This window comes from Fontimonas sp. FW305-C-3, from assembly GCF_058783185.1.
Genome location: NZ_JBYSYK010000005.1, coordinates 1 through 56,935, shown reverse-complemented (window position 1 = coordinate 56,935; position 56,935 = coordinate 1). Strand labels below are relative to the sequence as shown.

Sequence of the window (56,935 nt, the reverse complement as noted above, 5' to 3'; positions counted from 1 at the left end):
TCGGTCTGGTCGAAGCCGCGAAGCAGATCAGGAAGGACCGCTCGGTGCGGGTCGTGATCCTGCGCGGCGAGGGTCGCGGCTTCTGCGCCGGCCTCGACTTCAAGTCCTGGGGCAAGAGTCGTGGCCGGATGATGCGCAGCTTCATCAAGTGGGGCTTCGCCAAGACCAATCTCTATCAGCGTGCCGGCTGGTGCTGGCGCGAGTTGCCGGTGCCGGTCATCGCGGTCGTGCAGGGTGTCTGCTACGGCGGTGGTTTGCAGATCGCGCTGGCGGCCGACATGCGCATCGCGGCGCCGGACGCGGACCTGTCGATCATGGAAGCCAAATGGGGACTGATCCCCGACATGAGCGGCAGCGTCAGCCTTCGCGAGCTGCTGCCGATGGATCAGGCGATGCGGCTGACGATGACCGGCGAACGATTCAGTGGAACGCGCGCCGCCGAGCTGGGGCTGGTGACCGAAGTCAGCGACGATCCGCTGGCGACGGCGCAGGCGCTCGCGCGCGAGATCGCAGGCCGTTCGCCGGATGCGGTGGTGCTGACCAAGAAGCTGTTCCACACCAGCTGGATGGCCTCGGAGCGCAAGGCATTCCGCATCGAAAGCGCGCTGCAGTTCAAGTTGCTGTTCGGCAGCAATCATCGTGAAGCGATCAAGGCCAACGGCGAGAAACGCGCGCCGGTGTTTACGCCGCGCTCGGTCTAGACGTAACGGCGCGTTCTGCGCGCAGCGCCGCGGCCAGGGCCTCCTGCGACTCGTGCCAGCGCTGCATGTAGTCGGGCAGGGCGGGAGAGACGCCGTCGTGGCCGGTCATCTGCAGGACTTTCTGCGGCGGCACGCTGCCGCGCTTGCTGAGGAAAACGTAACGCACCAGCACCGTCGCGTAGACCTGCTCCTTGCGGATGAAGCGGTGTTCGCAGAAAAACCATTTCTCGTTCCAGCCGAGCAGACGCGTATCGAGCGCGTAGCGACGGAACGGCTGCAGTGAACGCGCAAAGCGGGCGCTCGATCCGCCGGCTACCGAGCGCCAGCCGTGGCTCAGCGCCTTGCGCCACAGGTTGCTGCGCATGCCCCAGTCGAGGCGGCCGATGTCCGCCGCCGAGAAATAGCGGCCGTTGTTCATGTGCAGGTTGAAGTCGATCTCGCCTGGCAGCACGCGCAGATGGATGCGCGTGGTCTCGAACAGGCCGGTCTTGCCGCGCCGACGCCAGGTGGCGAGCACATAGAGAACGCGAAAGAATTCGAGCATGCCGATCGCTGCAGGGAGACGGATGCGCGAGGCTACGGCACTCCCAGGGCGCGGCCATTGGCCCCGGCGACAATGTCGGCAGGATGGCGGCGCCGATGCAGCGTCTAGGGCCTGTTGACGCTATGGCGATCGCTGCGACGGAGACCGTTTTGGCGCAGCGCAAGGAATGAGGAGCGCGGTGTACTTGACGTACATGAGCGACGAATGACGCGGCGATGCGCCAAAACGGTCCCGCCCCTTCGGGGTGCCACGGGATTTGCGGCCATGCGGCGTTCCGGCCTCCTCATTTGGAATGACCAAACTTCGTCGGCCGGGCCTTGCCTGGCCGCAAATCTCGTGGCATCGCAGCGAGCGCCATAGCGTCAACAGGCCCTAGGGCGAGCGCAGGCGCTTCAGCGCCTGATCGAGCGGGGTCGCGTGACCGAACAGATAGCCCTGCGCATAGGTCAGGCCGACACCCTTGCACAGTTCGGCCTGCTCCTCGGTCTCGATGCCCTCAGCGACGACGTACATGCCGAGATCCTCGGCAAGCCGCGCAACCGCCTTGACGATCGACAGGCCGCGCGCGCTGGTTGCCGAGTCGGCGATGAAGGAACGATCGAGCTTGAAGGCATCGACCGGCAAGCGATGCAGATAGGACAGCGAGCTGTAGCCGGTGCCGAAATCGTCGACGATCAGCTTGCAGCCCAGATCGCGGCAGCGATTGAGCAGCGCGAGCGCGGCCTCGAGATTGTTGAGCACCGCAGTTTCGGTGATTTCCAGATGCAGCTTCGAGGGTTGCAGATCGTGTTCCGACAGTGCGGTGCCGATCGTCGAGATCAGCTCCGGGTCGCTGAACTGGCGAACCGAGAGATTGACCGAAACGAACGGCAGTTCGAGGTCTGTGCCGAGCTGCCGCACTGTGTCCTGCATCTGCCGCAAGGCCGCCGTCGCCTGGCGGATCGTCCAGCGGCCGAACTCGACGATGAGATTCGAATCCTCGATGACCCAGATGAACTCGCCGGGAGGCACCAGCGCGCCTTCGCGGCGCCAGCGCACCAGCGCCTCGAAGCCGACCGGCTGCGACGGATCTCGGAGGCTGACGATCGGCTGATAGAACAGCTCCAGCTCGTTGTTCTGCATCGCCTCCCGCACGGCTTGGCGGATGCGCAGCCGGTTGACGGTGATCTGATGATCCGAGGTTTCGCTGGCACTGGAGTCCAGGGCGCCCAGTGCGCTGCCGAGTACCGTGCCGACCTCCGCACTGCTGAGACTGGCGAGAACGTTCCGGCTGCGGCGGAGGATGACTCGCAGCAGGTGACGCACCATTGGCGGCGTTTCGTCGAGCTGTTCCTGCAGCGATTCCTGGGTGACGACGCGCAATACCGTCGGCTCGACCGCGCGGACGCTGGCGCTGCGCGGGCCGAGGCTGATCAATGCCATTTCGCCAACCAGATCGTTGGCGCCGAGGTGCCCGATGACATGCGTGGCGTTCGGCCGGTCTACGTAGACTTCGACGACGCCGGATTCGATCAGGTAAGCCTGATCACCGGCGTCGCCCTCGCAGAACAGCATTTCGCCCGGTGCCAGCCGCTGCACCTCCAGTTGGGTCGTCACTCCACGTCTCCGCAAACCTCATGTGCTGTGACCTCCCCCCAAGCCCCATCGGTGCGCCCTGCGACCGCGGGCGGCGGTACCACTGGCTCTAGCCCGCCGCGAACAGAAGCGGTTCAGCCACCGTTGGTCCTGTAGTGCTCTCGAAGATCTCAGGATTGGCGTGATTGTCGCGCATTGTGGTCAGCGCCGGTATCAGCATGCCCAACATCAGCTGGCGCAGGGTCTCCACGGGGGTTTCCGGATGAGACAGCCACCAACGCGCGATCGACTCACCGGCGCCGTACAGCGCGTAGGTCAGCGGCTCGACCTGGCGGCAGCCGGCCTCGCTCGAATCGCCCACGATCTGCGCGAAGGTCTGGTTCGACCCGCTGATCATGCGGTTGCGCAGCCGCATCACATGCTCCGCGACCGGCGTCGACGCCATCAGCCCCTCGTTGAACAGCACGCGCCAGGAGTCCCGATGGCGATCGATGAAAGCGAGGATCGCATTGACGCTGCGCTCGACACGTTGCATCGGCTCCCCTTCGGTGGAAACGTGGCTCATGCCGGCCAGCAGATGCTCGCCCGCGCGTTCGATCAGCGCGATGTAGAGACCATCCTTGGAGCCGAAGTAGCGGTACAGCAGCGGCTTGCTGATGTCCGCCTGGGCGGCGATGTCGTCCATCGACGTGCCGTGGTATCCGCGCGCGGCAAACATGCGCGATGCAACCTGCAGCATCTCCTCCATGCGCGTCTCGCGCGGGACACTGCGAGTCCCGAACTTGCGCCCCGAGCGGGTCATGCGCGGGGTGGCTCTTTTGCGGCTGAGGGCGGTTTTTTCCTGGATTACCTTTTCCTGAACGTCCATGTTTTCCCTTCCTTTTGTGCTGCTGTGGTTTTTCTGTACTAACCTTTTGTACAGAAACTTACCTTCAATTCACATCAAAAGGGTGAAATTCTGGGAATATTTCTGTCAGGAAGGGGTCAGTAACTTTAATCTATTGACTCGAAATACATGCCCGATTAATGCGTAAAACAAGGTCATCAGCGCAGAGTAAGTCCATTCCAGCGCGTTCATCGCCGCTTTCGCGTTGTCCGAGAAATGTTGCAGAGGCAGGCTTAGAAGTCCGAGTATCAGCAACAGGCCACAAAAGAGAAACATGCTGTATCGCAGAGCCCGGTGCTTGCCCAGCAAGGGATTCAACAGCGCCAGCGTGAGCATCTGCGCGAGTACCGAAAAGCCGAAGAAAACCGTAATGCCGTAACGCCGCATCCACTGGTAGAACTCGCCATCGATACCGAGAAAGACCGTATAGAGAACGAGAAAAAGCGCCGCGGTAACGCCCAGCAGGCGCACGCTGCGGGTGCGTTTGCCGGCATCCGGTCGCAGCTCGCGCAACCAGCCGGAGAGTTGATGCCAGAACACGGCCAGCAGCGCCGCATAGGGCAGCATCAGCGTTTTGAAAAGGAGGTTGGCGTCGCCATAACGCGCAGCGCGGCTGATCGAAGTGCAGCCGTCGATGTACGGAATGCACCAGGGGACATCGCTGTTGCTGGCGGAAATCGCATAGCTCAGATGCACTGCCGCGATGGGCAGCGCCACCAGCAACCAGGGCAGGCGGGAAAGGGCGAAGAAATGCATGCGGGCCTCGGTCTCGAGCCCATCCTGTCAAAGATTGTCGACGCGCGCAGGTCTGCGCGCCGTTCAGCGTGTGCGTGGCCGCGGCCGGCTGAGCACGGCGCTGAGCGGGTTCTCGGCGGGCGGCCTGCCATCGTGCCGCAGCTGGAGCGTCTGCTGACGCACCCGCTCCAGGATATCCACGCACGCGCTGACTTCCGATTTGTTCAGCACGCTGAGGATTTCGCGGCGGGTCTGAGCCAGCACGTCCTCGATCTCGGCGCAGGTGCTGTGCGCCTTGTCGGTCAGCACGATGTGATAGGCACGGCGATCATCAGGGCAGTGCTTGCGTTCCACCCAGCCATCCTTGCTCAGGCGATCGAGCAGGCGCACCAGAGTCGGCGCTTCGATATTCAGGGCGGCGGCGAGGACGGTCTGCGTCATCGGCTCGTTCGCGCGGTAGAGCAGCACCAGCGGCTGCCAACGCGCCGCCGACAGGCCGAGCGGCTCAAGGCGACGATCGATCACTTCGCGCCACAGGTTCGAGACGTCGCGGACCAGGTGGCCAAAGCTTTGTTCGGGGCAGACAGCTGTCATGAACACGAATATATCTTGCACGCTAATAGTTAGCAAGCTAACATTGTGGCCCCCCTGCTTGCAACGCCCGCTTCTGGAGCGCCTTCGCATGTCCCGCTTCTCTGCACATACAGTCAAAATCTCCGCTCCTTTAATGCTGGCAGCGGCAACACTGCTCAGCGCCTGCGGCAAGGCAGAGCCGCCGCCGCCGGCCCCGACCGCGGTGACGACCCAGAAAATCCTCCCGCGCGAGGCAACGGTGACGGCTGAATACGTCGCCCAGGTCGATGCCTCCAACATCGTCGAGATCCGTGCGCGGGTCGGCGGTCTGCTGGAGAAGCAGGTTGCGGTCGAGGGTCAGGACGTCAAGCGCGGCCAGGTGCTCTTCGTCATCGATCGCCAGCCTTATGTCGTGGCGCTGGAGCAGGCGCGCGCCGCGCTCGCCCAGGCCGAATCGGCGCAGCAGCAGGCCGAGCGCGATCTGGCGCGCGTGCAGCCGCTGTCCGAACTCAACGCGGTGAGTCAGCAGGAGCTGGACGCGGTCAGTGCGCGCGTCAGCGCCAGCCGGGCGGCGGTCGAGGCGGCGGCGGCGACGGTGAAGTCGGCGCAGCTCAATCTCGACTACACGACGGTGACGGCGCCGATCGACGGCCGCGTCGGGCGTGCGCAGTTCCGCGTCGGTGCGCTGGTGACGGCTTATCAATCCCTGCTGACGACGATCTACGACACGGCGCAGATGTATGTGAACTTCAGCATCAGCGAGCGCCGCATGCTGGAAATCCAGGATCGATTCGGCGTGCAGCCGGCGGGTCACTACGAGAACAACGACACGTTCAAGATCCTGCTTGCCGACGGTTCGACCTACAAGCAGCCGGCGCGCCTGAACTTCATTGATGCCGCGGTCGACAAGCTGACCGGCACGCTGCCGCTGCGCCTGGAAGTCGAGAACCCCGAAGGTGAGCTGCGCTCCGGCCAGTTCGCACGCGTGGTTGTCGCCGTCGACAAGCTCGATCAGGCGCTGCTGGTGCCGCAGCGCGCCGTGCAGGAACTGCAGGGCAAGACTTCGGTATGGATCGTCGACGCCGAGCAGCATGCGCAGAGCCGCGACCTGCGCATGGGCGCGCGCATCGGTTCGGACTGGCTGGTTGAAGAGGGCCTGCAGCCCGGCGCCGACGTGATCGTCGATGGCTTCCAGCGCCTCAAGCCCGGCATGCCGGTGCAGGTGCAGGGCAAGGCCGAGCCCCAACCGACGAACACGCCGGCCGCGGCCGGAGCGCACGCGCCGTGAGCAATTTCTTCATTGCCCGGCCGATCTTCGCGTCGGTCCTCGCGATCCTGATCACGCTGGCCGGCGCGATCGCGATGACTCAGTTGCCGATTGCGCGTTATCCGCAGATCACACCGCCGTCGATCGTCGTCTCCGCGCGCTTCCCGGGCGCCGACGCGACGACTGTCGAGCAGTCCGTCGCCGCGCCGATCGAGCAGCAGGTCAACGGTGCGCCGAACATGCTCTACATGAGCAGCAAGAGCGGCAACGACGGCTCGTACACGCTGACGGTCACCTTCGAGGTCGGCACCAATCAGGATCTCGCCGCCGTCGAAGTGCAGAACCGCGTCGCGATCGCGCAGCGCAGCCTGCCGGAAGAGGTTGCCCGCCAGGGCGTGACGGTCATCAAGCGCCAGCCGTCGCCGCTGCTGTTCGTGTCGCTGCGTGCGACCGATCCCAAGTACGACTACCTGTTCCTGTCGAACTATTCGAGCCTCAACATCTACGACGCGCTGGCGCGTATTCCGGGTGTCGGTCAGGTCACCGTATTCGGTGCCCGAGACTACGGCATGCGCATCTGGCTCGATCCGGAGAAGATGGCGCGCCTCGGGGTCACGACGCAGGATATCTCGCGCGTGCTTCAGGAGCAGAACGTCGTTGCGCCGGCCGGCACCATCGGTGCGGAGCCAGCCCCGCCTGGACAGCAGAAGCAATATGCAGTCAGCGTGCGCGGCCGCCTCACCAGTCCCGAGGAATATGAGGCCGTCGTCGTGCGCGTCGGCCCCGACGGCGCGCTGGTCCGGCTGGCCGACATCGCTCGCGTGGAACTGGCCGCAACCGACTACACGCGCACCAGCCGCCTGAACGGCGAGCCGGTCGCCAACATCGGCATCTTCCAGTCGGCCGACGCCAATGCGCTCGAAGTGGCGGCCGGCGTGCGCAAGACGATGGAGGAGCTGTCGAAGAGCTTTCCCGAGGGCATCACCTATTCGGTGCCGTTCGACACGACCTTCTTCGTGTCCGAGTCGCTGAACGAGGTGATCAAGACCCTGTTCGAGGCGGCGGTGCTGGTGCTGCTGGTCGTGTTCCTGTTCCTGGAGAGCTGGCGCGCCACGGTGATTCCGATGCTGACAGTGCCGATCGCACTGGTCGGTGCGTTCAGCGCCTTCATCGCGTTCGGCTTCTCGATCAACACGCTGACCTTGTTCGCGCTCGTGCTGGCGATCGGTCTGGTCGTCGACGACGCGATCGTCGTCGTCGAGGCGGTGACCGAGAAGATGGACAGCCATGGCCTGTCGCCGCGCGAAGCGACGATCGCGGCAATGAAGGACGTTTCCGGTCCGGTCATCGCGATCGCGCTGGTGCTGACCTCGGTCTTCGTGCCGGTGGCGTTTCTGCCTGGCCTGACCGGCGAGCTGTACCGCCAGTTCGCGATCACCTTGTCGGTGTCGGTGCTGATCTCGGCGTTCATCGCGCTGACCTTCACGCCGGCGCTGTGCGCGATCCTGCTGCGGCCGACGGCCGAGTCGCACTGGGGTGGTCCGCTCGGCAAGTTCTTCGGCGCCTTCAACCGGTTGTTCAAGCGATTCACCGAGCGCTACACGGCCTCGGTGCGGCATGGCATCCATCGCACGATGATCGGTGTGACGGTGTTCATTGCCGTGGCACTGGCGACAACCTGGCTGGTGTCGCAGCGTCCGGGCGGCTTCGTGCCCGACGAGGATCAGGGCTACCTGCTCGCTTCGGTTGCGCTGCCGTCGGGCGCGTCGTTGCAGCGCACCGATGCGCTGCTCGATCAGTTCCGCAAGATCACCGCGCAGATGCCGGAGATCGAGAGCACGATCGGTATCAGCGGCATGTCGCTGCTCAGCGGCGTCGCCTCGCCGTCGACCGCGACGGTGTTCATCGTTCTCAAGCCCTGGAACGAGCGTGAGCACAGTGCGCAGGACATCATCAAGACGCTCACGGCCGAGGCGGCGAAGCTGCAGCAGGCGCAGTTCGTGATGATCAATCCGGCGTCGATTCCCGGCATCGGTTCGGCGGGCGGTTTCGAGTTCGTTCTCGAGGCGCGCGGCGGCGCCGACCAGCAGGCCCTGGTCGAAACGATGCGTGACGTCGTTGCGCGCGCGCAGAAGCAACCCGAACTGACGCGCGTGTTCAGCCAGATCAATCCGGACACGCCGCAGATCGAATACGTCATCGATCGCGAACGCGCGAAGACGCTGGGGATTCCGCTGTCGGATATCTTCGGTGCGCTGCAGACCTTTTTCGGCGGTAGCTACATCAACGACTTCAATCTGTTCGGTCGCACCTTCCGGGTGACTGCGCAGGCCGAAGGCACGGCGCGCGCAACGCCGGATGCGGTCAACCAGCTCTACGTGCGCTCCGCGGGCGGCGAGATGGTGCCGCTGTCGACACTGGTGGCAATCCACACCAAGGCCACCTCGGATTACATCGAGCGCTTCAACGTGTTCCGCGCGATCACCATATTGGGTTCGCCGGCGCCCGGATTCAGCAGCGGCGAAGCGGCGGCGGCGATGGAGCGCATCGGCGCCGACCTGCCGCCGGGCATGGCCTACGAATGGTCCGGCCAGACCTATCAGGAGAAGAAGTCGTCCGGCCAGGCGCCGTACATCTTCGCGGCGGCGATGCTGTTCGTATTCCTGCTGCTTGCCGCCATGTATGAAAGCTGGGCGGTGCCGTTCGCGGTGATCCTGGCGATTCCGTTCGCGATCTTCGGCGCCTTCGTTGCATTGACCGCGCGTCACATGAACAACGACGTCTACGCGCAGATCGGTCTGGTCATGCTGATCGGCCTCGCCGCGAAGAACGCGATCCTGATTGTCGAGTTCGCCAAGATCGAACACGAGCGCGGCCGCTCGCTGATCGACGCAGCGGTCGAGGGCGCGCGCCTGCGTCTGCGGCCGATTCTGATGACATCTTTTGCCTTCATCCTCGGCGCGGTGCCGATGATGATCGCTACCGGTGCCGGCGCGGCGGCGCGTCAGGTGCTGGGCACGGTCGTCGTCTGGGGCATGTTCGCGGCGACGGTGATCGGCATCTTCCTTGTGCCGGCTTTCTACGTGATGATCGCCGGCGCGGCGGAGCGCTGGAACAACAGACGAAACGGGCGCCCGGCACAGGCGACGGAGCTTGCACGATGAGCGCGCTACAGAGTCGGATCGCGGTCGGCCTTGCGGCGCTGTCCTTGTCGGCCTGCGCACTCGGCCCGGACTACGCACGGCCGGCGCAGGATGTGCCAGAGCTGTATCGCGGACAGGTGACGGCGGAGGCCGCCGCACTGGGTGATGCGGACTGGCGTGCGGTCTACGCCGAGCCTGCATTGCAGCGCCTGATCGAAGCAGCGCTGGCCGCCAATCTCGATCTGCAGATCGCCGCGAGTCGCGTCGATCAGGCCGGTGCGGCGCTCGGCAGTCAACGCCTGGCGCAGCTGCCGCAGATCAACGGCGAAGGCGCGGTGACTCGCGCGCAGTCGTCCGAGTACGCGATCACGCCGGGACAGGACCGCCTCGGCGAGCGCGGCAGCCTGGACGTCGGATTGTCCTGGGAGCTGGATTTCTGGGGGCGTCTGCGGCGGCTCAGCGAAGCGGCGCGTGCCGAGTATCTCGGCAGCGTCCAGGGTCAGCGCGCGGTGCGCGTCAGCCTGATCGCGAACGTTGCCGGCGCTTACTACAGCCTCTGTGCGCTCGATGAGCGCAGCCGCGCGGCGACGCGCAGCGTCGAGACCCGCGAGGCTTTCCTGAAGCTGACCCAGGCGCAGTCGCAGCGCGGCGTGATCAGCGGACTGGATGTCGCCAGCGCCGAGGCGCAGCTCGCCGCCGCGCAGGTCAGCGTTCACGATCTCCTGCGTCAGCGGCAGCAGACCGAGAACGCGCTGAGCGTGCTGCTCGCGCAACCGGTGCAGGCGATCGAGCAGGGACAGTGCGCGGCGCCGGTGACGGCGGGCGCCGGCATGCCGTCGAAGCTGCTCGAACGGCGCCCCGATATCCTGCAGGCCGAGCAGGCGCTGATTGCCGCCAATGCGCGGATCGGCGCGGCGAAGGCGGCGCTGTTCCCGAGCCTGTCGCTGACCGGTGCTTTCGGTTCGCTGAGCACCGATGTTTCCGAATTGCTGACCGCGCCGGCCGAGACCTGGTCGGTCGGTGTCGGCCTGCTGCAGCCGCTGCTCAATGCCGAGCGCAATCTGTATCAGGTCGATCTGAGCCAGGCGCGCAAGCGCGAGGCCCTGCTGCAGTATGAGAAGACCGTACGCAACGCGTTCCGCGAAGTCGCCGACGCCTTGATCGCCGGCTCGGCGAATGCGGAAGTGCTGAAGGCCCAGCAGGCGCAGGTCGGGGCGCTGCGGCGTGCGGAAGGCATTGCCCAGGCGCGCTACAAGGCGGGCTATTCCTCGTACTTCGATGTCATCAATGCCGACCGCGATCTGTTCGCCGCCGAGCAGGCACAGGCGCAAGCCCTGCTTGCGATGAAGCTGGCGACGGTCGATCTGTACCGCGCGCTCGGCGGCGGTTGGGACAACGCCGAACCGGCGACGCCGGAGTAAACCTCAAGGCGTCGCGCGGAATACCGACAGCACATTGCCGATCGGCGAAACGTTGTCGCCGAGGATGCCCTTCTCGGTGACAACGATGTCGGTATTGGCGAACAGCGGCGGCCGGCCGGTGCGCAGCATCGACGGGAAGCTGAAGCCCAGCGGCGCAGTGCTTTGCAGCTGCTCACCATTGCCGTCGTAGAGCATGACCGCGCCGGTCAGGAAGTTGGCGACCAGCAGGTGATCGTCGACCAGACTGAAATCGTCCGGCAAACCGATGAAGCTCAGCAGCTGCGCCGAAGCGCCCGGCGTGCCGTCGGCAGCAATCTCGATCGTGCGGATTTCAGCCAGGCCGCCAAGGCCGGTATTGCTGACATACAGCGTGCGGCCACGGAGCTGCAGGCCGTTGGGGCCGAGCAATCCCGTTGTGAACCAAGTCGTCTGGTTCGTTACCTTGAACGGGTCACTGGGATCGAGATCGATGCGGACGATCTTCGGATCGGGCAGGGCGTTGGTCGCGAGCGGGCCGTTGGTGGCGTACAGCTCGCCGTCCGGTCCGGCGGTCAGGCCGTTCGGCGCCGCCATGCCGTAGTCGTGGATGGCCTGCAGCTGCGGATGCGCCGTCAATCGGGCCGCGTAGAGCTGGCCGTCGAAGGCATTCGCGTAGAGCACATCGCCGATGATCGCCAGCCCGGTGAAGTTGGTCGTGCCCTCGAAGATATCCGTCGCGATGTATGTGCCGGCGTCATCCTTGCCGATCTCGTAGGCATCGGTGCCGCCGGTGACGAACAGACGGCCGCTGTCGGTGAAGATCAGGTTTTCGGCATCCGGAATCGTCAGCAGCACGGTCTTGCTGCCGCAGCTGTCGCTGACGCACAGCGTGGCCGGATCCGGCATGGAGGCGCTATTGCCGTCACCATCGCTGCCGCAGGCGGCGAGCGCGAGGCTCAGTGCGGTCATCGCACTCCACGCCAGAGCGCGCATCAGAGCATCTCGACCGCGAGCGCAACCGCTTCGCCGCCGCCGATGCACAGCGTCGCGACGCCCTTGCGTCCGCCGGTCTTCTTCAGTGCGCCGATCAGCGTTGCCAGGATGCGCGCGCCGGAAGCGCCGATCGGATGGCCGAGCGCGCAGGCGCCGCCGTGGATGTTGACCTTGTCGTGCGGCAGATTGTGTTCCTTCATCGCCGCCATCGTGACGACGGCGAAGGCTTCGTTGATTTCCCACAGGTCGACGTCGCCGACGTTCCAGCCGGCCTTGGCCATCAGCTTGCTGATCGCCTGCACCGGCGCGGTCGTGAACTCCGCCGGCAGCTGCGAGTGCGTCGAATGCGCGACGATCTTCGCCAGCGGTTTGATGCCGCGCTTGTCGGCTTCGGAACCCTTCATCACGACCATCGCGGCGGCGCCGTCGGAGATCGAGCTGGCGTTGGCCGCGGTAATCGTGCCGTCCTTCTTGAACGCCGGCTTGAGGCCCGGGATCTTGTCCGGCCGCGCCTTGCCCGGCTGCTCGTCGCGGGCGATCGATTCGGTGCCGGCCTTGCCGGCCACTTCCACCGGAACGATCTCGAAGTCGAAGCTGCCGTCTTCGCCAGCCTGCTTGGCGCGCCGCAGCGATTCGATCGCGAAGGCGTCCTGCGCCTCGCGGGTGAAGCTGTATTTGTCGACGCAGCGTTCCGCGAACGTACCCATCGGCGTGCGCTTCTCGTAGGCGTCCTCGAGGCCATCGAGTGCCATGTGGTCGAGCAGCTCGCCGTGGCCGAAGCGATAACCGCCGCGCGCCTTGGTCAGCATATGTGGTGCATTGGTCATGCTCTCCATGCCGCCGGCGACGACCACGTCCGCGCTGCCGGCCTTGATCAGGTCGTGCGCGAGCATCACCGCCTTCAGGCCCGAGCCGCAGACCTTATTGATCGTCGTCGCGCCGGCCGCGTCCGGCAGACCGGCGCCGCGCACCGCCTGGCGCGCCGGCGCCTGGCCGAGGCCGGCCGGCAGCACGCAGCCCATGATCACTTCCTGCACGTCGGCCGGCGCGAGCTTGCTGCGCTCGACCGCGGCCTTGATCGCGATCGCGCCGAGCTGCGGTGCGCCGAACGCGGACAGCACGCCTTGCATGCCACCCATCGGGGTGCGGGCGATGGAAGTGATGACGATCGAATCGGAGCTGGACATTGACGCGGCCTGGTCGGTTGTTGAGTTTGGGTCACCATTCTAGCGATCCGGCGCCCGGCGGTCTTTGTCCGCGGCTGCTGGACGTTTGCCCCGGGGTCGACTATTAAGGTCGACTCATTCGCCAGACGGACCTGCACAGATGACGCTGTTCAGCCACCCGGAGTTCGACGGCCACGAAACCGTCGCCCATTGCCATGACGCCGCAACGGGTCTGCGCGCGATCATCGCCGTGCATAACACCCGACTCGGTAAGGCGCTCGGCGGTTGCCGCATGTGGCCGTATGCCAGCGAGGCCGAGGCGCTGACCGACGTGCTGCGCCTGTCGCGCGGGATGACCTACAAGGCGGCGCTGGCGGGGCTGCCGCAGGGCGGCGGCAAGAGCGTGATCATCGGCGACCCGCGCAAGGACAAGACGCCCGATCTGATGCGTGCCGTCGGCCGCGCCGTGGAGCGCCTCAATGGCGCCTATGTCATCGCCGAGGACTCCGGCACCAGCGTTGCCGACATGCGCTACGTTGCCGAGTTCACGCGCCACGTCGGCGGCCTGGCCGACGAAGCGTCGGTGGCCGCCGGGCGCACCGGCGACCCTTCCCCGGCAACCGCCTTTGGCGTGTTCATCGGCATCAAGGCCGCCGTGCGCCATCGCCTGCAGCGCGACGACCTGCGCGGCGTACGCGTCGCGGTGCAGGGCGTCGGCAACGTCGGCTTCCGCCTGTGCCAGCTGCTGCGCGAAGCCGGCGCGCGGCTGTGGGTCACCGACATTCACGCGCCCGCGGTCGAGCGCTGTGTGCGCGAGCTGGGTGCCACCGCCGTCGCCATGCATGAGATCGCCGCGCTCGATGTCGATGTCTTCGCGCCCTGCGCGCTGGGCGCCATCCTCAACGACAGCAGCATCGATCAGATCAAGGCGGTCATCGTCGCCGGCGCGGCGAACAACCAGCTCGCACGGCCCGAGCACGGACGCGCGCTGATGCAGCGGGATATCCTCTATGCGCCGGACTACTGCATCAACGCCGGCGGCATCATCGACATCCACTACGAAGGCCTGGATTACGACTGGGCGGTCGTCGAGGCGCATCTGCAAAGAATCGGCACGACGCTGACGCGCATCTTCGAGCGCGCGGGCGAAGAGAAGCGGCCCACCGGCGAAATTGCCGATCGCATGGCAGAGGAGATTTTCAAGCCGTGATCAACCAGCGCGTTACTGAGATCGCCGACGCCTTGCTGGCGCGGCGCGAATGGCTGGCCGTCGCCGAGTCCTGCACCGGCGGCTACATCGCCAAGAGCCTGACCGATCTGGCCGGTTCCTCGGGCTGGTTCGAATCCGGCTACATCACCTATTCCAATCGCGCCAAATCGGCCGCGCTCGGCGTGCCGACGGCGCTGCTGGAGCAGCATGGCGCGGTCAGCGAAGCGACGGCGGTTGCGATGGCGACCGGCGTGTTCGGCGCGGCGCCGGTCGAATGGTCGATCGCCGTGACCGGCGTCGCCGGCCCCGGCGGCGGCACCAAGGACAAGCCGGTCGGCACCGTGTGGATTGCCAGCGCGCGGCGCGACGGCGCCGCCAGTGCGCGGCTGTTCCGCTTCGACGGCGATCGCGAGTCGGTTCGCGCGCAGACCGTGCGCGCCGCGCTGGATATCCTGCTCGACCGACTGCGGCATGGCGCTTGAGCTGAACCGGCTGTTCGTCGCGCTATGGCCCGGCACCGCCGTGCGCGATGCCTGCAACGATGCCGCGCGCGGCCTGCGCATGCGGATGCAGCCGACAGGGCGGGCGATTCCGCCCGACCAGTTTCATCTGACGCTGAGTTTTCTCGGCGATGCCGTCAATGCCGAGGCCGAGACACGCCTGCGCGCGCTGCTCGGCCAGGTCCGCGTCACCCCGTTCCGTCTGACGCTGGACTACGCCAGCTGCTTCCGTGAAAGCCGCGTGCATTGGTGGCTCGGTTGCCGCAACAGCCCCGCCGAGCTGACGGCGCTGCACATCCAGCTGCGCGATGCCGTCCACCGCGCCGGCATCACGCCGGACCGTGCGCGCTTCGTGCCGCACCTGACCCTGCAACGCGACGCCGGCACGCCGCTGCCGCAAACGCCGGTGACGCCGATCAGCTGGGATGTCGAGAGCTTCACCCTGGCGCGCAGTCGTATCGATCTGCCGACACTGCAATACGACCAGCTGGAGCATTGGACGCTGCGCGCGCCGGAACTGGCGGAGCCGGCCGGCGGCCAGATGCCGCTGAATTTCTGAACCCCGTAGCCCGGGTGAAACCCGGGACTCGCTGTCATTTTGCGCATCTCCCCCGGGTTCCACCCGGGCTACGGGACCTAGCGCGGTGACCCGCTGCGCAGCAGTCCGCCCATCACACCCGCAATCCGAAACCCCGGACCTTCCTGATCTTCATCGGCCTGCGCCAGATCGATGACGATCGGTTCATAGCGGCTGTTCTCGGCCTTGAGGCTGACTTCGTTGCCTTTGCGGAAGTAGCGCTTGAGCGTGATCGACTCGTAACCGGTGCGACGGTCGAGCAGGCAGGCGGCGATGATCTGGCCGTTGCTGGCTTCGCTCTGCCGATGGATGCCGACCAGATCGCCCGGCTGGATGCCGGCGTCGATCATCGAATCGCCGTCGACGCGGTGCAGGAAGTCGGCGCTGGGCTGGAACAGGCCCGGGTCGATGTTGAGCCAGTGCTCGGCGTTCTCCGGCGCGGTGATCGGCGAGCCGGCGGCGATGCGGCCGAGCAGGGGCAGGCCTTCGTTCGCGGCTTCGACCGTCTTCAACAGGCGGATGGTCCGCGCACCATTGGGGGCGATCTCGATCTCGTTCTTCTTGACCAGCGCCATCAGGTGATCGCGCGCGGCGTTCTGCGAGAAGCCGAATTGATCCGCGATATCGCGCTGGGACGGCGGATAGCCGTCGTCGCGGATGCGCAGCTGGATGAACTCGAGGATTTCACGCTGGCGGGCGGTCAGATCGGCCATGGGGCTTGCATCCGGAAAAAGAGAGGAGTACTGTTCAAATGACAAGTACCTATCATTCAACCAGTCGTCAGGTGAACAGTATATGAGCCAGACCCTCGCCGCAAGCCGCCGTCCCGCCCGCCGCCGTTCCGGTCCGGTGATGGCCATCGACCTCTACGCCCCCCGCGAAGTGGAGACCAGCGACTGGTCGACGCGCTTCGTGCAGACCGCGGTCTACGCGGTGACGCTGGGCATCACGCTCTATCACCACGAAGCCCTGCTGACGGCGATGCGCGCCGTCTGGGCTTAAGACATCACACGAACACGGAGGGGAGCCATGACGGAATCAGTGGAAACAGGGACAATCGCGCCGCGCCGCAGTGGCCGCAACAGCGCCGTCAATGGCTCAGGTATTGAGCCAGTGCTGCTGGATACTGCCGATGTAGGCAAACCCATCGGCACTGACATAAGGAAAACCCCCATCGTGGATGAGAATCGCAAGAAGGCGCTCGAAGCAGCGCTGTCGCAGATCGAAAAGCAGTTCGGCAAGGGCGCCATCATGAAGATGGCTCCGGGCGAGCAGCTGCGGGATGTTGAAACCATTTCCACCGGCTCGCTGACCCTGGATGCCGCCCTCGGCATCGGCGGCCTGCCGCGCGGCCGTGTGGTCGAAATCTACGGCCCGGAATCCTCGGGTAAGACGACACTGACCCTGCACGCGATCGCCGAATGCCAGAAGGCCGGCGGCGTCGCTGCCTTCATCGACGCCGAGCATGCGCTCGACGTGCAGTACGCGCAGAAGCTCGGCGTCAAGGTTGAGGATCTGGTGATCTCGCAGCCGGACACCGGTGAACAGGCGCTGGAAATCTGCGACATGCTGGTGCGCTCCAACAGCGTTGACATCGTCGTCATCGACTCCGTCGCGGCGCTGGTGCCGAAGGCCGAAATCGAAGGCGAGATGGGCGACTCCAGCGTCGGCGTGCAAGCACGCCTGATGTCGCAGGCGCTGCGCAAGCTGACCGGCAACATCTCGCGCTCGAAATGCATGGTGGTCTTCATCAACCAGATCCGCATGAAGATCGGCGTCATGTACGGCTCGCCGGAAACGACGACGGGCGGCAACGCGCTGAAGTTCTACGCCTCGGTGCGCCTCGACATCCGCCGCACCGGCGCGATCAAGAAGGGCGACGAGGTCGTCGGCAACGAAACCCGCGTCAAGATCGTCAAGAACAAGATGGCGCCGCCGTTCAAGGAAGCGCATTTCGAGATTCTCTACAACGAAGGCATTTCCAAGCTCGGTGAGCTGATCGATCTCGGTGTCGAGCACAAGCTGGTCGAGAAATCGGGCGCCTGGTATGCCTACAAGGGCGACAAGATCGGCCAGGGCAAGGACAACGCGCGCATCTATCTCAAGGAGCGTCCGGAACTGGCCGCTGAGATCGAACTGGCGTTGCGTGCGGCCATGCTGCCGGATCGCAAGTCGACCGCGCTTGGCACCACCGAAGAAAAGTAAGCCACTCGATGCGCAGGGCGGCCGCGAGGCCGCCCTGCGCCTGCTGTCGCGCCGCGAGCATGCGGCTGCCGAGTTGCAGTACAAGTTGAGCCGGCGCGGCCTCGATGCCGAAGCCGCCGGTAAAGTCGTCGATGCAATGGCGGACGCCGGCTGGCAGTCGGATGAGCGCTACGCCGAGATGCTGGTGCGCAACCGCATCGAGCAGGGCTACGGGCCGCTGCGTATCGAGCACGAACTGGAGTCCGTCGGCGTGGATCGCGCCGGGATTGCTGCCGCGTTGGCGCAAGCCGGATGCGACTGGGCCGAGCGCTGTGCGCGGTTACAGCAGCGCCGTTTCAAGGAGCCGCCGCAATCCGCCGAGGACTGGCAGAAGCAATATCGCTTCCTGGCCAGCCGCGGGTTCAGCGCGGCGCAGGTGCGATCTGCGCTGAAGGGACCGTTGGAACCGCTGGACTAGCCGCTGCCGCCGCGGCCCTGGCCTGGGTCAATGCCAGCAGGCGCTCGCGGATGGCCGGAACCATCGCCACGGCGGCGCGCTCGCCTTGCAGGATCGCCAGCTGCTTGCTGTCGAAATCGCTGGACGCGATCTTCGACAGGTCCGGCCGGATCACGACATCGGCCTGCGGCAGCTCGGCTTCACGGATCGCCTGACCCATGATGTCGAACGTGCGCATGACGACGTCGAGCTTGGTTTCGGTGACCGTGGTGCTGGGCGGCGTCGAGACGTCGACCGCGATGATGAAATCGGCGCCCAGCTGTTTCGCGTAGCGGATCGGCACCGGGCTGACGAGGCCGCCGTCGACATACTCGGCGCCATTGATCAGGGCCGGCTGGAACACACCAGGCACCGCCGACGAAGCGCGCACGGCCTGGCCGATATTGCCGCGCTGGAACAGCACGCCCTGGCCGGTGTCGAGGCGCGCGGCGACGGCGGCGAAGGGAATCTTCAGCTGGTCGATGTTGCGGTTGCCGAGCTGGCGGTTGACGAAGTTCTGCAGGGCGTCGCCGCGCAGCAGGCCCTTGCTGAACAGCGACCAGTCGGTGACGGTCGCGCGGTCGAGCTCGTAGGCCAGCATCTGCAGGTCGAAGCCGTTGTAGCCGGCGGCATAAAAGGCGCCGGCGACGCTGCCGGCGCTGGTGCCGACGATCAGGTCCGGCTTGATGCCGAGCACGTCGAGCATCTTCAGCACGCCGATATGGGCGAAACCGCGGGCACCGCCGCCGCCCAGCACCAGGCCGACTTTCGGCGGCGGCGGGGCCACGGCGGCGACCGGTGGGGGCTCGACCACGGTGACGGCCGGCGGCGCGCTGGCGCATCCCGCAAGGATCAGGGCGAGGGGAAGCAGGACGGGCAGGCGGCGCAGCGGCGCCGCGAAGGCGGAACGGTTCATGCCGGTGATTCTACGCAGCCCGTATGAGAACGGCAGCGCGGATTTGTGACGGAATGGCGGCAAGGCTTGTGCTTGGCTAACATAGCGCCCCTTTTGTACCGCCCCGGCCGGGGCCTCCAAGCCGCGTCCAAACGCATGAATAGCAACGAGGTTCGTTCCAAGTTTCTGGAGTACTTCCGGAGCCAGGGTCATACCGTGGTGGCGTCCAGCCCGCTGGTGCCCGGCAATGATCCGACGCTGCTGTTCACCAACGCCGGCATGGTCCAGTTCAAGGACGTGTTCACCGGCCAGGACAAGCGGCCGTACAAGCGCGCGGTGTCGAGCCAGAAGTGCGTGCGCGCGGGCGGCAAGCACAACGATCTCGAGAACGTCGGCTACACGGCGCGGCATCACACCTTCTTCGAGATGCTGGGCAACTTCTCGTTCGGCGATTACTTCAAGCAGGACGCGATCCGCTTTGCCTGGGAGTTCATCACCTCCAAGCAGTGGCTGGGGATCGACCCGGCGCGCCTGCTGGTGACGGTCTATCAGGAAGACGATGAAGCGGCTGCGATCTGGCATGAGCAGATCGGCGTGCCGCTTGATCGCATCGTCCGCATCGGCGACAACAAGGGTGCGCGTTACGCGTCGGACAATTTCTGGTCGATGGGCGACACCGGCCCCTGCGGCCCCTGCACCGAAATTTTCTACGACCACGATCCGGATGGCAGCAAAGGCATCTATGGCGGCCCGCCGGGATCGCCGGAAGAGGACGGCGACCGCTGGATCGAAATCTGGAACGTCGTGTTCATGCAGTTCGACCGCAGTGCCGATGGCACGATGACGCCGTTGCCGGCGCCGTCGGTCGACACCGGCATGGGTCTGGAGCGCATCAGCGCGCTGCTGCAGGGTTCCAACGACAACTACCAGACCGACACCTTCAGGCATCTGGTGACGGCGGTTGCGAAGCTGGCGGCGCAGAAGCCTTACGAGAGCGCGTCGCAGAAGGTCATTGCCGATCACATCCGCGCGAGTTCGTTCCTGATCGCCGACGGCGTGTTGCCGTCCAACGAAGGCCGCGGTTATGTCCTGCGCCGCATCATGCGTCGTGCGATCCGCCACGGTTACAAGCTCGGCATCGTTGATGCGTTCTTCTACAAGCTGGTTGCGCCGCTGATCGAGGTGATGGGCGAGGCGTATCCGCAGCTGGTCGACAAGCGCACGCAGATCGAGAAAGCGATCCGCGGCGAAGAAGAGAGCTTTGCGATCACGCTCGACAAGGGCATGAAGCTGCTCGATGAAGCGATCGCGAAGATCAGCGACAAGCAGATCCCGGGCGAGGTCGTGTTCAAGCTGTACGACACCTACGGGTTCCCGTTCGATCTGACGGCCGACATCGCACGCGAGCGCAACCTGACACTCGACGAGGCCGGCTACGAGCGCGAGATGAACGCGCAGCGTGAGCGTGCCCGGGCGGCAAGCTCGTTCAAGAGCGGCGCCGGCGTCAGCTACGACGGCGCGGAGACCTGCTTCATCGGTTACGAGGGCCTGCAGGGCAAGGCCAAGGTGCTCGCGCTGTATCGCGACGGCGCTGCGGTCGATCAGCTCAATGCGGGCGACAAGGGCATCGTCGTGCTCGACAGCACGCCGTTCTATGCCGAGTCCGGCGGCCAGGTTGGCGATCGCGGCACGATTGGCAACTTCGAAGTCGCCGATACGCAGAAGATCAAGGGCAGCGTGTTCGGCCATCACGGCAAGCTCAAATCCGGTGTCCTGAAGGTCGGCGATGGCGTCGACGCCAAGGTCAGCGAGAGCGTGCGCCGCGCGACGATGCGCAATCACTCGGCGACCCATCTGATGCACAAGGCGCTGCGCGACGTGCTCGGCGACCATGTGGCGCAGAAGGGCTCGCTGGTCAACGAGCAACGCACCCGTTTCGACTTCTCGCACACGCAGGCGGTGACGCCGGCCGAGATCGCCGAGATCGAGCGCCGCGTCAACATCGCGATCCTCGACAACGTCAGCGTCGATTTCGCGCTGATGTCCTACGACGACGCGATCGCTTCCGGCGCGATGGCGCTGTTCGGCGAGAAGTACGGCGACGAAGTCCGCGTGCTGAAGATGGGCGAGCATTCCACCGAGCTGTGCGGCGGCACGCACGTCAACCGCACCGGCGATATCGGTCTGTTCAAGATCGTTTCCGAAGGCGGTGTGGCCGCCGGCGTGCGCCGTGTCGAGGCGATCACCGGCGAGAACGCGCTGCAGTACCTGCGCGATACCGAGGCGACGCTCAAGCGCGCCGCCGATCTGCTGCGCGCCGGCCCGGAAGAGCTGCCGAACAAGATCGAGCAGCTGCAGGACCGCAGCAAGCAGCTCGAACGCGAGCTGGCAGCGCTGAAATCGAAGATGGCGGCGAGCGCGGGCGGCGATCTGGCGAGCCAGGCGCGCGAGGTCAAGGGCGTCAAGGTGTTGTCGGCCGCACTCGATGGCGTCGACGGTGGCGCACTGCGCGACCTGCTCGACCAGCTGAAGAACAAGCTGGGTTCGGCGGTCATCGTGCTGGGCACCAGCGCTGGCGACAAGGTGAGCCTGATTGCCGGTGTCACCGCCGATCTGACCAAGACCTACAAGGCCGGCGATATCGTCAACTTTGTCGCCCAGCAGGTCGGCGGCAAGGGCGGCGGGCGACCGGACATGGCGCAGGCGGGCGGCACGCAGCCGCAAAACCTGGCCGCGGCGCTCGACAGCGTCTACGGCTGGATTGAAAGCAAATAGGCAGCAAGACAGCAGCGATGTAGCCCGGCGCAACCCGGGATTTCAGCTCGTAGTGGGCGCCAGCCTCGGGTTTCACCGGGGCTACGCCGGGTACAGACACAGGCAGACGAAATAGAGATGGCACTGATTGTTCAGAAGTACGGCGGCACGTCGATGGGCTCGGTCGAGCGCATCGAGCATGTCGCACGCAAGGTGGCGTCCTGGCAGCAGCAGGGGCATCAGGTGGTCGTGGTCGTCTCGGCGATGTCCGGCGAGACCGATCGCCTGCTCAAGCTGGCGAAGTCGATCGATCCGCGCGGCAGCGAACGCGAGTTCGACCAGATTGCAGCGACCGGCGAGCAGGTGACGATCGGCCTGCTGGCGCTCGCGCTCGGCAAGGCCGGCGTCAAGAGCCGCTCGTACACGGGCTGGCAGGTGCCGGTGAAGACCGACAGCGCGCACATGAAGGCGCGCATCCAGCACATCGATTCCGAGCGCCTGCTCGCCGACTGCAATGCCGGCATCGTGCCGGTGGTTGCGGGCTTCCAGGGCATCGATCCGACCGGCAGCGTGACGACGCTGGGCCGCGGCGGCTCGGATACGACGGGCGTTGCGCTCGCCGCCGCGCTGAAGGCCGACGAATGCCAGATCTATACCGACGTCGACGGCGTCTACACGACCGACCCGCGCGTCGAGCCCAAGGCGCGCCGCCTGGACAAGATCACGTTCGAGGAAATGCTGGAGCTGGCCAGTCTCGGCTCCAAGGTGCTGCAGATTCGCTCGGTCGAATTTGCCGGCAAGTACAAGGTACCGCTGCGCGTGCTGTCGACCTTCGTCGACGGCCCCGGCACGCTGATCACGCTTGAGGACAACCCGATGGAAGACCCGCTCATCTCCGGCATCGCGTTCAACCGCGATGAGGCCCAGATCACCATGACCGGCGTGCCGGACCGCCCGGGCATTGCCGCGGCGATTCTCGGCCCGGTGGGCGATGCGAATGTCGAAGTCGACATGATCGTGCAGAACGTCGGCGGCGATGGCGCCACCGATTTCACGTTCACCGTGCATCGCAACGACTACGAGCGCGCGCTCGACATCATGAAGCGGATCGCCGGCGAACTCGGCGCGCGCGGCGTGGCGGGCGCGACCGACATCGTCAAGGTCTCGCTGGTCGGCGTCGGCATGCGCAGCCACGCGGGCGTGGCCTCGAAGATGTTCAAGGCGCTGGCCGCTGCGGGCATCAACATCCGCATGATCTCGACGTCGGAGATCAAGATCTCGGTCGTCGTCGAAGAGATGTATCTCGAGCTCGCCGTGCGCACGCTGCACAAGGCCTTTGGCCTCGAGGAAGCGGCAAAAGTCTGATTTGCGCACCAGAACCGGGCAAAACCCGACGGGATAAAGACTTATCCACAGCCGACCCGCCCTGTACGGGGGATACCGCCGCCGGAAAAAGTCCCGGAAACTGCCAGCCAGGATGACCAGTGGGTCATGAGCTACGGTTTACGGGACGGGGGCAACGGAATGCTGATTCTGACGAGGCGGGTCGGTGAAACGCTGATGATCGGCGAGGGCGTGGAAGTCACGGTGCTCGGGGTCAAAGGCGGGCAGGTGCGGATCGGCGTGCAGGCGCCCCGCGAAGTGGCCGTCCACCGCGAGGAACTGGTCCGGCGCCTGCGCAATGAAGGGCAGGACGCGGCGCTGCCTCTGCAGGCTGCAGGTTGAAAAAATAGCCCCGGAAACGGGGCTTTTTTGTGGGCCGGCGGGATAGGGTGGGGCTGCGGCGTCAGGCCCCGTGGGTGGCGGTGGCCCTTCGAAGTTTTGAATCCCGAGTTCGACAGGCAAAACGCGAAAGGCCTCCCGAAGGAGGCCTTTCGCGTTTTTGAAATGGCGGAGAGAGAGGGATTCGAACCCTCGATAGGGGATAAACCCTATACGCCCTTAGCAGGGGCGCGCCTTCGTCCACTCGGCCATCTCTCCGGGACGATCGGCAAGGAAACTCACCCTGCCTCTGTCGATCCGGTGACCCGGTTCGACAGCACAATTGAATTAAATGGTGCGCCCGGAGCGATTCGAACGCCCGACCCCTTAGTTCGTAGCCAAGTGCTCTATCCAGCTGAGCTACGGGCGCACATCTCGCAACAGAACTAGGCTGCGAGGGCCGCGATTCTAGCGGCCTTGGCGGACAAGGTAAAGCAAAATCTATGAAGCCGCCTCAATCCGTGGACAGTAGGTGCCTTTACGTCTTTTGAGTCCGACGCGGCGCTCGGCGAGGTGATGCCCCTGCCTTGGCGGAGAAGCGCGGTTCGCCATGCGGAGCCGGGCGTGATCGGGCACCTGAGCGAGGGGCCCATCGCGATCGATGGACGAGCGGAAATGACGATCGGGCATGTCTTGATCATCACGGTTCCGCAAAGAACTTCGTGCGACTCATACCACCATTCTGGCGGCCGAATTCATTGCATGCGTCGATTTGCATCGCGGAAAGAATATTCCGCGCCGAACGGCGCGCAACAAATGAAATGCATCGATCACTTGAAACGCGCGTCTCGAATATTGCAGCGCAGCATCGGTGTGGTTCGCGATGCAATGCAATCTGCGCGCAGAAACGAATTCGCAATCGATGCGTCGATGAATGCGTCAATCGATTGCCGATGGATGTACCGATGATGTCGATGCTGCGCTGCAATAACAGAACGGCCATCGACGATCCATCGCGGCATTGCGGCTTGCGATAGGAAAAACTACCCATCCGTGTAGTGTGCGACTTGATCGCGACCCGTAAGTTGCGCTGGTGCGTAAAGAGGCCTTCCGCAAACGCAAGCAATAGCGGAAAGGAAGAGCCGGTAAAAGATAAGCAGGAGGAGAAGCGTATGGCTCACATCAGCCCTGTGCGTGAGGGAGACAAAATCCCCATGGCATATGAGCGAGGCAACGTCGTCGAGCGTTGCGTTCGTTCGCTGCACGCTGCAGTGCAGCATCCGTGATTCGCTTCGATTCCCTGCGTCCAACAATCAGCATGCTGCGTATGCCAATGCAGCGTGTGTGTCGCCTCTGTAACTCAAAGCCCGACCAGGCCTGAGCTGACCACCACGGAGCTGTCATGGAAGGAATGCGTCATAAAATCGCACGAATCACGATTCAAAACCGCAAGGTTTCGTGGTTCGTGTTCATCGCAATCACTGCGTTTTTTGCAGTGGGTCTGCGCAATGTAGAAATCAAGACCATCTTCTCGGACCTGCTGCCGAAGGACGATCCGTTCGTCCAGGTTTTCAAGGACCATCCGAACTTCGGTAACCCGCTGACCGTCACGATGATGGTCAAGCGCAAGAACGGCGACATCTACAATCCCGAGACGTTGGGCAAGGTCTGGCAGCTGACGCGCGACATCGACCTTGCGCCGGGCATCGACCACGACCAGATCCTGTCGATCGCGTCGGAAAAGGCGCGTTACGCCGAAGCCACGCCGTTCGGCATCGACATGCGTCCGCTGATGGAGGATGCGATTCCGACGACGCCGGAAGAGATCGAGATCTTCCGCGGCCGCGTGCAGAACTCGCCGAACGCGCGCACCTTCATGATCTCCAACGACGGTACTGCGACGTTGGTGAGCGGTACGTTCATCGAGTCGCGCCTCGACTACGGCGAAGCGTTCAAGTACGTGCAGGATCTCGCCAAGAACGCGACGGATGCCGATCATGAAGTCTACGTCGCCGGTCAGCCGACGCTGACGGGCTGGGTCTATCACTACCAGCAGCAGGTGCTGTGGATCGCGATCATGACGATCGCGGCGCTGATCATCGCGCTGGTGCTTTATATGCGAAACATCGTCGGCGTCGTCACGCCGATCGTCACCAGCGCGGTCGCCGCAATCTGGGGCTTCGGCCTCGTCGGCTGGCTGAAGTCGCCGATCGAGCCGCTGCTGATGGTGGTGCCGCTGCTGCTGGTCGCGCGCTCGTTCTCGCACTGCGTGCAGTTCACCGAACGCTATTACGAAGTGCTCGAGCATGTGCCGGATCGCGTCAAGGCCGCCGAGATCACCATGCGCGTGATGATGGCGCCGTCGGTGCTCGGCATCTTCACTGACATCGTCGGTGTGTTCCTGATCGCCATTGCACCGATTCCGGCGATGGAACGCTTCGCACTGTTCTGCGGCATGTGGTGCGTGTGGCTCATCCCGACCGGCGTTGTGCTGATCTCGCTGCTGCTCGCTTCGCTGCCGGTGCCCAAGAACGTCGCGCAGCTGATCGGACACGGCGACTCCGGCGGCATCCACAAGATGTTCCAGAATCTGCTCGGCGGCATTGCCAAGCTCACGCACGGCAACCGCGCGCGGGGTACGACGATCGCGTTGATCATCGTTTCTGCCGTTGCAGCCTATGGCTCGTTCAAGATTCAGACCGGCAATCCAGTCGAGGGCAGCAATCTGTTGTGGCCAGCTTCGGAATACAACACCGCAGTCTCGCGGATCAACAGCAATTTCCCCGGTGTGAACACGCTGGAGCTGGTGCTTGAGGCAAAGGATCCGAAGAACCCGAGCCGGGTTGCGCGTCAAGCGGAGACGGTCATGGCGATGCAGCAGCTGCAGAGCCTGATCGAGAAGGGTGAATCACCGCCGCGTGCGTCGCTGTCCTTCGCGGATTATCTGATGGAAGGCAACCGCCTCTATGCCGGCGGCAACCCCAAGTGGCTGCCGATCGACCCGGACAATGCGGCGACCAACGCTGCAGCGTCGGCGGTGCTGATGGGCAGCAGCCCGAAGGCCTACTCGCATATCGTCGACTTCGAGCAGCAGCACTCCACGGTTTCTCTGTGGTACGCCGACAACAAGCAGGAGACGGTCGATGGCGCACTGGCGACTGCGCTCAAGGCAGTCGAACAGGTCAAGGTCGATCATGAGGCCTTCACGGTCCGCTTGGGCACCGGAACGATTGCACTGCAGCAGGCGATGAATCGCGTTGTCGATCGATACCACTGGCTGATCTTCGGCTGCCTCAACCTTGTGATCTTCCTCGGCACGAGCCTGGCTTATCGTTCGCCGATGGCCGGTCTGATCCTGCTGTTCCCGGTCAATCTGTCGAACTTCGTGATGACGGCGTCGATGTGGGCCATGGGCATCGGCATGGACATCAACACCGTGCTCGTCGCCTGCGTCGGCGTCGGCGTCGGTATCGATTACGGCATCTATCTGCTGTCGCGCATCTGCGAGGAATACCAAGCCAAGCCGGGAGATTGGGGCGCGGCGAATACCGCTGCGCTGACGACGACCGGCAAGGCGATCATGTTCACCGCGTCGATCATGGTCGTCGGCATCGCGCCCTGGTACTTCCTGTCCGGCCTCAAGTTCATGGCCGACATGGGCGCGCTGCTGGTACTGATCATGCTGATCAACATGGTGCTCGCGCTCGTCGTGCTGCCGCTGCTGATCTGGCTGATCAAGCCGTCGTTTGTTTCGAACAAGGATTTGATGGTCATTGGCGAGAGTGCGGAGATCGCACTGCTCGCCGCAGAGGCCAAGAAACGGAAGGAAGCTGCACAATCTCCGTCGCGCGGTATGCACGGCGGTTCCACCGATGCCCCCGCTGCTGCTGGCGGCTGATACACCCCGAGGAGAGACGAAAATGCACATTCGCAAGTACGATTTCGACTATAGCCGCCGCATGTTCATGGACAAGACGGCGCGCGGTATCGCGGGCGCCGGTGTTCTCGCGCCGCTGTGGCCGATGATGGCGCATAGCGCCGAGGACGTTGCCAAGGCCTATCCCGATGAGTTGCTGTCCATCTCGGTGCACACCAAGGGCAAGGTCAAGCCGGGCGACGTCATCACCAAGGACAACCTGCAGTACGTCGAGCATCTGCTCGACCCTATCGCTGCGATGCAGGTCAAGACGATGGGCCGTCGTATCAACATCGTCGAATCGACGAAGGACACGACCAAGCTCTATCCGTACGACTATCTTGAGGCGACGCTGAAGAACAAGGGCAAGGCCAAGATGGGTACGGACGGCAACGTCTACACCCAGAGCGGCGATCCCTGGATCGGCGGCATGCCGTTCCCGGAGCCGAAGGACGGCGTCGAAGCGACTGCCAACCTGACGCTGAGCTGGGGCCGCCACGATTACTCGCAGTACGCGGTGCGCGACTGGGATATCGATCCGTCCGGCAATCTGTCCTACCAGTACGACTTCGTCTGGGCCGAGCTGAACACGACGGCGCGTCTCGACGGCAAGGTCTGGGGCGACAAGAAGGACCTGCTGCGCTATCAGTCGGTGTGGTTCACCTCGCCGCAGGACACTGCGGGCAGCTCCTTCCTCAACACCTGGTACTACGACCAGCGCAAGTTCCCGGACCTGCAGGGCTACCTGCCGGCGTTCCGTCGCGTGCGCCAGTTCCCGACCAACCAGCGTTTTGAACCGCTGGTGCCGGGCGTGACGATCTTCCTGTCCGACGCCTGGGCAGCGGGCGATCCGATGGGCACCTGGGGCAACTACAAGATCGTCGAGCGCAAGCCGATGCTCGGCGTCATCGGCGGCCGCAACTTCATGGGCGGCTACCACCCGAACTACGAGCGTCCGGTGCACGGCGGTCCGAAGGGCCAGACCTTCCATGACGTGTGGATGGAACTGGTGCCGGAGTGCATCGTCGTCGATGCCGAGCCGACGGGCTACCCGCGCGCGCCGGTCGGCAAGAAGCGCACCTGGATCGACGTCCGCAACGGCATGTACGTCGCGTACAACACCTACGACCGTCGTGGTGAAATCTGGAAGTCGTTCGAGCCGCACTACGCGCAGTACGCCAACGACAAGATGACGGTCAAGGACAAGGACGGCAATCCGAACTGGTCGTGGGTCGGCGTGCTCAGCCATGACCTGCAGGCCAACCGCATGAGCCGTTTCGTGCAGGCCAAGCAGGTCACCGGCGGCTACACCAGCGGTTGGGATGCCGGCAGTGTCGACGTCTACAACAAGTACCTCACGGTGCAGGCGATCCAGCGCCTGGGTCAGGCCTGATCATGCGGACTCTGCTGAGACTGGCGTCACTGTCTCTGCTCGCTGCTGCGGCGCCGATGGTCGGCGCCGCAGCACCCGAGACGGTGCACAGCGGCACGGCGCACGACGCCCTGTTTGCGGTCGACTTCGCCGGCAAGCTGGGCGTTGCGGTCGGCGCCGGCGGTGCGATCGTCGAAACCGTCGATGGCGGTGCGAGCTGGAAGGGCGTTGATGGTGCCGGCAACCAGCTGTCGCTGCTCGGCGTCGAAATCAACGCCGATGGTCACGCGCTGGCCGTCGGCCAGACCGGCGTGGCGATGGCGCGCGACGCGTCCGGCAAGTGGACCAAGCTGGATACGGGCAGCAAGGAACGTCTGTTCGCAGTCGATGGCAATGCAGCAGGCCAGATCGTCGTCGGCGGCGCCTTCGGCACCGTGCTGCTGTCGACCGATGCGGGCAAGAGCTTCACGCGCCTGACGATCGACTGGTCGGCGATGGGCACCGACGGTGCGGAACCGCATCTGTATGCCGCGCACATCGATGATCAGAATCAGATCACCGTCGCGGGCGAGTTCGGCCTGATCCTCCGCTCCGCGGATGCCGGGCAGACCTGGCGCAAGCTCAACCAGAGCGACGCGTCGATCTTCGCGCTCGACATCAACCCGCAGGGGCAGGCGAGCTATGCCGCCGGCCAGATCGGCACCTTGCTGAGCAGCAGCGACGGTGGCGAAACCTGGGTCGCGCAGACCTCCGGCAGCACGGCGAATCTGCTCGCGGTCGAGAGCAGCGGCCAGTCGGTCATGGTCACCGGCTTCCGCGAGAGTGTGACCAGCACCGATGGTGGCAGTACCTGGAAGGTGCTTTCCGCGCCGCCGTTCGGCGGTGTGTGGTACGCCGGTCTCGCGGCAGGCGGCGACGCGGTTTATGCGGTGGGGCAGTCGGGCATGGTGGTGAAGTTGCAGCAGTAAAGGCGGGCCAAGCCAGTAGCAAACTGTGCAGCTCGTGGGGACTGAATAAATAGAAGTGCGCTTGGAGATCTCAATGAAGGCAAAACAGGCAAGGCTGCTGGGCGTCGCCGCCGCTTGCGCAATCAGCGCGGGCATGGTCGGTGTCGCTCAGGCGCAGGATGAAGGCGAAAGCAGTGGCGGGGGCAGCTGGTGGGATAACGTCGACATCTCGTTCGGCGGCTTCATCCGCCCGGAGGCATCGTTCTCGACGAGCAGCTACGACAACCCGAACAACCAGCTCGGCAATACTTTCAACGGGCGTTCCATCCCGCGTGCGGCGTATGTGCCACCCACTTTCGTCGGCGCCGCATTGCCGCTGCCGATTGTCGGCCCGCTGCTGGAAGGCATCCAGGGCGGCGTGACGAGCTGGAGCACTGTGCCGCTCAGCTTGCTCGATCCGCTGGGCCTGCTCGTTGGCGATGCGAATTCGCCGGGCCTGCGCGGCCGGTCCAGTGCCGATGGCACCGGACAGCCGTTCGAGACGGTCGACAACGATTTCAACTACCAGATCATCCGTGCCGAGCTTGAAATGGGCGTGCAGCTCAGCGCCGACTTCAAGTTCATCGCACGCGTCCGCGGCATCTACGATCCGGGCGAGTACGACGAGTTCGATGCCCGCGACTACGCGAACGTCAACGGCGGCATCCAGAGCCGTCCGGATTCGCTGTATCAGGGCACGCCGAACTACTTCGGCTACGAAGTGGAAGGCGGCGGCAATGCCAATCCGCTCGAGTGGGCGGGCCAGAATTACCAGGTCTACTTCCCGGCTCTGTTCCTCGAGTACAACGCCGGTCCGCTCAACATGCGCTTGGGCAACCAGCAGATTGCCTGGGGCCAGGCGATCTTCTTCCGCGTGTTCGACGTCGTCAACGGTCTCGACTTGCGTCGTCACTCGCTGCTCGACTACGCGCAGGAAGAGTTCTCCGACAAGCGCGTGCCGTCGCTGGCCTTGCGCACCGGCTACCAGATCAGCGATTCGATGCTGGTGGACAGCTTCGTGCAGAAGTTCCAGCCGACGATCTACGGCAACCCGAACACGCAGTACAACGTCATTCCGACGCAGTTCACCGTGCATGACATGTACAGCGCCGGCGGTTACGACGACAAGCTGAGCTACGGTATCCGCTTCAAGGGCGATTTCGGCCAGTGGGGCGTCCAGGCGATGGCCGTACAGCGCTACAACCCGGACGGCGTGTTCCGCTGGACCGAGTCCGGCGTCAACAAGGATCTGCCGAATACGCCGGGAACGCTGGGTGCGCTCGTCAACACGACGCTGGCGCTGAGCGGCCGTACCTCGGGCGAGATTCTCTCGCGGACGCCGTTCGAAGCCTCGCCGGGCGGTGTGTACTCGGCGAACGAGTGGTTCAACTACGCGGCCCAGGTGCGTCTGCTCGGCGTGTCCGGTCTCAACGCGTCGATCGACGAGTTTCCGGGTTCGCAGGAAATCTTCGCATCGCACGTCGACAACTACGAGCAGGCGGTCAACGAGCTGAACACCTTCTTCATCGCGGCCGGTGGCGCACTGCGCGGTCATATCGCCCGCGAGTACTTCCAGGAAGAGGTCTACGGCCTGGGTGCCAGCTACGTCGTCGAAGGCGAGCCGGGCAGCCTGCTCGATCAGCTGATCATCAACGTCGAGACCAGCTTCACGCCGGACCGCACGTTCACCGGCACCAGCCTGCAGCAGTCGTTCATGAAGGACGATGCCTTCGTCGGCGCGCTGGTGATGGAAAAGTACCATCGCTTCACGAATGCCTTCCCGGCGACGTACCTGGTGTTCCAGTACATGTACCGTGATACGGATGACATGTTCGGCCGGCACCTGAGCGGCTACGGCGGCAGCGAGCAGGGCGAGGGCAAGGGCGTCGATGGCGCGCATTACATCGCCTTCGCTTTCCAGCAGCCGTTTCCGCAAGACATTTACCGCATCGGCTTTGCCACCTTGTACGACCCGCGCGGCAGCATCCTCGTGCAGCCGGGCATCAAGTGGAAGCCATCGGGTGAATGGACGCTGGAAGCTTTCTACACCTACATCAACGGCTCTCTGGGCAATGCCAATCCGAACGAAACGCTGCTGTCGACGGTGGATTTCGCCGACGAGCTGACCGTCCGCATCGGCTACCAGTTCTGAGCATCCTGATGCCGAGAAGTTGATGCTCACAGTTTCACAAGCGCACTAAGTCCCCCATTCCGGCGGTCAGCATGCTGACCGCCGGTTTTGTTTCCGCCGGACACTTTGGAGAATTTGATGCGATTGCTGCGCTACGACCGCCAGTTCAGCCGGCGCCATTTCCTGACGGCAATGGCCAAGGGTGCCGCCGCCGGCGTGCTGATGCCGGTCTGGCAGGCGGTTGCGCAGAACGGCGACAGCGCCAAGGCCTATCCCGATGAGCTGCTGTCGATCGAGGCCTACACCAAAGGCAAGTTCAAGACCGGCGATGAAATCCACGCCGGCAATGTCGACTTGATCAAGGAGCTGATCGAGCCGATCAAGTACATCCAGATCAAGACACTCGGCCGCCGCCTGCGCATCGTCAAGACGACGACCGACATCACCAAGCTGAGCCCCATTCCGTATCTCGAGGCGACCTTGCGCAATCGCGGCAAGGGTCGTTTCGATGCCACCGGCAATGTCGTCACCGAAGACGGCAAGCCCTGGATCGGCGGCCTGCCGTTTCCGGATTCGACCGGCGCGCTGGAGATGTTCGCCGGCCTGACGCTGAGCTGGGGCCGTCACGACGCGTCGCTGTATGCGATCAAGGCCTACGCGCTCGATCCGAACGGCGAAGTGCTCTACAACTACGAGACCGGTTGGGCCGAGCTGTCGACGATCGGCCGCACGGTCATGGATCCCAAGCCCTATCTGCCGGGCCATGAAGACCGTCTGCGTCTGCAGTCGGTGTTCTTCCTGACCCCGCTGAGCGCCAAGGGCACGTCCTTTCTCAACGTCTGGCCCTACGACCAGAACGCTTTTCCCGATCTCTACGGTTACGTGCCTGAGTTCCGTCGCGTGCGCCAGTTCCCGACCGACCAGCGCTTCGAGCCGCTGATCACCGGCTCGACGATCTATCTGTCCGACGCCTGGGCCGCGGGCGATCCGCTCAACACCTGGGGCAATTATCGCGTCGTCGGTCGCGGCCCGATCCTCGCCGCGGTGTCGCGCGGCTGGAATTCTGCGCATCCGAACTGGGAGCACAAGACGCACGGCGGCCCCCAGGGCAAGACCTTCTGGGACACCGACGTCGAGCTGATTCCGGAGGCGATCGAGACCGCCGCCGAGCCGGTCAAGTTTCCGCGCGCGCCGGTCGGTCGCAAGCACGTCTGGTTCGACGCGCGCACGCAATTGCCGGTCGCGATGGTCTCGTACGACCGCCGCGGCGAGCCGTTCCATTCCTTCGACGGTGCATTCTCGCTCTACGAGGACGGCGGCAAGTCCTTCATGGACGGCAAGCACCCGTACTGGTCGTGGGCGCATGTGCATGCCTTCGATGTGCAGACCGGTCGCATGACGCGCCTCGAACAGGTGAAGTCGATCTCCGGCGGGCACAGCACCTTCGTCAACGATCCGAAGATCTACGACAAATACCTGACCAAGACGGCGCTGGTGGCGCTCGGCGCGGCCTGATTTTCCAGAACTCTTCCTGCGGAGTGGCGCACATGACGGCAATGTTCAAGGCAACTCTCGGCATAACGCTCGCAACGCTGGTCTGCGGCGCGCAGGCGGCCCCGGTGACCGACGCTTATTGCGCGGACATGGTCGACTTCGCAATCCGCACCGCGGAGCGACGCTCGCAGGGCAAGGACCAGAAAGAGCTGAGCGACTCGGTTCATCAGAGCCAGACCGTCTTCAAGCAGCAGTACCCGGACCTCGAAGAGCCGGACATGCAGTTGCTGGTCAAGCAGGTCTACGAAGGGCAGTGGACGCGCTTCATCGCCGCCAGGAACACGATCCGCTCGTGCGCGCTGCAGCTGGATGCAGCGCCGCCGGCCGCGGTCGCACCGGAACCGGAAATCATGATGGACGGAGTGCGCTCATGAATCTCGACATTGCCAAGCCGCTGGCGGCTCTCGCGTTGGCCTGCGCGCTTTGTGTTCCGATGACCTCGCACGCCGCGCCCAAGTCCGACGACTGGTGCGCCGATGCCGTGGACTTCGCGATGGGCGTCGCGCAGAACCGTGAGGCGGGGTACACGCTGGAACTGATCACCGGCTCGGTCGAGCGCAATCCGGAAGATTACCGGCGCATGTTCCGCGATCTCAGCGGCGACGAGATGAAGAAGATCGCAACGCAGGTCTATGCCCAGTCCTGGACGCGCTTCCGCGCGGCGCAGGGGGTTGCCGAGGGTTGCGACGTCGCCGCGGTGTCGAAGTAGAGGCACTGCGCATTTGCGCTGCGCTGCACCATGAAAACTGCTGCGGAACGCTGCTGAAAAACTACCCTCCTGGGTAGCGAAAGCACCGCGTCGAGTCGATACCGTGAACAGCTAGAAGACGAGGACTCTGTCCATCGTCTCAAGAAAATTCAGCTCATCTAAAACCGGAGGAGAACCGGCATGGCTTACGCGACCCCTGCAAGCTGCTGCGGCGTTGCTGCCGTCGTTCCATCGGTGTGCTGCGGAGTGTCGCGATGACCGCCGCCGCGACGAAGGTCGCCGCTGCGGCGAATGCGACCGCCGAGAGTGGGCTGCTCATCAACATCGACAACGGCGGCACGCTGACTGACATCTGCGTCATCGATGGCGACCGCGTGCACCGCACCAAGACGATCACGACCCCCTACGATCTTTCCAAATGCCTGTTCGAGGGCATCAAGAAAGCATCGCGCCTGATGTACGGCGAGGACGACCCACAGCGCCTGCTGCTGGCGACCGAGCTGATCCGCTACTCGACGACGCAGGGCACCAACGCGCTGGTCGAACGCAAGGGCCCGCGCCTCGGACTCGTCACCGATGCCGCGCTGTCGATGGACGCGCTGCGCAGCGACGAACAGTCCGCATCGCTGTTCGATGCGCTGGTCGGTTCGCGTGTCGAGAAGATCGACACCCAGTTGACCGGCGAAGCGCTGGACGCCGCCGCGACGCGGGCGATCACCATGCTGTCGTCGGCCGGCGCGAACCGCATCGTCATCGCCTTCGGCGGTGCCAACCGCAATGAAGCCGAGAACATCCTCAAGCGCGTGCTGCTGCGGCGTTTCCCGCCGCATCTGCTCGGCGCGTTGCCGATTCTCTACGCGCATGAGCTGTCCGGCGACGCCGATGACGGCCGCCGCGCCTGGACCGCGCTGTTCAACGCCTTCCTGCATCCGGCGATGGAGCGCTTCCTGTACTCCGCCGAGCACCGCCTGCGCGAGTACAAGACGCGCAACCCGCTGCTGATCTTCCGCAACGATGGCAACGCGGCGCGCGTCGCGCGCACGGTGGCGATCAAGACCTACAGCTCCGGCCCGCGCGGCGGCGCCGAGGGTGCGAAGGCGCTTGCGGCGCACTACGGATTCAAGAGCCTGCTGACGATGGACATCGGCGGCACGACGACCGATATCTCGCTGGTCGAGAACGGCGCGGTCCGCACCGAAGAGCGCGGCAAGGTCGAAGGCGTCGCAACCTCGTTCCCGCTGTGCGACGTCACCAGCGTCGGCGTCGGCGGCAGCTCCATCATCAACGTTCCGGATGGCAAGAAGATCAAAGTTGGTCCGGAAAGCGTCGGTGGCGCACCGGGACCAGCCTGCTTCGGCCTCGGCGGCAAGGAAGCGACGATCACCGACGCCTTCCTGCTCGCCGGCCTGCTCGATCCCGCGTCGTACTTCGGTGGCGAACTGAAGATCGACGCCGAACGTGCGCAGGCCGCGGTCAAGGCCGCCGTCGCCGATCCGCTCAAGCTCGATGTGCAGGCTGCGGTTGGCCAGATGGAAGCCGCTTGGGTAGCCAAGGTCGCCACCAGCCTCAAGCGCGATACGCGCATCAGTGAAGAGACAACGCTGGCCGCCTTCGGCGGCGCTGGCCCGTTTGTCGTCTGCAAGGTGGCCGAGGCAGCCGGCATCAAGCGCGTCATCATCCCCGGACTCGCCGCGGTGTTTTCAGCCTTCGGCATCGGCTTCTCCGATGTCGGCCACAGCTTCGAGATGACGCTGCCGGAAGCGAGCAATGCCGGTCTGGCGACAGCGCGCGCCGCGCTGCTGCTGCAAGCCGAGCGCGGCATGTTCGCCGAGGGCGCCAAGCTCGCCGACTGCAAGGTGCAGGCGACCTTGCACATCGTCAGCGGCAAGGAGCATCGCGCGGCCGATATCGACGGCGATGTGCTGCCCAAGGATCTGCCGGCGAAGGCCGAGCTGACGCTGCGGCTGCTGGCGGTCAAGCCGGTTGCGCACCCCGAACTCAAGGGCAGCTTCGGCCTCAAGGGTGCGGCTGCCGTGAGTTCCGCAACGCGCACGGCGCTGGTGGATGGCAAGTCCGCTTCGCTGCCGCTGTATCGCGTCGAGGAGCAGAAGCCCGGCGCTCATGCGAGCGGCCCCTGCGTGCTTGAAGAGGCCTTCTTCACCAGCCGCATCGATGCCGGCTGGTCTTTCGAAATCAATCAGGCAGGCGACATCCTGCTGACGCGGGCTTGAGGAGAACATCCATGCGAGTGCTCATCACCGAATACCTGCGCATCAATCTCGACACCGAGATGTGGGAGTGCCGCCGCTGCGGACACGAACACATCAGCGCACGCGAAAACTACAAGCGCGGCATGCTGGTGCACGATCGCGACCCGCGCGAGATCCACAAGCCCCTGCTCGACACGAAGATGTACGAGCGCACCTACTCGCCGGACCCGACCTGGTGCCGCATCCTCGAGTACTACTGCCCGCAGTGCGGCGTGATGGCCGAGGCCGAGTACCTGCCGCCGGGGCACCCGCCGCTGCACGACATCGAGCTCGATATCGATGCGCTGAAGCTGCAGTGGAAGGACCGCCCGGAAGTCAAGGAACCGGCGATCGGTCCCGATCTGGCGCTGGAGAAGGTCAAGTCCGGGCGTGCGCTGCACGAGAAGCATCAGCACGGCCACGCCGGCCACAAGCACTAGGAATTCGACGATGAAACGAGTTTCCGTGGATATCGGCGGTACCTTCACCGATTGCTTCGTGGTCTGGGACAACCAGTACATCGAAGGCAAGGCGCTGACGACGCATCACAACCTGGCTCTGGGATTCAACGAGTCGCTCGGCGACGCCTGCAAACAGCTCAATGTCGAACCGTCGAAGCTGCTGTCGGAAGTCGACTCGGTGCGCTATTCGACGACGCTGGGCACCAATGCGCTGATCGAGCGCAAGGGTCCGCGCATCGGCGTGCTCGTCACGACCGGCTTCAAGAGCACGATCCCGCTGTCGCGTGCGCGCGGTTACGGAGAAGGCCTGTCCGAAGCCGAGCAGATGGATATCCCGAACGCGAACCGGCCCAAGCCGATCGTGCCGATCCCGATGATTCGCGAGATCCGCGAGCGCGTCGATTATCTGGGTGCGGTGTTCTGGGACCTCGACGAAGACGACGTCCGCAACCGCATCCGCGAGCTGGTCGACGCCGGCGCCGAAGCGCTGGTCGTCATGTTCACCAACAGCGTCGTCAACAATGCACATGAGCTGCGCGTGCGCGAGATCTTCCTTGAGGAGTATCCGGCGCACCTGCTCGGCTCGATCCCGATGCTGCTGTCGCATCAGGTTGCCGGCCGCAAGGGCGAGTACGCCCGCGGCACGTCGACGATCATGGACGCCTTCCTGCACCAGACCATGTATCACGGCCTCGGCACGCTGGAGCTCAATCTGCGCTCGATGGGCTATGACAAGCCGATGCTGGTCAGTCACAACTCCGGCGGCATGGCGCAGCTGAACTCGACGGACGCGCTGCAGACCGTGCATTCCGGCCCGGTCTCCGGCGTCGCCGCCAGCGAACATCTGGCCGCGGCGGCCGAGCTTGGCAATGTCGTCGCCACCGACATGGGCGGTACCAGCTTCGACATCGGCATCGTCGATCAGGGCGGCGTCAAGCATTACGATTTCAATCCCGTCATCGACCGCTGGCTGGTGTCGATCCCGATGGTGCATCTGGTCACGCTCGGTGCCGGCGGCGGGTCGATCGCGCGCTACGACCGCATGTTCGGTTCGATCGAGATCGGTCCGCAGTCGGCGGGCTCCGATCCGGGCCCGGCCTGCTACGACCGCGGCGGCCTCAAGCCGACGGTCACCGACGCCGATCTGGTGCTTGGCTATCTGGACCCGAAGAACTACGCGAACGGCCGCATCCCACTCAATCCGAAACGCGCGAAACAGGCGATCGAGGACGGGCTGTGCGACGACCTCGATCTGTCGGTCATCGAGACCGCGAAGCTGATCAAGCGCAACGTCGACGGCAGCATGGCCAACGGCATTGCGACGGAGCTGCGCACGCGCGGCTATGAACCCAGGGATTTCACGATCCTGGCCTACGGCGGCAACGGTCCGCTGCATGCCTGCGGCATCGCCAATTCGCTGGGCATCAACCGCATCTTCGCGCCGCCGTATTCGTCGACGTTCTCGGCCTGCGGAGCCGGTAACGTCAACCAGATGCACATCCACGAGATGAGCACCTGGACCGTACTGTTCAATCCGGCGCTGAAGGCCTTCTTCCAGGATTACGACAGCTTCAACAGGAATGTCGAGGAACTGGAGCGTCGCGGTCGCGACGACCTGCTGCGCCAGGGCATGACGCCGGACCAGATCAAGTACCGGCTGGAACTCGACATGCGCTACGGCAACCAGCGCGTGCAGACCGCCGTCGTCACCGAGCTGAACCGGATCCAGTCGCAGCGCGACGTGCTGGCGCTGATGGACCAGTTCCACAAGAGCTACGGCGCACGTTTCGGCGAAGGCAGCCAGTCGCCGGAAACCGGCGTGCGCATCAACACGCTGCGCGTCTGCTCCTTCGTCGAACAGCCGAAGGTGACGTTCGCCAAGCTCAAGGAACTCGGCGCACCGAAAGCGGCGCCGGCGCCGATCGCGCATCGCGAATGTCACTTCGTCGGTCACGACAAGGCATTTAATACGCCGATCTTCAGCGATGCCGCGCTGGCGCAGGACACGCACATCGAGGGTCCGGCGATCGTCACGACGCGGGCAACGACCTATCTGATCGAACCGGGTTGGGCCTACCACGCTGCCGCCCAGGGCGGTGTCTGGTTCATCCGCACGCAGGGAGCCTGATCATGCACGACAAGATTTCGCCGGAAGAGCAGGCGCTGCTCGACAAGTTCCTCGCCGACAACACGCTGTTCCTCGGGCCGGACCCGGAGATCATGCGCAACCACACGGTGACGCCGCGCTCGAAGACCGAGGACGACATTCTCAAGAAAGGCCTCGATCCGCATCAGGTCCACCATATCCGCGGACTGATCAACGCGGCGCTGTCCGAAGCCTTCACGATGGTCAACCAGATGGGTGCCGCGCCCGGCGCCAAGTGGGGCGACCTCGTCACCGGCGTCTACACGGCGCAGGGCGATCTGGCGATGATCGCGCCGCACGGCATCATCGCGTTCGCGGCCTGCTGCTTCTATCCGATCCGCTTCATCATCAAGAACTGGATCAGCGATCCGACCGTCGGCGTGCGCGACGGCGATGGCTTCATCCACAACGACGCCCGTTACGGCGGCGTGCACAACACCGACCAGTCGATGATGCTGCCGCTGTTCTACAAGGGCGAGCTGATCTGCTGGGTCTCGGCGACGATCCACGAAGGCGAGAACGGTGCCTGCGAGCCGGGTGGCATGCCGGCGGCGGCCGAGAGCAAGTACGACGAAGGCATCAAGATGTCGCCGTTCAAGGTCGTCGAGAACTTCAAGCTCAAGCGCGACCTCGTGACCTTCCTGCAGAACTCGGTGCGCGATCCGAAGCTGCAATTGGAGGATATGAAGGTCAAGCTGCACGGCGCGATGCGCCTGCGCGAGCGCATCATCGCGATCCTCGACCAGTACGGCAAGGAAGCCGTGATGGGTACGCTGCGTCAGCATCTCGAAGATACCGAAGTCGAGCTGCGCCGCCGCATCAAGGAGATGCCGGATGGCACGACGCGTGTGCTGCAGTTCATGGACTCGACCTTGCGTGAAAACGCAATGCAGAAGATCTCCTGCGCGATCACGGTCAAGGGCGACAAGATGACCGTCGACTTCCGCGGCAGCTCGCCGCAGTTCATGAACCGCTCGGTCAACACCAACATCGCTTCGTTCAAGGCGGCGCTGTGCACCGGCCTACTGCAGAACGTCTGGCCGGATCTGCCGCATACGATGGCGGTGCTGTCGCCGATCGAGATCATCACCGACCGTAATGCGGTGATCGATGCCGAAGGCGAGATGCCGCAGGCGATGAGCCTGATGCCGATGTTCAAGGCCTGCGTGGTCTGGACCATCCCGATGAACAAGTTCAACTACAGCGTGCCGACCAAGTACTCGGCCTGCATCGCCTCGCAGTACGACCAGGCGGCGACCTTCATCTACGGCGGCCTGACCCAGCACGGCGATGTCACCGGCAACTTCTGCTCCGACATCAATGGCAACGGCCAGGGTGCGCGCAGCCACGCCGACGGCGAGCACAGCGTGTCCCCGGTGTTCGGCTTCATGTGCGATTCCGGCGAGCATGAGATCAACGAGGAAGACACGCCGATCATCCGCCTCGGCGCACAGCGCCTGGCGAAGGACCGCATCGGCTTCGGCAAGTACCGCGCCGGCCTCGGCTACGAGCAGATCGCGACCGCGCGCGGCTCCGGCATGTGGGGCTTCATGACCGGCTGCGAGGGTTCGAAGTTTCCATCGGCGCAGGGCCTGTTCGGCGGCTATTCCTGCCCGTCGTACCAGCTGATGAAGATCAAGGGCATCAACATCTTCAAGGAGCTGAAGAAGAACCCGAAGGTCGTCGAAGCCTTCGACATCGTCACGCTGATGAACGAGCAGCCGATCAAGGGCGGCAAGTACAGCAGCAACGACATGGGCATGACCTTCGAGCTTTGCGACGAAGGCGAGATCTACATGATCTGCCAGGGCAGCGGCGGCGGTTACGGCGACGTCATCGAGCGCGATCCGGCGCTAGTGATGAAGGATCTGGCCGAAGACCTGATGTCGCACGAGAACGCGCGCGACATCTATCAGGTCGTCTACGACGAGAAGACCCTGATCGTCGACGAGGCCGCGACCGCGGAGCTGCGTGCCAACTACCGGCGCCAGCGGATCGCGCGCGGCAAGCCGTTTGACGAGTTCGTCAAGACCTGGACGACGCCGGAGCCCCCGAAGCACCTGCCGTACTTCGGCAGCTGGGGCGACGTCAAGGTGATCCACGCACAGAATCCGGTCATCAACATGTACACGACGATGCCGGCCGACCAGCTTCAAGGCGTCTACATGCCCAATCCGAAGGACATCCGCATCGCCCAGCTTGAGGCGCAGCTTGAATCCACGCAGGCGCAGCTGAAGGACTGCCTCGCGAAGTGATCGGAGATGTCACCGCGGTACCGCTGCACCAGAACTAGATCGAAAAGTGATTGAGGAGAGCAAGGCATGACGGACTACAGCAAGAAGTTCCGCCTCGACGGCAAGGCCGCGCTGGTGACCGGCGCGGCGCGCGGCATCGGTGCCGCGATCGCCGAGGCGATGGCCCAAGTGGGTGCATCGGTGCTGGTCACCGATGTGCTGGAGGCCGAAGGCAAGGCGACGGTCGACAAGATCCGCAAGGCCGGCGGCAAGGCCGAGTTCATCAAGCACGATGTCACCGACGAGGCGCAGTGGGAGGCGGCAACGGCGGCGATGGCCAAGCACTTCGGCCGCTACGACGTCCTTGTCAACAACGCGGGCATCGAGACCGCGGCGCTGCTGGCCAACTGCGAGGTGACGGATTTCCGCCGGGTGCTCGACATCAACGTCACCGGCGTCTTCCTCGGCCTCAAGCACGCCATTCGCGCGATGAGCGGCAAGGGCGGTTCGATCGTCAACATGTCTTCGGTGGCCGGCATTATCGGTACCCCCGCGCATGCGGCATACCACGCCTCCAAGGGCGGTGTGCGCCTGCTGACCAAGGCGGCCGGCGTCGAGTTCGCCGCGCTGCAGTCGGGTGTGCGCGTCAACTCGGTGCACCCGGCGATCGTCAAGACGCAGATGGGCGAACACTTCCTGCAGGGCTTCGTCGATCTCGGCCTGGCGCCGGATATCGAGGCCGCGCGCGCCTCAGTCGGCGGCGCGCATCCGATGGGCTTCGGCGAGGTCGAGGATGTGGCCGCCGCGGTGCTGTACTTGGCGTCGGATGCCGCACGTTGGGTCAACGGGACCGAGCTGATCATTGACGGCGGTTACTCCGCGGCCTGACCGGGCTGCGGGCCTCCGCAATGACCATGAATATCACCGATGCACTGAAGCAGGATCGCCGCCTGCTGTGGCTGGATGCCGTCGACTATGCCGGCGAGTTGCTGGCGGCCGGCAACATTCCCTGGCTCGATACCGCCGCTTACCTCGCCTGGTCGCGCAAGGCGCAATCGCTGTTGCGCGCCGATGTGCTGAGCCTGAAGCTGCATCGCGTCTGCGCGGCGTGGCTGGAAGCCCAGCCGTCACTGCGTGCAGCGATGGCGGCGAAGTCGCGAACGGTCTTTCCGCTCAAGACGCTGCTCGCCGATGAGGCGCTGCGCGCCCATCTGGTCGATCTGGTCAAGGGCCTGCGTGCCAGCAACGACAACGCGCCGCTGGCGCTTGAATGTCCTTCGCCAAGGCAGTGGGTTGCGGTGGCTTACGCGCAGGCGCACGGTGCGTCGGCCAGCGCTGAAGTCGACGACGACGATGCAGATTCCGCTGCGTTGCTGATGGCGGATTTCCTGCGCATCTTCGCCGAGGCTGGCGTCGATCTGCTGCTGCTGCGTGAATCCGTCTCCTCCGAGCCGGCAGATGCAGCAGCGCTGGAGTGCTATCAGTCCGTGTTCAACGTGGCGAGCCATTACCGCTGGGCTGTCGGCCTGTATGCGCCGGGGGGCCGCTACGGCGGCGCTACCGAGGCGCTGAGCTTTGTGCTCGCGCCGGCTACCGCGGCTGCAGACAATAAGGGCCAGATCGTCGATGCGGGTTTCTGGGACAGCGGCCAAATCGCCGGACTGAAGCCGGGTGGCCTTCTCTACGCCAGCGTGCCGAGCGGCGTGCAGCCGGAACAGGTTCTCGAGCGTCTCGGAGCGCTTCGATGAACGCCGCTCCGAGCTTCCCCGTCAAGCTCGATTACCTGTGCTCCTACAGCGCGCAGCTGGCGCCGCCGGAAGTGATCGGTGCGGTGCCCGGCGGCATCCGCGTGAACTTCTATGTGCTTGGCGGCGAGATCAACGGCCCACGGCTGCGCGGCAAGCTGCGCAGTGTCGGCGGCGACTGGCTGACCATTCGCGACGATGGCGTCTGCGTACTGGATGTCCGCGCGACGATGGAATCCCACGATGGCGCCTTGATCGAGGTCGAGTACAGCGGCATCGGCGACCTCGGCCCGAACGGCCAGGCCCTGTTCCTGCAGGGCGATCTGCCCCAACAACTGCCGCTGCGCTGCGTTCCGCGCGTGCGCACGGCGCATCCCGAATACGCATGGCTCAACCGGCTGCAGCTGCTGAACGCCGGTGCGGTCGATTTCACAACCCTAGAGGTGCGTTATGACGTCTACGCCGTCCGCTGAAAAGGCCCCCCGCGCAGTCGCAGAAGGCGAGCTGCTGTGGACTCCGCCGTCGTCGTTCGTCGACCTGTCGAATGTCTCGCGCTACATGGAATGGCTGCGCACCGAGGGCCGTGCCGATGTCAGCGACTACGAGTCGCTGCGGCAGTGGTCTATCACGGACACGACCGGCTTCTGGGCGTCGATCTGGGACTACTTCGAGGTGCAGTCGGATACGCCGTACAAGCAGGTCGTCGACAAGATGATCATGCCCGGCGCGAAGTGGTTCGAGGGCTCGAAGGTCAACTACGCCGAGCATCTGCTGCGTCATGAGGAGATGGACCCGCATGGCGTTGCCTTCCATCACCTGACCGAGTCGCGGCCGCTGGCGGAGATGTCGCGCAGCGAATTGGGGGCCCAGGTGCGCAAGGTCGCGACGCAGCTGCGCGCGATGGGCGTCAAGCCGGGCGACCGCGTCGTCTCCTACATGCCGAACGTGCCGGAGACCGCGATCGCGATGATGGCGGCCACCGCGATCGGTGCGGTGTGGTCGTCTGCGGCGCCGGAGTTCGGCGTCAAGACGGTCATCGAACGCTTCTCGCAGATCGAACCGAAGGTGCTGTTCGTTGCCGATGCCTATCGCTTCGGCGGCAAGGATTTCAGCCGTCACGAAGAAGCCAAGAAGATCATCGAGGCACTGCCGTCGCTCGAGCAGGTGGTCTGGCTGCAGTACATCGATGCCAACGCGCCGGCGCCGGCTTTCAAGCGCGTCACGACCTGGTCCGAGCTGATGGCGAAGCCGGAAGTCGCGAAGGCGGACTTCAAATTCGAGCGAGTCGATTGCGACCACCCGCTGTGGATCGTCTTCTCGTCCGGCACGACCGGTCTGCCGAAGGCGATTGTCCACGGCCACGTCGGCGTGCTCGTCGAGCATCTGAAGCTGATGCACTTCCACCTGAATCTGAAGCCGGATTCGGTGATGTTCTTCTACAGCACGACCGGCTGGATGATGTGGAACCTGCTCCTGTCGGCGCTGCTGACCGGCAGTGCCATCGTGCTTTACGACGGCAACCCGGCGCACCCGACGCCGGACTTCCTGTGGAAGCTGGCGGCCGACACCGGTGCCACCAGCTTCGGCGCCAGCCCGACTTATGTGCAGATCATGGAGCGTGCCGGCCTGGTGCCGGGCAAGGCGCACAACCTGTCGCGGCTCGAAGGCGTACTCGTCGCCGGCGCGCCGTCGACGCCGGAGACCTTCGAGTGGTTCTACCGCTGCGTCAAGAAGAACGTCTGGGTCACGTCGCAGTCCGGCGGCACCGAACTGTGCAGCGGCTTCGTCGGGGCTTCGCCGACTCTGGAGGTGCGCGCCGGAGAAATCCAGACGCGGCTGCTGGGCATGGACGTGCGCGCCTGGAGCGATGACGGCAAGGAAGTCATCGACGAAGTCGGCGAACTGGTCTGCCTCAAGCCGTTCCCGTCGATGCCGATCTACTTCTGGAACGATCACGAAGGCAAGCGTTACCACGAGTCCTACTTCGATACGTTCAAGGGCGTCTGGCGCCACGGCGATTTCATCAAGATCACCAAGACCGGCGGCTGCTACATCTATGGCCGGTCGGACTCGACGCTCAACCGCTACGGCGTGCGCATCGGCACCGCCGAGATCTATCGCGCGGTCGAGCATGTCGACGAGGTGGCCGACAGCCTGATCGTCTGCGTCGAACTGCCGGGCGGCAATTTCTTCATGCCGCTGTTCGTCAAGCTCAAGCCGGGCGTGGAGATGAGCGATGCGATCCAGCAGAAGATCGTCCGCAAGCTGCGCGAGGACTGCAGCCCGCGCCATGTGCCGGACAAGATCTACGCCGTCGAGCAGATTCCATACACGCTGACCGGCAAGAAGATGGAAGTGCCGGTGCGCAAGCTGCTGCTCGGCTGGCCGCTGGAGAAGGCAGCGAGCCGTGACGCGATGATGAATCCGCCGTCGATCGACTACTACGTGCAGTTCGCGCAGGAGTCGAAGGACTATCAGTGGCGCAAGGCCTGAACGCCGATAAAGCCATCCAGGGAAAGGGATCACCATGAAGAACAAGGTTTGTGTCGTCACCGGAGGCGCAAAGGGCCTCGGCCTTGCGGCCGCCGAACTGCTGCTTGCCGCCGGTGCCAAGGTCATGATCACCGACGTTGATGCTGCTGGCGGCGAAGCGGAGGTCGCGCGCCTGTCCAAGGCCGGCGCGCAGATCCGCTTCATGCGCCACGATGTCACCAACCCGAACGAGTGGTCCGCGGTGCTGGATGCCGCTGAAGCGGCCTGGGGTGCGATCAGCGTGCTGGTCAACAATGCCGGCGTTGCGCAGATCTTCGACGTCGAGAAGGCGAGCTACGAACACTGGAAGCGCACGCTGGCGGTCAATCTCGACGGCGTGTTCCTCGGCACGCAGGCCGCGATCGAGCGGATGAAGAAGGCCGGCGGGTCCATCGTCAACATCGCGTCGATCGAGGGCATGGTCGGCGAGGCGCTGGTGCCGGCCTACAACGCCAGCAAGGGCGGCGTGCGCATCTTCACGAAGTCGGCGGCGATCCATTGCGCGCGGTCCGGCTACCCGATCCGCATCAACAGCGTCTGCCCGGGCTTTGCCGAAACACAGATGGTCAGCGGCGCCGTCGGCGCGATGCCGCCGGCCGAAGCACAGGTGTTCGTCGAACGCACGCTCGCCCGCATTCCGATGGGCCGCTTTGCGCGTCCGGAGGAGATCGCCAAGGCAGTGCTGTTCCTCGCGTCCGACGATGCGAGTTACATCACCGGCTCCGACCTTGTGGTCGATGGCGGGATGACCGCGTGAACGCGCGCAGCAAGGCCAAGGCGGCCGGGCAGGGCACGGAAGCCACGGTCGACAATGTCTTTGGCCAGTACGTGCTGGGCGATTTCCGGCCGAGCGACCTGATCGATATTGCCGGCACGCTGGCGCGCCAAGCCGCGCGTCAACCGCGCGCCGTCGTCGATGCCGGCCTTGGCTTCGCGAAAGGCCTTGCGAAGGTATTGCGCGGCGAGTCCGATCGCATGCCGGCGGCTGGCGATCGCCGCTTCAGCGATCCGGCCTGGAAGGACAGCCGCGTCTTCGGCGGCGTGCTGCAGGGTTACCTGGAGCTGTGCGAGGCGCTGCAAGCCTATGCGCGGCAGTCCGGGCTCGACCCCAAGCAGGTCGAGCGCGCCGAGTTCCTGATGACGCAGATCGGCGACGCGCTGGCGCCGACCAATTTCCTGCCGACCAATCCGGCTGCACTGCGGCGTGCGCGCGAGACGCGCGGCGCGAGCCTGCTGGCCGGGTTGAAGAACTTTGCCGATGACGTCGCCAAGGGCCGGCCGATACCGGCGCAGGTCGACGAGAGCGCGTTCAAGATCGGCGAGAACCTCGCGCTGACGCCGGGCAGCGTCGTGCTGCGCCATGACATGTTCGAGCTGCTGCAGTACGCGCCGCAGACTGCGCAGGTGCGCGAGCGACCGATCTTCGTCGTGCCGAGCATCGTCAACAAGTTCTACGTGTTTGACATCGCACCCGGGCGCAGCGTGTTCGAGTATTTCGTCCAGCAGGGCTTCACGGTCTATGTGATGGCCTGGCGCAATCCGAAGCCGGAGCACGATTTCTGGGGCATGGCGGATTACATCGACGCGGTCGACGACGGCGTGCGGGCCGCGTGCGGCATCTCGAAGACGGAGACGGTGAACCTATGGGCGGTCTGCGGCGCCGGGCCGGTCGCGACCTCGCTGATCGGCTACTACGCTGCGACGAAGCAACAGAAGGTCAACAGCCTGATGCTGTTCGTCTCGCCACTGGACATGGAAGCAATGTCCGATGCGCCGAACATCGGCGCCTTCGTCGACCAGAAGGCGATGCCGGTCGTCAAGAAGGAGATCCGCAAGAAGCGCATGAGCGCCAAGCAGTTCACGCTGCTGTTCGCGATGCTGCGCGCCAACGAGCTGATCTGGAATTACTGGGTCAGCAATTACCTGATGGGCGTCAAGCCGACCGCCTTCGACATCCTTTACTGGAATGGCGACGGCACCGGCATGACCGCGCAGTACAACTACGACTTCAGTCATTTCGTCGAGCAGAATCCGTTGGTCACGCCCGGGGCGATGCAGGTGCGCGGTGTATCGATCGTCGACCTGAAGGATCTCGGCATCGACAGCTACGTGCTCGGCGCCGCCAACGATCACCTGTGCGTCTGGCATGGTGTCTATCGCAGCGCGCAGCTGCTCGGCAAGCGCAGCCAGTTCGTACTCGGCAACAGCGGGCACATCCAGACGATTGTCTGCCCGCCGACCAACCCGAAAGCGAGCTACTTCACGAACACGAAGCTGCCGGCCAGCTCCGCCGAATGGCTGGAAACCGCGACCAAGAATCAGGGCAGCTGGTGGGATCACTGCGTGGCCTGGACGCACGAGCGCGCCGGCAGGCTGGTGGATGCGCCGAAGCAGGGCGGCAACGCCGAGTATCCGCCGCTGGGCGCGGCGCCGGGCACCTATGTCCATGACCGCGTCTAGCGCTTACAGCGGCAATCCGCGCCACTTCGATCCGAACCGGACGTACGCGGAGCTGCGCGTCGGCGCCAAGCGCGAGATGCGCCTGCGCCGTGTCAGGGTGATGGGCTATTCGGTGCGCGTCGCCATCTGGCCGGGACGCGAGGAGACGCACACGCCGCTGGTGCTGTTCAACGGCATTGGTGCGCGGCTGGAATTGCTGGAACCTTTCGCCGACGAGCTTGGCGATCTGGAGACGATCGCAATCGATGTGCCGGGCACCGGCAAGTCATCGCCGCCGCTGCATCCGTACCGGCTGTGGATGCTCAGCCTGCTGATCGAGCGCGTGCTGAGCAAGCTCGGCTACGGTCGCGTCGACGTGCTCGGTGTTTCCTGGGGCGGCACGCTGGCGCAGCAGTTCGCGCTGCAGAACCCGCGCCGCTGCCGGCGCCTGATTCTCGCCGCGACCGCGCAAGGCTGGCCGATGATTGTCGACCCGCGCATCCTGCTCAAGTTCATGACGCCGCGTCGCTATAACGACCCGGTCTACCGCCGCAAGGTGGCCGGCGAAATCTACGGCGGCGCGGCGCGCAACATGCCGGGCCTGATCCGCGAGATCGGTCCGCGCATGGCACCCACCAGCAAGCTCGGCTACCTGATGCAACAGTTCGCGCTGAGCGGCTGGACCAGCACGCCCTGGTTGCCGCTGATCCGCCAGCCGACGCTGATCATGTCCGGCACCGACGATCCCGTCGTGCCTGCGATCAACTCGAAGTTCATGGCAAGACTGATCCCGAACAGCCGGCTGCATCTGGTCGATGACGGCCACCTGTTCCTGATCTCCGACCCCGCCGGATCGAGCCGCGTCGTGCGCGAGTTCCTCGATGCGGAGCCCTGGAATACAACGAAGGCTGCATAGGACAAATCATGAAGAAACTGGAAGGCAAGGTTGCGCTGGTCACCGGCTCCGGCCGCGGCATCGGTCGCGAGATTGCGCTGAAGCTGGCGCGCGACGGCGCGCGGATTGTCGTCAACGATCTCGACGAGAAGTTTGCGGAGGAGACGGTCGCCGCGGTGCGCGCGGCCGGCTCCGATGCGGTTGCCTGCATCGGCAGCGTTGTCGACAAGGATTTTGGCGAGCGCATCGTGCAGATCGCGCTCGAAGTGTTCGGCGGCATCGACATCATCATCAACAACGCCGGCTACACCTGGGACAGCGTGGTCCAGAAGACGACCGACGAGCAGTGGTACGCGATGATCGACGTCCACATGACGGCGCCGTTCCGCATCCTGCGTGCCGCCGCCGAGCACATTAAGAGCAGGGCCAAGGCCGAAGCCGAGGCTGGCCAGGAAGTGTTCCGCAAGGTCGTCAACATCTCTTCGCTCGCCGGGGTCGGCGGCAATGCCGGGCAGATCGGTTACGGCGCGGCAAAGGCCGGTGTCAACGGCATGACGCGCGTCATGGCCAAGGAGTGGGGCCGCTTCAAGGTCAACGTCAACAGCGTTGCCTTCGGCCTGATCCGCACGCGTCTGACCGAGGCTGCGGCCGGCGGCAATGCGTCGATCGCCGTCGAGGGCAAGCAGATCCGCGTCGGCGTCAATCCGGAAGTGCTGAAGACGATGGAGCAGGGCATCCCGCTCGGTCGCGCCGGCACGCCGGAAGAGGCGGCGGGCGCCGTCTACCTGCTGTGCCTGCCGGAGTCGGATTACATCAGCGGTCAGGTCATCGTCTGCAGCGGCGGATTCATGTTCTAGCTGCGTTGAATTATCGAAGCATCGCGTTTTTCTCAATCATCCAAGCAAGAAAAGCAGTCCAGGAGAACCATCATGAGCAGCAAGAAGCCCGTCGTCATTTATGGTGTCACCGGTTACACCGGCCGTCTCGTTGCCGAGTACTGCCGCGAGTACAACATTCCCTTCATTGCCGCAGGCCGCAACGGCGCGAGCATCAAGGAAGTGATCAGCAAGGTGCCGGGCATCGAGACGGCCGACTACGAGATCGTCGAGGTCAAGGAGCACAGCGTCGCCGCGCTGCGTGCGCTGCTCAAGGGCTCCAAGGTCATGCTCAACATGGTCGGTCCGTTCGCCAAGTTGGGCGGTGAAGCGGTCGAGGCCTGCCTCGCGGAAGGGGTCCACTACACGGACACCAACGGCGAACAGAACTGGATGATCGAATGCGATGAGAAGTGGGGCGCCAAGTTCGCCGCCAAGCAGCTGTGCCTGTCGCCCGGCATCGCGCAGATGTACACGACCGGCGAAATCGCCGCGCAGATCGCGCTGGAGACGCCGGGCCTGCACACGCTCGACATGCTGGTGCTGTGGAAGGGATTCCCGACCTACGCCTCGGTGCAGACGATCTTCAGCATCCTGACGTCGGACTTCTTCTACCTGGAGAACAACAAGTACGCGATGTGGCCGCAGGGCGCCAAGGCCGATGCGATCGTCCCCGGCCAGCACGAGACCGCACTGGTGCTGCCGTGGGGCGGTACCGCGCACCCGGTCTGGTTCAAGAACGATCCGCGCGTCATCAACTGCAAGGTCATGGGCGGCGTGTTCGCCCGCGCGGTGATGGACAACGTCGTTGCGATGAACGCCAAGATCGACGCCGACATCCGTCCGCTGCCGCCGGCCGAACAGCAGAAGGCCTTGTCGGAGATGGCCGCCAGCGTCCAGGCCGGCATGCCGCCGCGCGAGAATCCACTGACCAACATCTCGGTCGATTCGGTCATGGCCAGCGGCCCGCTTGGCTTCAAGCAGGTCGTTATCCGCGGCAACCAGAACTACAAGCAGACCGGCCTGCTGCAGGCCTACTTCGCGCATCACCTGTTGCAGGCGCCGCCGAAGCGTTACGGCTTCGTGTCGGGTTGCCAGGCATTGGGCCATCGCGAACTGCTCGGCGTGCTGCAGAGCTTCGGCCTGGTTAGCGAGCCGGTCGTCACGCTCAACGGTCATCCGGTGCGCTGAGCGGAAGGAAATCCGCCGTGAGCCCGATCGGTTCCGCTGCTGTTTCGCCCTCGCGCGCGCCGCCGACGCGCGAGGGCGATCTGCTGTGGAAACCGAGGCCGGCTTATGCCGCGGCGTCCGGCATCGAGCGCTTTCGGCTATGGCTGGCGTGCGAGCGCGGTGTCGAGCTGGCGGACTATGAAGCGCTGCGGCGCTGGTCGGTTGCCGAGCTGGAAGCCTTCTGGGCCGCGTTGTGGGATTACTTTGAGATTCGCTCCGACACGCCGTATCGGCGGGTGCTGAGTACACGGCAGATGCCGGGTGCGCGCTGGTTCGAAGGGGCGCAGGTCAACTACGCGGAACACCTGCTGCGCCATGCGGAGCGGAATCCAGACGCACCGGCATTGTTCCATTCGTCGGAGCTGCGCGAGGCGGCGGTGATGACGCGTGGCGAGCTGGCGCGGCAGGTGCGCATCCTCGCAGAACAGCTACGCAAACTAGGCATAGAACCGGGCGATCACGTCGGCGCCTACATGCCGAACATCCCCGAGACCGCGGTTGCGATGATGGCGACGATCGCCATCGGCGCCATCTGGTCGGCGGCGGCGCCGGAGTTCGGCGCCAGCGCCGTCATCGATCGCTTCGCGCAGACGCGGCCGAAGCTGCTGTTCATCGTCGACGGCTATCGCTACGGCGGCCGGGATCACAGCCGGGTCGATGTCGCCGGCGCGCTGGTTCAGGCGCTCGGCAGCGTGCAGCACGTCGTCAGCCTGTCCTATCTCGATCCGCAGGCCGCGCCGCCGGTCGACGGCGCACTGCGCTGGCGCGATCTGCTCGATCAGCCCGACGTTCCCAGCGAGGGTTTCCGCTACGAGCGCGTCCCCTGGGATCATCCGCTGTGGGTGCTGTTCTCGTCTGGCACAACCGGTCTGCCAAAGGCGGTCGTGCACAGCCACGTCGGCATGCTGTTGGAGCACTACAAGCTGACCGCGTTCCATCTCAACCTCGACGAGCGCTCACGCGTGCTGTTCTACTCGTCGTCGGGCTGGATGATGTGGAACGTACTGATCTCCAGCCTGCTGCAAGGTGCGGCAGCGGTCATGTACGACGGCTGCCCGATCGCACCGGACCCGACCGTGCTGTGGAGCATCGCCGAGCGCAGCCAGGTCACGATGATCGGCGTCAGCCCCGGCTACGTGCAGAACATGCAGACCCGCGGCATCTCGCCCGCCAACGTCTTCGACCTGACTGCGCTGCAGGCCGTGCTGCTCGCCGGCTCGCCGTCGGCGCCGGAAACCTTTGCGTGGTTCTACAGACAGGTGAAGTCCGACCTGTGGGTGACGTCGCAAAGCGGCGGCACCGAAGCGGCTTCCGCGTTCGTCGCCGCCACGCCCACGCAGCCGGTGTATGCCGGCGAGATCCAGACGCGCGGTCTGGGCATGGATGTGCAGGTGTGGGACGAGCAGGGCCGGCCGGTAGTCGATGCCGTCGGCGAACTCGTGCTGGTCCAGCCGTTCCCGTCGATGCCCCTGCGCTTCTGCAACGACCCGGACAATGCGCGCTACCGGGATGCTTACTTCTCGACCTATCCCGGCGTCTGGCGGCACGGCGATCACACCCGCATCAACCGCCGCGGCGGGCTTTACATCGATGGCCGCTCCGATTCGCTGCTCAACCGCTATGGCGTCTGCATCGGCCCCGCCGAGATCTACCGCAGCCTGGAGCGCATCGAGGAAGTGCAGGACTGCATCATCGTCTGCTGCGAACTCGCCGGCGGACGCTTCTTCATGCCGATGTTCGTCCAGCTCGCGCCCGGCGCAGTCCTCAACGAGCGCCTGCGCAACCGGATCGCGCGCCACCTGCGCACCGAACTGAGTCCGCGTCACGTCCCCGACCAGATGTACGCCGTCACCCACATCCCGTACAACCTGACCGGCAAGAAGATGGAAGTCCCCGTACGCCGCATCCTCTCCGGCGTACCCCCCGACCTCGCCGCCAGCCGCGCGCTGACGATGGAACCCGAAGCCATCGACTGGTTCGTGCAGTTCCGCAGGGACAACCGGGAAATGCTGGACGGCTAGCTGTTGTCCTGCCGGGTGGCCAGAGGGCGGCTAGCCACCGTACGTAGTCACGGCAATGTCTGCGGTTGCCATCAAGGGAAATCCAGCCTTTAATCAAGAAGCCGGGCCGACGGGCGCGACTGGTGCGATCGCCCGGGGCTTCCGATGTCTGCGTGCCGTTCCGTGCTAACGGATGACGCGATGCGCAAGATTATGATTCGGGTGAGTATTGATGATGACGGTTCCGGGTTATACGGACGTCGCGCCGGATTATACGGCGTTCCGTGTTCCCTCTAATCGGCTTTGGGCCTCAAAGCAATGGAAGTCGTAATCTCGGCGCCAAAGCATGATCAAGGCACGGCTCACATTGCCGAGGCAATGCATGCGCCCCTTCGGAAGCTGAGCGCAGCTGTTTCAGGCGAGTATGGTGGCAGCATGGAGCATTTGTGGGTGGAGCTTGAGCTTCTCCCCGGCGATGCGGATCATTGCTCCCCCTGGAGCTTCAGGTTTCAAAAGCGAGTGTCGCCCAAGCAGCTCGCTGCTTGGCTGCCAAAGGTCGAGTATCGCAATGTTGGCCACTATTCAGTCCGGCCAGATTTCTTCGCACTGACAGCAGTTGCTCCGGAGAACATCAGCCGGTATCTCATGGAGTTGATATACAAATCCACTACTGTGCTAGAAAAAAGGCAGAAGCAATTCGGCGCCTTCAACGTCGAAGGCTTTCGCATTCAGATGCGGCAAGCAATAGACGCTGTGGCGGCCTCGAAATGAGGCCCAACCATCGGTTCCACGTGACGTCCCGGCCTCCGCTGCTTCGCAGCTCCGTCCGGGCCGCGCGTGAACCTGGGCGTTGGGCGTCATGACAAAGCGCGCAAGGCTGATCACACTCTTTGCTGTTGAGGTCGCACTCATCGTCCTGCATGTTGCCCTTCGTGCAGGTGAACCCGGTTCAGTATGGTCATGGCATTGGGTGCTGACCCTATTGTTTGGCATGGTGCTCGTGGCTTACGCTTTTTCTATCCGGTGTCCTGCTGTGAACTGTCGTCGGGGGCAAGTCATTCGCGGCTTGTCGGCGTTTGATGTTCGGCTGCCAGGCCAGCGCTGCTTTGTTTGCGGGCAGTCATTGGAGTAGCGGTATAGCCATGTCACCCAATACGCGTTGGGCATCACAACAACTGCTTCAGCGCGGCCTTGTCGGTGAAGTACATCGTAACGGAGGGACACTATGGAACTAGAAGTCACTTGGCGCCGCGCCATCCGAGTTTGGTGGGCGTACTTCTGGCGCAATCTCATAGCCATCATCGCCGCCATGGTTGGTGGAGGAGTGATCGGCGGCATCCTTGGCGCCATCATGGGTGCCGCAGGGGTGTCCTTGAGCACCATCCAAGTGGTCACGATGCCCATTGGCGTGGTTCTTGGGCTCGCGATCTCGGTTGTCCCGATGAAAATGATCTTAGGGAAAGATTTTGGAGAGTTCCGGCTCCTTCTGGTGCCAAAGCGGTGATTCCCAACCATCGGTTCCATCCGACGTCCTATTCGCTCCGCTCGCGGGCCGCGGCTGAACCTAAACGTTAGGAGGCAGGAACGCAGGTTATGTTTCGCCTTGTCTGCTCGTTCGTAGTTGCGCTGCTCGTATCGGGGTGTGGCACTACCTGCACCGCAATGAAAGATGCATGTCCTAAAGATCGCTTCGGCCCGTACTCAGGTACGCGCGCTTCGTGGAAGGGACACGCCACACAAATTGACGTCCCATTTTCTTTTGTCGCAGACACGGTGCTTTTGCCGGCAACTGTCCCCTTGTGGCTATATCGCGCTCTTACCGAAGACCCGTCGAACCCGGAGACACAGAAGTGAGCCGCCTGTCTCCTAATCCTGCGGTCCAGCCGAAGGCCTCGCCTCTGGCGAGACTTCGCTAGCGCACTAGTGTGCTCGGCTCGGCCGACCTTGATCGTTAGGCCCCGTATGCAGACATCTCAGGAGCCGAGCCCAGCTACCGCAAGACAAGCCATGATCTCGGCGCTTGTCGCCGTCTTAGATCACCTCCCACCCCAAGTGCAATCTGCTGTCAGCCTTGCCGCTGGCTCCGACGATCCACGGGTCAATGAGGCTGCTCGTGTTGCGCTCTGGAAAAGCATCGCAGGTCGCGACATGGACTCGGTTCCCGCCGTCTTGCTTGTTCGCTTGGGTATCTGTGTTCTCTATCCGGATGCGCAGGTGGCGGAGACCCAGGATGCGCTTGAGTATTTCGTGTGCACGTTCCGTTTGGCAGGCCTCCCGGAAAGCCCGCTCGAGCAAGTAACCGCCCTGGAGTCGTACTATGGGGTCTAACAATTCATTCAAGCCGAATCCGCTTCGCGGGTCGGCTCAATTCGGGCGTTAGCCATCACAAAGCCATGACCATCCGCCATTTCCGCCTTCTACTTATAGCCTCCACTATTGTTGGCATCATCGGGGCGTGCGTAGATTTCATCTTTCCGGCTCTCATGCCCGAGGCCTTTCACCAAGCTCAAGAGCTTCAGGACTCGGCGTTCTCGATGCCCTATCAGATCTTTATCGGCTTCTCGGGGATAGCGCTGTTGTTCTTGCTTGTCTCTAGCACGTATGGTCTCTATATGCTTCGACCCTGGGCACCTCGGCTATCGCTCGTCGTCACGGCCGTAACACTTTTTCTAGCAGTAGTAACTGGCGCTTATGCGCAATCAGGCTTGGCACTTGCGTTGTCATATCTTGCTTCGTACCTATGGGGCGCAGTTGTAGTTCAAGCTGTCTCTTCTCCATTCAGCGCGCAGTTCCAGAGCCGCCATGGCTAACCATTCACTGAGCTTGAGCGTTAGGGCTTACACGTGACTCCGAAAGACATCAAGAGTGCAGAGCGGAACTACTGGGTAGCTGTGCCCTTTAGCATCCTTCCCCTCATGCTCTTAGTGTATGGAGACAAGAGCAAGGTGATTGCTGCATGGATAGCGGAAACATTGAATAGCCTAGGCATCCCCATAACCACGTCGAACGCGTCCCTTATTCCTCTTGGGGCTGCTCTTGTTTTCACCTTCGCAACTATCTTCTTCGCTCAATACAAACTGCTGGCCAAATGCCCGACGTGCCGCAAGGCATTTACGCCCAATAACTTGGGCATCGTCGTTGCAACCAAACACTGCCCGAACTGTGGCACTGAGGTACTAAATGCAGGCAAGCCCTAACAACGCGTTCAAGCGGACGGGCTGCCCCCGCCGCTTAAATTAGGCGTTGGGCCTAGCATGACGATTGATCTGCTCATCCCGGCTTGGTTTTTCCTTCCGTGGTTGGTAGTGGCGGCAAAGATCGCGCGGGACTCAATTTACGAAACGCGGTTCGGAATCATGAAAGATATTTCGCCGCTCGACTTTCGTGAACTGATGCGGAGAATCCGTGAACGTAGGAAAGTTGATCCACGCTACGATGAAATGAAGAAAGACACGAAGAGATGGGCGCTCATTACGGTCGGCTGGTGGGTAACGTCATTCGTCGCTTTGGTCGGTGGTGCTTTTCTCTATGACACTTTTAATGGCTAGGCCCAGCCAGGCGCTCCTGTGCAACGTCTCCACCTTCGGCGGAGCCGCGCCTGAGCTTGAGCATTAGGCATCATGAGAAGGCGGATTGTTCACAATCGTTACCTGCCGGCTTGGGCGCATCGTCTGTTTGCAGGCCTGTTTGGCATGGCTGTGTTCGCTACCGTTGCCATCGTACTATTACGCGCCGGAGCTGCTGAATGGTTCTCACCGATCGCGCTTCTTCCCTGGCTCACGCCAGTCGTAGGCATCGCATGTTTTGTCATGGCACCACGCCGGTCGGTGGTACGTGGCCTGGCAGGAGATGCCGGCTATGATGAGTTGCATGATGCCCAACTCGATGCTCAAACCGAACGTCAGCGCTCCGTGCGATCGTCGTCCTAGCAATCCAGGTGTTGAGGCTTTCTATGAATTTGATCGTTGCGTGGTTCGCGTCCGCGCTGGCTTTTGCGTTCGCGTAGTCCGCCGCTTGGCCGTCTGACTCTGGGGCTGATCAGGGTTTGGCGCGCCGTGGACTGCTTGCGTTATCGTGTCTCTCTCCGACGTCCCCCCGCCTTGAGTAGCGGTGTTGTTCAGAGTCCAGGGTTTACTGTAACTGCCTTGCTGGCCAGCTGCT

At 64.1% G+C, this 56,935-nt stretch carries 51 protein-coding genes and 2 tRNA genes (1 of these 53 cut by a window edge); 41 read left to right on the top strand and 12 right to left on the bottom strand.

The annotated features are described in order from the left end of the window. A protein-coding gene (locus AC3WUF_RS18975; RefSeq protein WP_492428561.1) for a crotonase/enoyl-CoA hydratase family protein crosses the window boundary here: on the top strand, positions 1–701 show its 3' portion. 97 nt of this gene lie to the left of the window's left edge; the window shows 701 of its 798 coding nt (coding positions 98–798); its start codon lies off the left edge, out of view; the stop codon is at positions 699–701. Here AC3WUF_RS18975 and AC3WUF_RS18970 read toward each other — a convergent pair. The 5 genes from AC3WUF_RS18970 to AC3WUF_RS18950 all read right to left on the bottom strand — a co-directional run bounded on the left by AC3WUF_RS18970 (position 682) and on the right by AC3WUF_RS18950 (position 5,035). Then, positions 682–1,245 (bottom strand): thioesterase family protein, encoded by a 564-nt coding sequence (locus AC3WUF_RS18970; protein ID WP_492428559.1) that lies wholly within the window; start codon positions 1,243–1,245, stop codon positions 682–684. The genes AC3WUF_RS18975 and AC3WUF_RS18970 overlap by 20 nt on opposite strands. 372 nt (positions 1,246–1,617) lie before the next feature. Beyond that, the gene (locus tag AC3WUF_RS18965; protein WP_492428557.1) at positions 1,618–2,841 is read right to left on the bottom strand and encodes an EAL domain-containing protein; all 1,224 of its coding nucleotides are present in this window, start codon (positions 2,839–2,841) and stop codon (positions 1,618–1,620) included. A gap of 88 nt (positions 2,842–2,929) precedes the next feature. Further along, complete coding sequence (locus AC3WUF_RS18960; protein ID WP_492428555.1) at positions 2,930–3,688, bottom strand: TetR/AcrR family transcriptional regulator; 759 nt, start codon at positions 3,686–3,688, stop codon at positions 2,930–2,932. 105 nt (positions 3,689–3,793) lie between these two features. Then, the gene (locus AC3WUF_RS18955) at positions 3,794–4,462 is read right to left on the bottom strand and encodes a hypothetical protein (RefSeq protein ID WP_492428553.1); all 669 of its coding nucleotides are present in this window, start codon (positions 4,460–4,462) and stop codon (positions 3,794–3,796) included. 63 nt (positions 4,463–4,525) lie between these two features. Beyond that, the gene (locus AC3WUF_RS18950) at positions 4,526–5,035 is read right to left on the bottom strand and encodes a MarR family winged helix-turn-helix transcriptional regulator (RefSeq protein WP_492429077.1); all 510 of its coding nucleotides are present in this window, start codon (positions 5,033–5,035) and stop codon (positions 4,526–4,528) included. A 133-nt stretch (positions 5,036–5,168) separates the two neighbouring features. Here AC3WUF_RS18950 and AC3WUF_RS18945 point away from each other — a divergent pair, with 133 nt between their 5' ends. The 3 genes from AC3WUF_RS18945 to AC3WUF_RS18935 are packed head-to-tail and all read left to right on the top strand — an operon-like array spanning position 5,169 to position 10,845. Continuing rightward, positions 5,169–6,302 carry an efflux RND transporter periplasmic adaptor subunit gene (locus AC3WUF_RS18945; protein WP_492428551.1) on the top strand — a complete coding sequence of 378 codons (1,134 nt, stop codon included), beginning with the start codon at positions 5,169–5,171 and terminating at the stop codon, positions 6,300–6,302. Next, positions 6,299–9,445, top strand: a complete 3,147-nt coding sequence (locus tag AC3WUF_RS18940; protein WP_492428549.1) for an efflux RND transporter permease subunit — start codon at positions 6,299–6,301, stop codon at positions 9,443–9,445. The genes AC3WUF_RS18945 and AC3WUF_RS18940 overlap by 4 nt, the downstream gene beginning before the upstream one ends. After that, complete coding sequence (locus AC3WUF_RS18935; protein WP_492428546.1) at positions 9,442–10,845, top strand: efflux transporter outer membrane subunit; 1,404 nt, start codon at positions 9,442–9,444, stop codon at positions 10,843–10,845. Before AC3WUF_RS18940 ends, AC3WUF_RS18935 begins: the two co-directional genes overlap by 4 nt. Before the next feature lie 3 nt (positions 10,846–10,848). Here AC3WUF_RS18935 and AC3WUF_RS18930 read toward each other — a convergent pair whose 3' ends face one another. Together AC3WUF_RS18930 and AC3WUF_RS18925 are read right to left on the bottom strand one after the other, a co-directional pair. Beyond that, a complete protein-coding gene (locus tag AC3WUF_RS18930) occupies positions 10,849–11,817 on the bottom strand; it encodes an SMP-30/gluconolactonase/LRE family protein (RefSeq protein ID WP_492428544.1) in 969 nt (322 codons plus the stop codon). After that, a complete protein-coding gene (locus AC3WUF_RS18925; protein WP_492428542.1) occupies positions 11,817–13,004 on the bottom strand; it encodes an acetyl-CoA C-acyltransferase in 1,188 nt (395 codons plus the stop codon). The genes AC3WUF_RS18930 and AC3WUF_RS18925 overlap by 1 nt, the downstream gene beginning before the upstream one ends. A 139-nt stretch (positions 13,005–13,143) precedes the next feature. On the opposite strand from AC3WUF_RS18925, the gene AC3WUF_RS18920 reads away from it, so the two are divergent. From AC3WUF_RS18920 to thpR, 3 genes are read left to right on the top strand one after another with little or no spacing between them, the layout of a single operon-like run. Next, positions 13,144–14,193, top strand: a complete 1,050-nt coding sequence (locus tag AC3WUF_RS18920) for a Glu/Leu/Phe/Val dehydrogenase dimerization domain-containing protein (protein ID WP_492428540.1) — start codon at positions 13,144–13,146, stop codon at positions 14,191–14,193. Continuing rightward, the gene (locus AC3WUF_RS18915; protein ID WP_492429075.1) at positions 14,193–14,675 is read left to right on the top strand and encodes a CinA family protein; all 483 of its coding nucleotides are present in this window, start codon (positions 14,193–14,195) and stop codon (positions 14,673–14,675) included. Before AC3WUF_RS18920 ends, AC3WUF_RS18915 begins: the two co-directional genes overlap by 1 nt. Further along, the gene (gene thpR, locus AC3WUF_RS18910; protein ID WP_492428538.1) at positions 14,665–15,252 is read left to right on the top strand and encodes an RNA 2',3'-cyclic phosphodiesterase; all 588 of its coding nucleotides are present in this window, start codon (positions 14,665–14,667) and stop codon (positions 15,250–15,252) included. Before AC3WUF_RS18915 ends, thpR begins: the two co-directional genes overlap by 11 nt. A 77-nt stretch (positions 15,253–15,329) precedes the next feature. Here thpR and lexA read toward each other — a convergent pair whose 3' ends face one another. Continuing rightward, positions 15,330–15,983, bottom strand: a complete 654-nt coding sequence (gene lexA, locus AC3WUF_RS18905; RefSeq protein ID WP_492428536.1) for a transcriptional repressor LexA — start codon at positions 15,981–15,983, stop codon at positions 15,330–15,332. A gap of 82 nt (positions 15,984–16,065) precedes the next feature. Between lexA and AC3WUF_RS18900 the strand changes: the two genes are divergently transcribed. From AC3WUF_RS18900 to AC3WUF_RS18890, 3 genes are all read left to right on the top strand, one after another. Beyond that, positions 16,066–16,272, top strand: coding sequence for a hypothetical protein (locus AC3WUF_RS18900; protein WP_492428534.1), 207 nt, complete (start codon positions 16,066–16,068; stop codon positions 16,270–16,272). A gap of 174 nt (positions 16,273–16,446) precedes the next feature. After that, entirely contained in the window at positions 16,447–17,475 is a 1,029-nt protein-coding gene (gene recA / locus AC3WUF_RS18895) for a recombinase RecA (RefSeq protein WP_492428532.1), read from the top strand. Beyond that, entirely contained in the window at positions 17,453–17,932 is a 480-nt protein-coding gene (locus AC3WUF_RS18890) for a regulatory protein RecX (RefSeq protein ID WP_492428530.1), read from the top strand. The genes recA and AC3WUF_RS18890 overlap by 23 nt, the downstream gene beginning before the upstream one ends. Here the strand turns inward: AC3WUF_RS18890 and AC3WUF_RS18885 are convergent. Continuing rightward, on the bottom strand, positions 17,877–18,866 hold the full coding sequence (locus AC3WUF_RS18885; protein WP_492428528.1) for a patatin-like phospholipase family protein: 990 nt from the start codon (positions 18,864–18,866) through the stop codon (positions 17,877–17,879). The genes AC3WUF_RS18890 and AC3WUF_RS18885 overlap by 56 nt on opposite strands. Before the next feature lie 135 nt (positions 18,867–19,001). On the opposite strand from AC3WUF_RS18885, the gene alaS reads away from it, so the two are divergent. The 3 genes from alaS (at position 19,002) to csrA (ending at position 23,324) form a co-directional block, all read left to right on the top strand. Further along, a complete protein-coding gene (gene alaS / locus AC3WUF_RS18880; protein ID WP_492428526.1) occupies positions 19,002–21,620 on the top strand; it encodes an alanine--tRNA ligase in 2,619 nt (872 codons plus the stop codon). Positions 21,621–21,737: 117 nt separating this feature from the next. Next, positions 21,738–22,964, top strand: coding sequence for an aspartate kinase (locus AC3WUF_RS18875; protein WP_492428524.1), 1,227 nt, complete (start codon positions 21,738–21,740; stop codon positions 22,962–22,964). 159 nt (positions 22,965–23,123) lie between these two features. Next, positions 23,124–23,324 (top strand): carbon storage regulator CsrA, encoded by a 201-nt coding sequence (gene csrA, locus AC3WUF_RS18870; RefSeq protein WP_492428522.1) that lies wholly within the window; start codon positions 23,124–23,126, stop codon positions 23,322–23,324. A 163-nt stretch (positions 23,325–23,487) separates the two neighbouring features. Here the strand turns inward: csrA and AC3WUF_RS18865 are convergent. The 3 genes from AC3WUF_RS18865 to AC3WUF_RS18855 form a co-directional block, all read right to left on the bottom strand. Continuing rightward, positions 23,488–23,579: transfer RNA gene (locus tag AC3WUF_RS18865), tRNA-Ser, on the bottom strand. A 74-nt stretch (positions 23,580–23,653) separates the two neighbouring features. Continuing rightward, positions 23,654–23,730, bottom strand: a tRNA-Arg gene (locus AC3WUF_RS18860). A 270-nt stretch (positions 23,731–24,000) separates the two neighbouring features. Next, entirely contained in the window at positions 24,001–24,351 is a 351-nt protein-coding gene (locus tag AC3WUF_RS18855) for a hypothetical protein (RefSeq protein ID WP_492428520.1), read from the bottom strand. A gap of 351 nt (positions 24,352–24,702) precedes the next feature. On the opposite strand from AC3WUF_RS18855, the gene AC3WUF_RS18850 reads away from it, so the two are divergent. The 28 genes from AC3WUF_RS18850 (at position 24,703) to AC3WUF_RS18715 (ending at position 56,322) form a co-directional block, all read left to right on the top strand. Beyond that, positions 24,703–27,198, top strand: coding sequence for an efflux RND transporter permease subunit (locus AC3WUF_RS18850; protein WP_492428518.1), 2,496 nt, complete (start codon positions 24,703–24,705; stop codon positions 27,196–27,198). Positions 27,199–27,220: 22 nt separating this feature from the next. Continuing rightward, on the top strand, positions 27,221–28,609 hold the full coding sequence (locus tag AC3WUF_RS18845) for a DUF1329 domain-containing protein (protein WP_492428516.1): 1,389 nt from the start codon (positions 27,221–27,223) through the stop codon (positions 28,607–28,609). Between the two features lie 2 nt (positions 28,610–28,611). Next, positions 28,612–29,556 carry a WD40/YVTN/BNR-like repeat-containing protein gene (locus AC3WUF_RS18840; RefSeq protein WP_492428514.1) on the top strand — a complete coding sequence of 315 codons (945 nt, stop codon included), beginning with the start codon at positions 28,612–28,614 and terminating at the stop codon, positions 29,554–29,556. A gap of 73 nt (positions 29,557–29,629) precedes the next feature. Next, positions 29,630–31,726: a DUF1302 family protein gene (locus AC3WUF_RS18835; RefSeq protein ID WP_492428512.1), complete on the top strand. Its 2,097-nt coding sequence runs from the start codon at positions 29,630–29,632 to the stop codon at positions 31,724–31,726. A 117-nt stretch (positions 31,727–31,843) separates the two neighbouring features. Beyond that, entirely contained in the window at positions 31,844–33,220 is a 1,377-nt protein-coding gene (locus AC3WUF_RS18830) for a DUF1329 domain-containing protein (RefSeq protein ID WP_492428510.1), read from the top strand. Positions 33,221–33,252: 32 nt separating this feature from the next. After that, positions 33,253–33,633: a hypothetical protein gene (locus AC3WUF_RS18825; RefSeq protein WP_492428508.1), complete on the top strand. Its 381-nt coding sequence runs from the start codon at positions 33,253–33,255 to the stop codon at positions 33,631–33,633. Then, positions 33,630–33,968, top strand: a complete 339-nt coding sequence (locus tag AC3WUF_RS18820) for a hypothetical protein (protein WP_492428506.1) — start codon at positions 33,630–33,632, stop codon at positions 33,966–33,968. Before AC3WUF_RS18825 ends, AC3WUF_RS18820 begins: the two co-directional genes overlap by 4 nt. A 254-nt stretch (positions 33,969–34,222) precedes the next feature. Then, entirely contained in the window at positions 34,223–36,199 is a 1,977-nt protein-coding gene (locus AC3WUF_RS18815; protein ID WP_492428504.1) for a hydantoinase/oxoprolinase family protein, read from the top strand. An 11-nt stretch (positions 36,200–36,210) separates the two neighbouring features. After that, positions 36,211–36,657 carry an acetone carboxylase subunit gamma gene (locus AC3WUF_RS18810; RefSeq protein ID WP_492428502.1) on the top strand — a complete coding sequence of 149 codons (447 nt, stop codon included), beginning with the start codon at positions 36,211–36,213 and terminating at the stop codon, positions 36,655–36,657. Positions 36,658–36,667: 10 nt separating this feature from the next. After that, positions 36,668–38,806 carry a hydantoinase/oxoprolinase family protein gene (locus AC3WUF_RS18805; protein ID WP_492428500.1) on the top strand — a complete coding sequence of 713 codons (2,139 nt, stop codon included), beginning with the start codon at positions 36,668–36,670 and terminating at the stop codon, positions 38,804–38,806. Between the two features lie 2 nt (positions 38,807–38,808). After that, positions 38,809–41,079, top strand: a complete 2,271-nt coding sequence (locus tag AC3WUF_RS18800; RefSeq protein WP_492428498.1) for a hydantoinase B/oxoprolinase family protein — start codon at positions 38,809–38,811, stop codon at positions 41,077–41,079. Positions 41,080–41,145: 66 nt separating this feature from the next. Further along, positions 41,146–41,946 carry a glucose 1-dehydrogenase gene (locus AC3WUF_RS18795; RefSeq protein WP_492428496.1) on the top strand — a complete coding sequence of 267 codons (801 nt, stop codon included), beginning with the start codon at positions 41,146–41,148 and terminating at the stop codon, positions 41,944–41,946. A gap of 26 nt (positions 41,947–41,972) precedes the next feature. Beyond that, positions 41,973–42,806: a hypothetical protein gene (locus AC3WUF_RS18790; RefSeq protein ID WP_492428494.1), complete on the top strand. Its 834-nt coding sequence runs from the start codon at positions 41,973–41,975 to the stop codon at positions 42,804–42,806. Next, positions 42,803–43,276 carry a DUF3237 domain-containing protein gene (locus AC3WUF_RS18785; RefSeq protein WP_492428492.1) on the top strand — a complete coding sequence of 158 codons (474 nt, stop codon included), beginning with the start codon at positions 42,803–42,805 and terminating at the stop codon, positions 43,274–43,276. The genes AC3WUF_RS18790 and AC3WUF_RS18785 overlap by 4 nt, the downstream gene beginning before the upstream one ends. Further along, positions 43,254–45,296, top strand: a complete 2,043-nt coding sequence (locus AC3WUF_RS18780; RefSeq protein WP_492428490.1) for an acetoacetate--CoA ligase — start codon at positions 43,254–43,256, stop codon at positions 45,294–45,296. The genes AC3WUF_RS18785 and AC3WUF_RS18780 overlap by 23 nt, the downstream gene beginning before the upstream one ends. Before the next feature lie 34 nt (positions 45,297–45,330). After that, positions 45,331–46,092, top strand: a complete 762-nt coding sequence (locus AC3WUF_RS18775) for a glucose 1-dehydrogenase (protein WP_492428488.1) — start codon at positions 45,331–45,333, stop codon at positions 46,090–46,092. Beyond that, positions 46,089–47,795, top strand: coding sequence for an alpha/beta fold hydrolase (locus tag AC3WUF_RS18770; protein ID WP_492428486.1), 1,707 nt, complete (start codon positions 46,089–46,091; stop codon positions 47,793–47,795). The genes AC3WUF_RS18775 and AC3WUF_RS18770 overlap by 4 nt, the downstream gene beginning before the upstream one ends. Continuing rightward, positions 47,782–48,690, top strand: coding sequence for a poly(3-hydroxyalkanoate) depolymerase (phaZ, locus tag AC3WUF_RS18765; RefSeq protein WP_492428484.1), 909 nt, complete (start codon positions 47,782–47,784; stop codon positions 48,688–48,690). Before AC3WUF_RS18770 ends, phaZ begins: the two co-directional genes overlap by 14 nt. Positions 48,691–48,698: 8 nt before the next feature. Further along, positions 48,699–49,526: an SDR family NAD(P)-dependent oxidoreductase gene (locus AC3WUF_RS18760; protein WP_492428482.1), complete on the top strand. Its 828-nt coding sequence runs from the start codon at positions 48,699–48,701 to the stop codon at positions 49,524–49,526. A 72-nt stretch (positions 49,527–49,598) separates the two neighbouring features. Further along, positions 49,599–50,735, top strand: a complete 1,137-nt coding sequence (locus AC3WUF_RS18755; RefSeq protein WP_492428480.1) for a DUF5938 domain-containing protein — start codon at positions 49,599–49,601, stop codon at positions 50,733–50,735. 17 nt (positions 50,736–50,752) lie between these two features. Then, positions 50,753–52,795, top strand: a complete 2,043-nt coding sequence (locus tag AC3WUF_RS18750) for an acetoacetate--CoA ligase (protein ID WP_492428478.1) — start codon at positions 50,753–50,755, stop codon at positions 52,793–52,795. 297 nt (positions 52,796–53,092) lie between these two features. Next, entirely contained in the window at positions 53,093–53,545 is a 453-nt protein-coding gene (locus tag AC3WUF_RS18745) for a hypothetical protein (protein ID WP_492428476.1), read from the top strand. A 454-nt stretch (positions 53,546–53,999) separates the two neighbouring features. Further along, positions 54,000–54,278, top strand: coding sequence for a hypothetical protein (locus AC3WUF_RS18740; protein WP_492428474.1), 279 nt, complete (start codon positions 54,000–54,002; stop codon positions 54,276–54,278). A gap of 89 nt (positions 54,279–54,367) precedes the next feature. Continuing rightward, the gene (locus tag AC3WUF_RS18735; protein WP_492428472.1) at positions 54,368–54,628 is read left to right on the top strand and encodes a YceK/YidQ family lipoprotein; all 261 of its coding nucleotides are present in this window, start codon (positions 54,368–54,370) and stop codon (positions 54,626–54,628) included. A 153-nt stretch (positions 54,629–54,781) separates the two neighbouring features. Continuing rightward, positions 54,782–55,102 (top strand): hypothetical protein, encoded by a 321-nt coding sequence (locus tag AC3WUF_RS18730; protein WP_492428470.1) that lies wholly within the window; start codon positions 54,782–54,784, stop codon positions 55,100–55,102. Positions 55,103–55,167: 65 nt separating this feature from the next. Beyond that, positions 55,168–55,584 (top strand): hypothetical protein, encoded by a 417-nt coding sequence (locus AC3WUF_RS18725; protein WP_492428468.1) that lies wholly within the window; start codon positions 55,168–55,170, stop codon positions 55,582–55,584. Between the two features lie 33 nt (positions 55,585–55,617). Beyond that, complete coding sequence (locus AC3WUF_RS18720; protein WP_492428466.1) at positions 55,618–55,971, top strand: hypothetical protein; 354 nt, start codon at positions 55,618–55,620, stop codon at positions 55,969–55,971. Positions 55,972–56,028: 57 nt separating this feature from the next. Beyond that, a complete protein-coding gene (locus AC3WUF_RS18715) occupies positions 56,029–56,322 on the top strand; it encodes a hypothetical protein (protein ID WP_492428464.1) in 294 nt (97 codons plus the stop codon). Positions 56,323–56,935: the final 613 nt, after the last annotated feature.

Excerpts from the sequence above, each read along its gene's own strand:
- AC3WUF_RS18800 (WP_492428498.1), top strand. The coding sequence starts at position 38,809 with ATGCACGACAAGATTTCGCCGGAAGAGCAGGCGCTGCTCGACAAGTTC.
- AC3WUF_RS18885 (WP_492428528.1), bottom strand. The coding sequence starts at position 18,866 with ATGAACCGTTCCGCCTTCGCGGCGCCGCTGCGCCGCCTGCCCGTCCTG.
- AC3WUF_RS18740 (WP_492428474.1), top strand. The coding sequence starts at position 54,000 with ATGGAACTAGAAGTCACTTGGCGCCGCGCCATCCGAGTTTGGTGGGCG.
- AC3WUF_RS18825 (WP_492428508.1), top strand. The coding sequence starts at position 33,253 with ATGACGGCAATGTTCAAGGCAACTCTCGGCATAACGCTCGCAACGCTG.
- AC3WUF_RS18810 (WP_492428502.1), top strand. The coding sequence starts at position 36,211 with ATGCGAGTGCTCATCACCGAATACCTGCGCATCAATCTCGACACCGAG.
- AC3WUF_RS18875 (WP_492428524.1), top strand. The coding sequence starts at position 21,738 with ATGGCACTGATTGTTCAGAAGTACGGCGGCACGTCGATGGGCTCGGTC.
- AC3WUF_RS18955 (WP_492428553.1), bottom strand. The coding sequence starts at position 4,462 with ATGCATTTCTTCGCCCTTTCCCGCCTGCCCTGGTTGCTGGTGGCGCTG.
- AC3WUF_RS18950 (WP_492429077.1), bottom strand. The coding sequence starts at position 5,035 with ATGACAGCTGTCTGCCCCGAACAAAGCTTTGGCCACCTGGTCCGCGAC.
- AC3WUF_RS18925 (WP_492428542.1), bottom strand. The coding sequence starts at position 13,004 with ATGTCCAGCTCCGATTCGATCGTCATCACTTCCATCGCCCGCACCCCG.
- AC3WUF_RS18920 (WP_492428540.1), top strand. The coding sequence starts at position 13,144 with ATGACGCTGTTCAGCCACCCGGAGTTCGACGGCCACGAAACCGTCGCC.
- AC3WUF_RS18970 (WP_492428559.1), bottom strand. The coding sequence starts at position 1,245 with ATGCTCGAATTCTTTCGCGTTCTCTATGTGCTCGCCACCTGGCGTCGG.
- AC3WUF_RS18715 (WP_492428464.1), top strand. The coding sequence starts at position 56,029 with ATGACGATTGATCTGCTCATCCCGGCTTGGTTTTTCCTTCCGTGGTTG.
- AC3WUF_RS18735 (WP_492428472.1), top strand. The coding sequence starts at position 54,368 with ATGTTTCGCCTTGTCTGCTCGTTCGTAGTTGCGCTGCTCGTATCGGGG.
- AC3WUF_RS18780 (WP_492428490.1), top strand. The coding sequence starts at position 43,254 with ATGACGTCTACGCCGTCCGCTGAAAAGGCCCCCCGCGCAGTCGCAGAA.
- alaS (WP_492428526.1), top strand. The coding sequence starts at position 19,002 with ATGAATAGCAACGAGGTTCGTTCCAAGTTTCTGGAGTACTTCCGGAGC.
- phaZ (WP_492428484.1), top strand. The coding sequence starts at position 47,782 with ATGACCGCGTCTAGCGCTTACAGCGGCAATCCGCGCCACTTCGATCCG.
- AC3WUF_RS18760 (WP_492428482.1), top strand. The coding sequence starts at position 48,699 with ATGAAGAAACTGGAAGGCAAGGTTGCGCTGGTCACCGGCTCCGGCCGC.
- AC3WUF_RS18730 (WP_492428470.1), top strand. The coding sequence starts at position 54,782 with ATGATCTCGGCGCTTGTCGCCGTCTTAGATCACCTCCCACCCCAAGTG.
- AC3WUF_RS18935 (WP_492428546.1), top strand. The coding sequence starts at position 9,442 with ATGAGCGCGCTACAGAGTCGGATCGCGGTCGGCCTTGCGGCGCTGTCC.
- AC3WUF_RS18835 (WP_492428512.1), top strand. The coding sequence starts at position 29,630 with ATGAAGGCAAAACAGGCAAGGCTGCTGGGCGTCGCCGCCGCTTGCGCA.
- AC3WUF_RS18900 (WP_492428534.1), top strand. The coding sequence starts at position 16,066 with ATGAGCCAGACCCTCGCCGCAAGCCGCCGTCCCGCCCGCCGCCGTTCC.
- AC3WUF_RS18960 (WP_492428555.1), bottom strand. The coding sequence starts at position 3,688 with ATGGACGTTCAGGAAAAGGTAATCCAGGAAAAAACCGCCCTCAGCCGC.
- AC3WUF_RS18785 (WP_492428492.1), top strand. The coding sequence starts at position 42,803 with ATGAACGCCGCTCCGAGCTTCCCCGTCAAGCTCGATTACCTGTGCTCC.
- AC3WUF_RS18930 (WP_492428544.1), bottom strand. The coding sequence starts at position 11,817 with ATGCGCGCTCTGGCGTGGAGTGCGATGACCGCACTGAGCCTCGCGCTC.
- AC3WUF_RS18820 (WP_492428506.1), top strand. The coding sequence starts at position 33,630 with ATGAATCTCGACATTGCCAAGCCGCTGGCGGCTCTCGCGTTGGCCTGC.
- AC3WUF_RS18855 (WP_492428520.1), bottom strand. The coding sequence starts at position 24,351 with ATGGGTAGTTTTTCCTATCGCAAGCCGCAATGCCGCGATGGATCGTCG.
- AC3WUF_RS18745 (WP_492428476.1), top strand. The coding sequence starts at position 53,093 with ATGGAAGTCGTAATCTCGGCGCCAAAGCATGATCAAGGCACGGCTCAC.
- thpR (WP_492428538.1), top strand. The coding sequence starts at position 14,665 with ATGGCGCTTGAGCTGAACCGGCTGTTCGTCGCGCTATGGCCCGGCACC.
- AC3WUF_RS18830 (WP_492428510.1), top strand. The coding sequence starts at position 31,844 with ATGCGATTGCTGCGCTACGACCGCCAGTTCAGCCGGCGCCATTTCCTG.
- csrA (WP_492428522.1), top strand. The coding sequence starts at position 23,124 with ATGCTGATTCTGACGAGGCGGGTCGGTGAAACGCTGATGATCGGCGAG.
- lexA (WP_492428536.1), bottom strand. The coding sequence starts at position 15,983 with ATGGCCGATCTGACCGCCCGCCAGCGTGAAATCCTCGAGTTCATCCAG.
- AC3WUF_RS18815 (WP_492428504.1), top strand. The coding sequence starts at position 34,223 with ATGACCGCCGCCGCGACGAAGGTCGCCGCTGCGGCGAATGCGACCGCC.
- AC3WUF_RS18755 (WP_492428480.1), top strand. The coding sequence starts at position 49,599 with ATGAGCAGCAAGAAGCCCGTCGTCATTTATGGTGTCACCGGTTACACC.
- AC3WUF_RS18805 (WP_492428500.1), top strand. The coding sequence starts at position 36,668 with ATGAAACGAGTTTCCGTGGATATCGGCGGTACCTTCACCGATTGCTTC.
- AC3WUF_RS18850 (WP_492428518.1), top strand. The coding sequence starts at position 24,703 with ATGGAAGGAATGCGTCATAAAATCGCACGAATCACGATTCAAAACCGC.
- AC3WUF_RS18795 (WP_492428496.1), top strand. The coding sequence starts at position 41,146 with ATGACGGACTACAGCAAGAAGTTCCGCCTCGACGGCAAGGCCGCGCTG.
- AC3WUF_RS18725 (WP_492428468.1), top strand. The coding sequence starts at position 55,168 with ATGACCATCCGCCATTTCCGCCTTCTACTTATAGCCTCCACTATTGTT.
- AC3WUF_RS18840 (WP_492428514.1), top strand. The coding sequence starts at position 28,612 with ATGCGGACTCTGCTGAGACTGGCGTCACTGTCTCTGCTCGCTGCTGCG.
- AC3WUF_RS18790 (WP_492428494.1), top strand. The coding sequence starts at position 41,973 with ATGAATATCACCGATGCACTGAAGCAGGATCGCCGCCTGCTGTGGCTG.
- AC3WUF_RS18775 (WP_492428488.1), top strand. The coding sequence starts at position 45,331 with ATGAAGAACAAGGTTTGTGTCGTCACCGGAGGCGCAAAGGGCCTCGGC.
- AC3WUF_RS18945 (WP_492428551.1), top strand. The coding sequence starts at position 5,169 with ATGCTGGCAGCGGCAACACTGCTCAGCGCCTGCGGCAAGGCAGAGCCG.
- AC3WUF_RS18845 (WP_492428516.1), top strand. The coding sequence starts at position 27,221 with ATGCACATTCGCAAGTACGATTTCGACTATAGCCGCCGCATGTTCATG.